Origin of the sequence: Rhodoplanes sp., from assembly GCF_013377085.1 — a bacterium.
GTDB lineage: Bacteria > Pseudomonadota > Alphaproteobacteria > Rhizobiales > Xanthobacteraceae > Rhodoplanes.
The window spans coordinates 1-53500 of sequence record NZ_JACAAX010000047.1 but is presented as its reverse complement, the minus strand read 5'-3'; the positions used below and the strand labels follow the sequence as shown (position 1 = coordinate 53500).

Sequence of the window (53500 nt, the reverse complement as noted above, 5' to 3'; positions counted from 1 at the left end):
CCCGCGGCCCGCGCCGCAGCCCCGGCCGCCGGCGGGGCGAAGCCCTCGGCGGCGGCGCCGCGCGCCATCGCCTGCTCGGGCGTGTTCGCCAAGTCGTCGAATCATCTGGCGCTCGCCGCGGCCTTCAACTCGAAGAACATCACCTTCACGGAGGTGGACGGGCCGGAGGGCAGCAAGCTCAACGCCTCGGTGCTGTTCCCCGACGATCCCAAGCGCCGGCTCGAGGTGCTGTGGCAGAACGAGGCGGCGCGCAGCGACACCTCGCTGATCGTCATCACGGGCCAGTCGACCTGGACGGGGCCGAAGGGCCTCAAGCTCGGGCTCGGCTTGGCGGCGCTCGAGAAGCTCAACGGCAAGCCGTTCAAGCTGTCTGGCTTCGATCAGGCCGATGGCGGCGCCGTGATGGACTGGCAGGGCGGCGCGCTGGCCTCGGTCCCGGGCGGCTGCAATGTCGGCGTGCGACTGGCGGCCGATCCGAAGGCGGCGGATGCCGCCAAGGCGCAGGCGGCCGGCAAGGAGCTCGTCTCCACCGATGCCGGCATCAAGGGCGTCAAGCCGACCGTCGTCGAGATTCTGTTCGGCTATCCGTCGTCACCGTGAGCCGGTGACGGGCGCCGCGCTCGGGCGGCGCGGGCTCGACGGGTTCGAATCGTCATCCGGGGGATGTCCGGGCGGGACTTGAACGGGATGCGGCGGACGAGGTCCGCCGCATCGCTTGCTTTGCCGTCTTTGCCGTCTCGGCGTCGCCTCAGCGGGTGATGTCGGCCACCACGGTGCCGGTGGTCGGCTCGACCAGCAGCACGCGGTCGTTGACCACGGCGTAGCCGTAGCCGCGGGCCGACGGCACCCGCACCAGCACCTGGCGCGGCACCGGCGCGAGCGTGACGGTCTCCGGAATGATCGAGCCCACCGTGTAGGTGACGGCGCGGACCGCCGGCGCCGCGGCGTAGCCGCCGTATCCCGGCGCGTAGCCCGGCGCATAGACGGTGGTGCCGTAGGGCCGCGCGTAGGTCGGCGTCACCACCTCGAGGGTGGTCGGGTCGTAGGACTGTTGCTGCCCGAGCGTGCGGTACAGCACGGTGCGCTCGGTCGGCGCCAGGGCCATCGGCTCGGTGGTGACGCGCCGCGTCACGGTCCGCGTGCTGCGCGGCTCCGGCTCGACGGCGCGCGCCATGATGGGCGGGGTGCCGCGCCGCGCCGTCCGCACGGCGGGACGTGTCGGCTCGATGACCTCGTCCTCGTCGACCACGACGGTGCGGGTCGTCGCCGGCGGCGGCGCATAGGGGCGCACGTCGATGCTGCCATAGCCCGGCGCGGCGGGCGCGACCACGGCATAGCCCGGGCTCGCCGCATAGCCGGGGGTCCAGGCGGGCGCCGGCACCCAGCTCTGGGTGTAGAGCTCACCGGACGGGCCGTAGGTCGGGAACACCGGCGTGGTGGAGACCACCGGGGCCGCCATGGTCTGCAGCGGCCGGCGCGTCACCGTGATGCCGTCCGGCCCGCGGGTGATCAGGGTCTCGACGGGCTCGTTCGACACCTCGCGGGAGATGACGGTCTGGGCGTTCACGGCGGCGGTTCCCGACAGGAGCGCCAGGCCGACGGCGAGCAGGCGAGTTGCGGTCATGCAGTTTCTCCGGTGCTGAAGGCACTGCAACCAAACGCCGTCGCTCCCGGTCCGTTCCGCCATGCCGTCACACGGATGCGTGAGCGTCGGTCCGGATCTCCAAAATGCGACGATCGTTCGGCGCGACGAGGGCAGACGGTGCCGCATATCGGCCCCGACGAGGCCCCATTGGGCTGAGCTAATCGTCTCGATTGGGTGCGCCATCGCTTTCTCCCCGGGGGCCCGCCGAAAGGCGGTCGGGGCTCGGGCGCCGCACGCAACGGGGACTGACTTGTTCAAATCAGGAGTACGGGGAGAATGACGTTGAACACCACCATCCAGCCGCAGGACGACGTCGAGGCCGCCGCCACCACGTTCGAGGGCGAGATCCGCGAGTTCGTCCGGCGCGACTTCACGCCGGTGCGGCGCAGCGGCGACACCGGCTCGGGCGAGTTCGCGGCGAGCAACATCTCGACCCTGGTGCAGCGGGTCGCCGGCACGTCGCTGGCCGAGATCGACAACCTGATCGGCGAGCTGCAGACGCTGCGCGACTACATCTCGAGCGAAGGCGAGCGGGTGCAGCGCGAGCTCGCCGGCTATGCCCAGCTCAACCAGGCCGCCATGACGTCGACCCGCATCATCGCGGACAGCATGTCGAAGTGGAAGACCGCGGTCGATCCCGCCCGCCCGGCCTGATTGGCGTTCACCCTCCCCTGGGCAGCGCGGCGGCGCCGCAAAACCCAGGGGGAGGGGCGACCTGTTGACCCGCGGGCCGGCCGGGTTCCTGGGCGCGGCCCGCCACCTGTTTCGCCACGGCCACGCCGCAAGTCCAAACGCGCCGTTAAGGATGTTTCCAATAGATTGGAACGTGGCCGCCGCGAGTGGCTGGCGTGCCTCTTGCTTTGTCGGGAGTGCGCGGGCGCGCGCGGGGGACGTGTGCAGGGCCGAACGGGGGAGACGTTCCATGATCATGGCACCGCTGCTCGCCGTGTCGCTGGTGGTGACGGCTGCAACCGGGCCGCTCGATCCGCAGCCGAAGCAGGCCGCCGTTCCGCATGCCGCCCTGCAGAGCGCCATGCACGCCACGACCGATTGCCTGATGCGGACCATCGCGGCCGATCCGCGCTCACGGCAGGCGAGCGCCGACGCGATGATGGGCGAGCTGATCGTCGACTCGATGCCGGCCTGCGCCGCGACGGTGCGCGAGATGATCGATGCCTATGACGCGTCGTTCGGCGACGGCACCGGCGAGCGGTTTTTCATGGGGCCTTACCTCGACGTGCTGCCGACCGCGGCGAGCCGTATGCTGAAGGCCGGGTCGCCGGCGAAGTAGCGCCGAAGAGCCCCGATCGGCAGCGATCGCAAGGAAGGGTTGGCCCAGATGACCAAGAGCGCGACCGGTTCGGACGCCGCCACAGCCGACGCGTCCGCGGCTCGGCTGATCGATGCGAAGATCAAGGAGCTGGGTGACTGGCGTGGCGAGACGCTCGCCCGCGTCCGAGCTCTCGTCAAGGACGCTTGTCCCGATGTCGTCGAGACGTGGAAGTGGCGAGGGGTTCCGGTGTGGGAGCATGCCGGCATCATCTTCACGGGCGAGACGTACAAAGCCGTCGTGAAAATGACCTTCGCCAAGGGCGCCTCGTTGAAGGACCCCGCGCGCCTTTTCAATTCAAGCCTCGACGGCAACACCAGGCGGGCGATCGATCTGCGCGAGGGCGACGAGATCGACGAGGAGGCGTTCAAGGCGCTTGTTCGTGCCGCCGTTGCGCTGAACGTCGCCACGCGGGCGACCGCGCGATCCGCCGGCTCCCGGTCGAGACCGAAAAGCGCCGGCCCGTCGTCGTGACGCCGCAGCTCCGCGCTCGCTATTTCTCCAGGACCTCGACCACCCGCATGTTGGTGGGGTCGACCAGCACGACGCGATTCTCGACGATGGTGTAGCGATAGGGCTTGGCTTCCGGAATGTCGGCCAGCGCCACATCGGGCAGCATGTAGAGCTCCATGGAGGCGGGCAGCTCGGCGCCTACCCGGGCATCGACGCCGGGCGGCACAGCCACCTTGCGGCCGGCCTGTGCGACGGCGCGGGCGACCGCCCGCTTCTGATCCTCGGTGAGAGCCACCGGCTGGCTCGACAGCGTGCTCACACCGCCGGTCGACGGCATCGCCGGCAGCGGCGGGTTCTGCTGGGCGTGTGCGGCGGTCGCGAGCGCCGCGAGGGTGCCGGCGAGCGTCAGCGCGGCCAAACGTGGCATCCTGGAATGCATGATCCGCCTCGCGGGGTGCGTGGGTTGTTCGTGAGCCAATGCCGCACCGCGGTATCGGTTCCCCGACGAGGCGTCCCCGATTTTCTCGAGGCCGCGTGAAAACTCAGGCGCTGATGCGCTCGATCTCGGCGCCGCAATTGATCAGCTTGTTCTCCAGCCGCTCGAAGCCGCGGTCGAGATGGTAGACGCGGTTGACCAGCGTCTCGCCCTCGGCCGCCAGCGCGGCGATGACCAGCGACACCGAGGCGCGCAGATCGGTCGCCATCACGGGGGCGCCCTTGAGCTTCGGCACGCCCGCGATGGTCGCGGTCTCGCCGTCGAGCCGGATGTCGGCGCCGAAGCGGGCCAGCTCCTGCACGTGCATGAAGCGGTTCTCGAAGATCGTCTCGGTGATGTGCGAGGTGCCCTTGGCCCGCGTCATCAGCGCCATGAGCTGGGCCTGCAGATCGGTCGGGAAGCCCGGAAACGGCGCGGTCGTCACCTCGACAGGGGCGATGCCGGCGCCGTTGCGCCTGATCCGGATGCCCTCGTTGGTCGCCGCGATCTCGGCGCCGGCCTCGACCAGCACGTCGAGGGCGGACTGCAGCAGCTCGGGCCTGGCGCCTTCCAGCAGCACGTCGCCGCCCGTCATGGCGACCGCCATGGCATAGGTGCCGGTCTCGATGCGATCCGACACCACGCGGTGGCGCGTGCCGTCGAGCCGGGTGACGCCGTCGATCTCGATGCGTGAGGTGCCGGCGCCCCTGATGCGGGCCCCCATCTTGATCAGGCAGTCGGCGACGTCGACGATCTCGGGTTCTCGCGCGGCGTTCTCGATGACGCTCGATCCGTGCGCCAGCACGGCCGCCATCAAGGCCGTGTGGGTGCCGCCCACCGTCACCTTCGGGAAGACGATCTCGCCGCCGCGCAGACCGTGCGGCGCCTTCGCCAGAACGTAGCCGCCGTCGATCTCGATGTCGGCGCCGAGGTCGCGCAGCGCCATCAGCAGGAGGTCGACCGGGCGCGTGCCGATGGCGCAGCCGCCGGGCAGCGACACCTTGGCGACGCCCATGCGGGCGACCAGCGGCGCGATCACCCAGAAGCTCGCCCGCATGCGCGAGACGAGATCGTAGGGCGCCGTGGTGTCGACGATACGCTTGGCCGAGATATGCAAAGTCTGCCCGTCGTACTCGCCGTCGCCCGGCCGCTTGCCGCCGACCATCACGTCGACGCCGTGATTGCCGAGAATGCGCTGCAGGAGGGCGACGTCGGCGAGCCGGGGCACGTTCTCCAGCACCAGCGGCTCGTCGGTGAGCAGGCTGGCGATCATCAGGGGCAGGGTGGCGTTCTTGGCGCCCGAGATGGCGATCCGCCCATTCAGCGGCCTGCCGCCCACGATGCGAATCCGGTCCATGATGCCCCCTCCCGGTGCAGCGGCCGGAATAGTCCGGCAGCGCCGCCCGCGTGTTGTCTTGCCCGTGCCTACCCGGGCTGGTTCTCGTCGAGGAATCCGGCGGAATCGTGGGACTCGGCCGGGCGTTCGGGCGACATCGCGGCGTCCGGGGATGCCCCGGCAGCCGGCACCGTGCGGGCGCGCGACTGGGCCTTGCGGCGCCTCAGGTTTTCCCGCAGCGCCGCCGACAGGCGCTGCTCGCGGGCGGCGCGCTCCTGCGCTTTTCCGGACTCGGCCATGGCGGGCCTTAGAGCACGGCGGCCCGGCCGGCGCAACGCGCCTGCCGGGCCGCTCGGCGACCCGATTCGCGATGCTCCGAAACGGGTCCGGGCGGCGGGGCAGGCCCGCCGCCCGGAAAGATCATGTCGCCACGGTCAGGTCGGCAGCAGGGTGCGGCCGAAGAACCACAGCAGGAACAGCACCATCGGGATGTGGAAGATGAACTGCGTAAAGGTGAAGCCGACGATGTCGCGCGCCTTCAGGCCGAGCACGCCGATCAGCGGCAGCATCCAGAACGGGTTGATCAGGTTCGGGATGGCTTCCGCCGCGTTGTAGACCTGCACGGCCCAGCCCATGTGGGTGTGCAGGTCCTTGGCGGCCTGCATCACATAGGGCGCCTCGATGATCCACTTGCCGCCGCCCGACGGCACCAGAAAGCCCAGCACGGCCGAGTAGATGCCCATCAGCACCGGGAAGGTTTCCTGGTTGGAGACGCTGACGAACAGGTTGGCGAGGTGGTGCGAGATGGTGAAGCCGTCGGAGCCCTTCACGGCCGTGAGCATCACGGCGATCGAGCCGTAGAGCGGAAACTGGATCAAGACGCCGGCCGTGGTCGGCACCGCCTTGGAGACCGCCGCGAGGAAGTTGCCGAGCCGCCAATGCAGCACCAGGCCGACCAGCAGGAACAGCAGGTTGTAGGTGTTGAGGTTGGAGATCGCCAGCAACGGATCCTTGGTGGTGAACTCGACATAGATGAAGCCGAAGCCCAGCACGGCGAGCAGGATCGAGATGATCGGGGTGCGCTCCAGCCACTCGCCGGGGCGGAACGCCTTGAAGCCGTCGCCGACCTTCGGGGTCAGGTCGATGCCGAAATCCTCGGCCGTCTTGGCGGCCCCGGCACGCGGCGCCGAGAAATAGGCGATCAGCACCGACACGATCAGGATGATCAGCGCCATCGCCATCGACTGCCACAGGAAGATCGTCTCGGTGAACGGGATGACGCCGGTGATGTCCGAGATCGCCTTGGGCAGGCTGCCCGGATTGGCCTGGAGCTGCGCCGCCGAGGAGTTGAGGCCGAGCGCCCAGGTGGCGCCGAGCCCGAGATAGGCGGCGGCGCCGCCGGCCCGGTAATCCATCTTGAGCTCGGTGCGCCGCGCCAGCGCCTGCACCAGCAGGCCGCCCAGGATCATGCTGAAAGCCCAGTTGAGGAACGAGGCCGACATGCTGACGAAGGCGATGAAGGCGATGGCGCCGCGGCCGGTGCGCGGCAGCCGGGCGATCCAGTCGATGAAGGCCGCGGCGGGCGGCGAGGTCGCCACCACGAAGCCGGTGATGACCACCATGGCCATCTGCATCGTGAAGATGATGATGGTCCAGAAGCCGGTGCCGAAGGCGACGGCGACATCGAGCGGCTTGCCGCCGAGCGACACCGCGGCGATCGCCACGCCGATCACGGTCAGGGCGGCGAAGACGAAGGAGTCCGGATACCAGCGCTCGGACCAGTTGGTGAAGACGATGGCGAAGCGGGCGAAGCCGCTTTCCTGTTCCGGCGTGCGGCCGCTCTTCGGACGAAGCGACTCGACGCCCAGATCGATGCTCATGTTGAAGCCCCCGCTCGAGGCGGTCGCCTGGCGCCGGCGCAGCTTTCCGGGGGCGAAACGGTGTCGGCGGAGCGAAACGCTCCAGCGACCGGCTCGCCTTGTCGAGACGAGGAGCACCGGTGGGACGACCGCGAGATACACACCGTGCCGGCCGCGCGGCCGGCACGGGCCGGATCGTGGGCGAAGCCACCCCTCGGTAGAATGATAAAGATCAACCGCTTGTGGGCGAATCAACGGGCTCCGGCGGCCATCCGGCGACGGCTGCCCCTGGAACCGCCCGGGCGGGCCTAGGCCGACGCTTGCGCCGCCCCCGGCCTTGTGGCAAGGAACCCCCGTCCCGAGCCGTGCGTCGCCCGGCAAATGCGGGCGCGATGCTGCCGTAGCTCAGTGGTAGAGCACTCCCTTGGTAAGGGAGAGGTCGTCAGTTCAATCCTGACCGGCAGCACCAGCGAACGATCCGTATCCACACCGGGTTTTTGGTCGAGATGGCCGTCGGCTGTTCGGGCGACGGTGCCGTGGACCCGTGCGGGTCGGGTTCGTCCTCGCGCGAGACCGCCGGGTGCCGCCAGGCGGGACCCGCGCGCGATGCTCCGGTCGAGCCACCCCGTGACGGCGCTGCGATGCCGTTTCGGCCAGGCCACGCGGCTGGCGGGACTTTGTGCCGGAAATCCCCACGAACACGTATGACTAGTATTCCTGTACGGATCGCCTAACGGTTGCATTGACGTGCGTCTCGCGCTCAAATGGGGCGCAGGGAAAGGTCCCGGCTCGGTTGCTCGATGCGCGTGTGCGGCCTGCTCGTCGACGGTTTTGGATCGGAGGGACGTCGTCGCATGCTCGATCTGGTGATCAGCCTGGGTCATCGTTGCTACACGGCGCAGCACCAGCGCCGCATGATGATCCATTCGGGCACGATGCCGTTCGACTGGGTCTGGTCGCGGAACGAGGGGCCGTCGCCGCCATCGAGACCGGGTTCTCGGGAATGCTCCAGCCCGACCGCATGGAGTTCCGCGACGGGTGGGTCTTCGATCGGCATTTCGATTTCGGTCACGTCCACGATTATCCGTTGCATCCGGATTTCATGACCCAGCACGGGCGGGTGGCGGCGCAGCGGGCTTTCCTGGTTCATCGCTTCCGCCGGGCGCTGTCATCGCCGGCGCGCATCCTGTTCGTCCGGCACGAGATGCCGGGGACGGCACCGCCGGACGCGGCGGAACGATTGCTCCGGGCGCTGGCTCGCTGGCGCCCGCCATCGTCCTTCCATCTGCTTTTTCTGAGCGATGCGCCCTCGGTCGCGACCGGACCGATCGGCGACAGCATCACCCGCGTCCGGGTTCCGGAGAGCTTCGGCGAGGACGACGCCGAATGGGATTCGGTGTTCGGCGACTTTCACAAGACCCACAGGATCGCATCCTATCATCCGGCCTTGGTCCGGCTCGTCGGCACGATGCCGGGGCGCCTTCGCGGTCCGGCCGAGAAGCTGATCGGACGCTGCCGCCGCTATGTCGTCTCGGGGCGAGCGACCGTGCTCGGGCGACTTCGGATGCAGACCTCCTGAGTCCTCGCGCCTTGCCGCAGGGCGACGGAACACCTCCCGTCGGGCCGCCTCGCCACCGCCCGCTCACCTCGACCACCCGTGTTTTTCGCGCCGCGGCGACGTCAAATCTGTCACTGCGGTTGCCATTTTTGATCGGCGTCAATGGGCGACCGGGCGTTGTCGTCGACTGCTGCCTCAACGCTCCCGATTCGTGACGTTGTAATCACCCCCCTTCCGTGAGTCTCCTGCGCCGACGGCGATCCAGTCCGGTCGCAATGCGGCGCTTTTCCTTTGCGACGGAGCCTTCACATGCACTCGCCCGCAACCGACCTGGTTCCGACGCCCCGCCGGATTCTCTGGCGCAATTCCGTGCTGGTCCTCGACGACGACGCCGCCAGCCGGCGGGCGATCTCCCAGTTCGCCGCGACGGTCGGATGGGCACCGGTCGCGGTGCCCACTTTCGCCGATGCGGAGGCCATGATCGAAACCCACAATTTCGATTGCATCGTCTCGGAAACGACGGTGGGGGGGCGCGACGTCGGGGAGTTCTTCGCGGCGCTGGCGGCGCTCGGCTGCGTCATTCCGGTGCTGATCGTCGGCGGAGCCGGCCGAAACGTCATCGATGCGGCCGCCGATCTCGGTTACGGGCTCGGCCTCCATGTCTGCTACCCGATCGAGAAGCCGCTGGCGATCTCGACGCTCTGCGACCGCCTGCTCCGCATCAACAAGCGCGTTCTGGACGGACACGAGAGCTGCTGCCACCGCGACTGCCACTGGCGGCGGTCCGATAGGGCGCCGGCGGCCTGAGCGTCGAAGCGGCCCGGCCGCAGCCGGAGTCGAAGGTCGTCGCGGCGCGGCACGGCGCTGACCGTTGCGCCGGCATCGGGCCGCGTCTATCTCGGCGCCGTGACGGCGCGGCCCCAGCCGGGCGTGCCGACCGGGCGGCCGTCGAGGGCGACGGTGGCGCCGCGCACCAAGGTGCGCACCGGCCGTCCGCGGATCTCGAAGCTTTCGAACGGCGTCGCGTTGCCGATCGAGTGCAGCCCGTCGGCCGCGACGCGGCCGGTTTTTTCCATGTCGACCAGCACGATGTCGGCGTCGGCGCCGACCGCCAGCACGCCCTTGCGCGGATAGAGGCCAAAGGCCTTTGCCGGCGCCTCGCAGGCCATCCGCACGTATTGGCCGAGCGTGAGGCAGCCGCGGGACACTTCGGCGAGCATCAGCACCATCGAGGTCTCGACGCCGGGAAAGCCCGGCGCGCAGTCCCAGATCACCGGCCGCATCTTCTCGGCGCGCAGATGCGGGGCGTGGTCGGTGGAAAGGATGTCGATGGTGCCGTCCAAAAGCGCGTTCCACAGCGGCCCGGCGTGCCCCGGCTCGCGCACCGGCGGCTTCACCCGCATGAAATTCTCGCCGAGCCGGGCGCCGTCGTCGGTGGACAGGAACAGATAGTGCGGGCAGGTCTCGACCGTCATGTCGACGCCGCGGTCCTTGGCGAAGCGGATATGCGGCAGCGAATGGCGCGTGCTCTCGTGGGCGATGTGCACCTTGGCGCCCGTCCACTCGGCGAACACGGCGGTGCGGGATACCGCCTCGACGGCGGCGAGGTCGATGTGCTGTTCGAGATGGGCGGCCGCATCGGTGCGGCCGGCGGCGCGCAGGCGCTCGCCCCGCCAGGACAGCAGCGGCGTGTTCTCGGCATGCACGGTGCAGCGGATGCCGAGCCGCGCCATAATCTCGAAGGCCTCGACGATGGCGCCGTCGCACGGGCAGGGCACCAAGGGATTCTCGCTGCCCATATAGAGCTTGAAGCTGGCGGCGCCGGCCTGCGCCATCGCCTCGAGCTGATCGAGATTTGTCTCGCCGATCAGTCCGTAGAGGCCGAAATCGACGATCGCCTGCGCGGCCGCGATGGCGTGCTTCTGCTCCAGGGCCGCGACGCTTCCGGTCGGCGGGTCGGTGTTCGGCATGTCGAACACCGTAGTGACGCCGCCGACCGCGGCGGCCTGCGTGGCGCTCGTCCAGGTCTCCTTGTGCGAGAACCCGGGCTCGCGGAAATGCACGTGAACATCGATGGCGCCGGGCAACACGAAGAGCCCGGTCGCGTCGATCGTTTCACGGGCAGGCGGCAGTGCGTCGGGCTGCCCGATGGCGACGATGCGGCCCTGGTCGACCGCGATGGCGGCCGGCACGGTCGTCTCCGGCGCGACGACGAGGCCGCCCGTGATCACGAGGTCGACGAGGCGCGCGGGCGGGGGCGGCGTCACGGCACGACCCCGGCGATCTCGGTGGCGACGTCGAACAGATCGGCATTGCGCTTGCGCAGCGAGCGCGTCATGGCGCGCACCTCCTCGGCCAGGGCCTGGGTGTCGAAGGTCGTCACCTTGCGGTTCTCCACCACGATCTTCCCATCGATCATCACGGTGTCGACCGCGCCGCCGGTCTCGGCGAAGACGAGCTGCGCCACCGGATCGTTGAGCGGCACCCACCAGGGCGCGTCGAGGCGATAGAGCGCGAGGTCGGCCGGCGCGCCGGGCGCGATGGTACCGAGGCCCGGCCGGCGCAGCGCCGCCGCGCCGCCTGCGGTCGCCATCCGCAGCGCGTCGCGCGCCGTGATCCAACGGCTGCGGTCCTGTTCGCCGGCGCGGTGGCTGGTCGCCACCGCGCGCATCGCCTCGTGCAGCACCATGTTGTCGTTGGCGCTCGCCCCGTCGGTGCCCAACGCCAACGTAACGCCGCGCCTCAGCATCTCGGGTGCCCGCGCCAGGCCGGTGCCGATGCGGGCATTGCTCTCGGGGTTGAGCACCGCGACGGCGCCGCGCGCCGCCAGAAGGTCGATGTCGGCGTCGTCGAGCCAGATCGAATGCGCGCAGGACCAGCGAGCCGACAGGACGCCGAGCGTTTCCAGGTGCCGCACGGCGGTTTCGCCGTACTTTTCGAGGGCGAGGGCGGCTTGTCGCCGGGTCTCAAGCAGATGCGTGTGGATGCCGGTGTCGTGTCGTTCCGCAAGCTCGGCGCAGAGCAGAAGCGCCGCATCGGTGCAGCGGTCGGGATTGGAGGGCGCGGGAAACACCGACAGCCGGCCGGCGCGGCCGTGCCAGCGTGCGATCGTGTCGGTCATCAGGTCGCGCAGCTCGTCGACTCCTTGCGGCTTCAGGATCTCGACCTGCGCCATGCGGTCGCGCAACGCGTCGGGCAGCGGCGCATCGGGAAAGATGTCGCTGAAGGCGCCGTCGAAGAAGCGCATGCCGAGCGCGACGCGCAGGCCGGTCTCCTCCCAGGCGGCCAGCACGGCGTCCATGTCGGCGGCCGTGAAGCGCTGGCCCGGGAAGTGATCGATCGCCGCCGTGGTGCCGCTGGTCATCAGGCCCCAGGCAGTCAGCAGCACGGCGAGGCGGATCTCGTCGGGCGTCCGCCGCGACGTGTGCGCCTGGGTCAGCCACATGAAGGCCGGATGGCTGAGGCGGTCGCCGAAGCCCGCCATGGTGCTCGACTGCGAATGGGTGTGGGCGTTGATCAGGCCCGGTGCGACCAGGCGGCTTGCGCCGTCGAGCGTGCGGTCCGGCACCTCCGGACCCGCATAATCGTCGTCGCCCACGGCGACGATCGTCCCGTCGCGGACCAGGACATGGCCGCGGGCAAAAATCCGCTCGGCGGCATCGAGCGTCAGGATGGTGGCGTCGCGGATGAGTGTCGTCGTCATGGCACGGCCGCGCCGGCCGTGTGAGGGCCGTCGCGCGGATCGAACTCCAGCCCGACGCCGTCCCGTACGGCGCGATCGTAGATCAGGCCGGCCAGAACCACGTCCTGGCCGGCGATGCCGATCGACTTGAACACGGTCACGTCGGTGCCTTCCGGGGCGGGCGGGACGACGCCCGTCGCCAGCACGGTCCCGATCTCCCCGAAAATCTGGTCGCGGTACAGCGCGCCGGAGGCGAGCGGGATGACGAGGTCGCCGGCGCGGGCGAGGCAACCGTCGAGATGGTCGGTGAAGATGCGGGCGCGGCGGATGAAGGCGTCGTCGGCCTCGCGGGTGTTCGGCCGGTTGGCGCCGCCCAGCACCACGAAGGTGCCGGGCCGCACCGCTTCGCCCGGGAACACCGGCTGCTCGGCCGTGCTTACGGCGGCGATGACGTCGGCCTCGTTGGCGGCGCGGCCCGCATCGCTCTCCACCGCGACGATGGCACCGGCGAGCTCCGGTCGCACCCCCAGGCCGGCGGCGAGGGCGTGGGCGCGGTCCTGGTCGCGTCCGACGATCAGGATGCGCGAGAATTTGCGCACCGCGGCGAGATACAGCACGGTCGCCGGGGCAATCTTTCCAGCGCCGAACACCGCGAGCGTATGGGTGTCCTTGGGCGCCAGCAGGCGGGCCGCGGCGGCGAAGCCGGCGGCGGTGCGGTGATCGTTGAACGCCGTCGTCGCCATGAAGGCGAGCGGCACGCAGGCGACGCCGTCCCACAGCACCAGCGCGCTGCCGGCGCTGCGCGACAGCGTCGCGTCGCCCGCATAGGCGTGAACATTGGTCTTGACGGCGAAGCGGTGGTCGAACGAGTGGCCGCCCAGCACCAGGGCGCCGCCGATGGGGTCGTGGCGCAGCAGGTCGAGACGGCCGGGCGCCGGCATGGCGCCGGCGGAATGCCGGCGATATGCTTCTTCGGCTGCGGCGATCGCGCTTTCGGAGTCGAGCAGGCGCTCGATATCGCGCTCGGACAGAAGCCTCATGGCGGCAGCCTCATCCCGGCCTGGACGAACTATGACAAAGCGGGCTCAGGCCCGCCAGTGGACGAAACGCTTTTCGCCGGCCGAGGTGATCCAGAACACCGACAGCGCGATCGTGATCGAGGTGACGACCGCCGCCCACAGAAGCTCGGTCTCGCGCATCTCGCCGGAATCGAGGATGAGATTGCCGAGTCCCTTGGAGCCGGTGATCCACTCGGACAGCATGGCGCCCAGGATGGCGCTCGACGCGGCGATGCGCATGCCGGTGAACAGGAACGGCAGCGCATACGGAATACGGACATAGCGCATCTGCTGCCAGCGGCTGGCGCCGTAGACATGCATCAGCTCGGCGGCGTTGCGATCGGCGCCGGCGAGCCCGCGCATCAGGTTCACCAGCAGCGGAAAGAACGACACGATGGTGACCACCGCCATGCTGGTGCTGATGCCGCGGCCGAGAAACAGCATCGCGAGCGGCGCGACGGCGGCGACCGGGGTGGAGCGGAAGGCGATCACCACGGGCAGCGAGGCCTGGGCGAGATTGCGGTTCATCGAGAAGGCGAGCGCGATGCCGGTCGCCAGCGCCGTCGAGACCGTGAGCCCGAGCGCAGCGGCCGTCAGCGTGAAGGCCGTCTGGGTGCCGATCACGCCGAGATTGGCGACGAAGGCCTGGGCGACTGGGCCGGGTGCCGGGATCAGATAGGGCGGGATGCGCAGGCCGGTGACGACGAGCTGCCAGGCGAGCACCAGGATGCCGACCGTGAGGGCGATCAGCGCGAGCCGTCGGGCGAGGAGCCGGCCGGCCCGCGGCCGGTCGATGGAGAGATCCTCGGCGCTCATGGCTGGTCCGCCAGCGTCGCGCCGGGCTCCCAGAAGATGGCGACGCGCTCGATCGCGGCGAAGAGGCCGTAGCCGCTCGCCGCCAACAGGCAGGTGAGCACCACCGAGAGCCACACCTTCGGCGGATCGTAGGCGAACAGCGCGTACAGCATCATGGCGCCGACGCCGCGATCGGCGCCGGCCCACTCGGCCGTGATGGCGCCCAGCACCGCCGAGGGCGCGGCGATCTTCAGGCCGGCGAACAGATAGGGCAGCGCGCTCGGCACCAGCAGATAGCGCAGCATCTGCAGCCGGGTCGCCGACAGCACATGGAGAAGCTCGCGTTGCCGCTCGTCGGCGGCGCGAAGCCCCTGGATGGTGCCGACCAGCATGGCGAACTGGCTGGTCAGCGCCGCGATGGCGATCTGCAATTGCGAGCCGTTGCCGATCCAGGTGGCGAGCAGCGGCGCCAGCGCGATGATCGGAATGCTGTGCAGCGTCACGCCGAGATTGTAGACGGGCCCGTAGAGCGGACGCACCAGCACGGCGGCCGAGGCGGCGACGATGGCGATGCTGGCGGCGATGCCGTAGCCGGCGGCGGCCCGCCAGGCGGTCTGGCCGACATTCTCGGTGATCAGCCGCGGATCCTGGATCGCCTCGGCCAGCACCTGGCCGGGCGAGGGGACGAACACGGGCAGCAGACCGGCGCGCTGGGCGATCTCGGCGGCGGCGATCAGCACCACCAGCGTGGTCAGCGGCCGCCAGGACGCGGCCCAGGTTCTCTGCAGCGTGCCGGCGGCGGCCATCACCAGGCCTCGACAGGCGCGCCCGCGCCGTGCTCGGCCGGCTCGGCGTCGCGGCCGAACAGGCCGTCGCGGACGCGGTTGACGCAGTCGTAGAAATTTTGCGTGCGCATCATGTCGAGGGTGCGCGGCCGCGCCAGCGGCACGTCGACCACGCCGGAGATTCGGCCGGGGCGCGCGCTCATCACATGCACCTCGTCGCTCATGAACACGGCTTCGGCGATCGAATGGGTCACCAGCAGCGCCGTGGTGCCCGACTCGGCCCAGATGCGCAAGAGTTCGATGTTCATGCGCTGGCGGGTGATCTCGTCGAGCGCGCCGAACGGCTCGTCGAGCAGCAGCACGTCGGGCTCGAGCACCAGCGCGCGGGCGATGGCGACGCGCTGCTGCATGCCGCCGGAGAGCTCATGCGGCAGCGCGCCCTCGAACCCCTTCAGGCCGACCAGCTCGATCAGCTCGTCCGGCGTCTTGGCGGAGCGGCGGGTGCTCTTGCGGCCGACGACGTCGAGCGGCAGCTCGACATTCTGCCGCACGGTGCGCCACGGCAGCAGCGTGGGGCTCTGGAACACGAAGCCGATCGCATGCTCGTGGCGCGCTTTTCGCGGTGAAACCCCTGACAGCGTCACGGAGCCGGCAAACGGCTGCATCACGTCGGCGACGAGCCGCAGCAGCGTCGACTTCCCGCAGCCCGACGGGCCGATGATCGAGGCGAAGCGGCCGGTCGGGACATGCAGGTCGACCTTTTCGAGGGCGATGACCGGCTGGCCCCGTCCCTCGAACACCATCGTGACATGGTCGACCTTGATGTCCCGCGACACGGCGCGCTCGTCTCCGTTCAGCTCTCTGCGTTCAGGTCGTCGACGTCATTGCCGGGCTTGACCCGGCAATCCAGCGCATTTCGAAATAAGCTCACTTCAAGCGATGGATGCGCGGGGTCGAGCCCGCGCATGACGGGTCGGAGCTCGTGTAGACTGGTATCAGCTCTTGGCCGCCGCGTCGGCGAAGCTCGGGTCGCACAGCTCCTCGACCTTCATGTCGCCCTTGACGAGACCGACCGTGCGGTAGAGCTCGATGATCTTGGCGAACAGCGGCATGTCGAGCACCAGCAGGCCACGGCTCATCGCCGGGCCGGCCTCGATATAGGGCTTGCTGTCCTTGATCTCGGTGAGCTGCGCCTCGTAGTTGAGGCCGGGATTGCCGTACTTCTCGACCATCATCTTGGCGGTGGCTTCCGGATGATCGAGCGCCCAGCGCCACGACTCCGCCGAGGCGCGCAGGAAGCGCACGACGAGGTCGCGGTTGTCCTTCAGAAAGTCCTCGCGGGCGTAGAGGGTGCCGGTGGTCTCGGGCAGGCCGAGGTCGTGGGCGTTGAGCGTGACGATCTCGATGCCGCGAGTCTGCAGCATCACGCCCTGGTTGGTGGAGTAGCCGGCATAGCCGTCGATCTGGCCGCTGACCAGCGCCGACGGATCGGGTGACGACGGCACCAGATTGACCGAGGCCGGATCGAGGCCCGCCTCCTTGATCAGATAGATCATCATCGGGCGGCCGGACGTGGCGGTCGCGATGGTCTTGCCGGCGAGCTCCTTGGCGGTGCGGATCGGCGTCTTGGCGAGGCTGATGATGCTGTACGGGCTCTTCTGGAACACCGTGCCGATCACCTTGATCGGGATGCCCTTCTCTCGCGCCACGATGAGCGGGCCGATGGGACGGTCGCCCATCGGCGAGCGGCCGCTCGCCACGTTGGCGACGGGATCCACGTTGGGGCCGCCCGACACGAAGGTCGGGTCGATGCCGAACTTCTTGTAGATGCCCTGGTCGATGCCGGCGAAATAGCCGCCGTACTGGATGCTCTTGATCCAGGAGAGCTGGAACGACACCGCCGTCTCGGCGGCGTTGGCGCGCGAAACGCCGCCGCGGTCGCCGAGCGACAGCATGGCGGCCGACAGGGCCGCGGTTCCGCCGATCTCCAGAACCCTGCGCCGGCTGAGGATGCGCTGGTCGGGTGAGGTCATCGCGGCTTTCCTTTCTGGCTCGATGCGTGCGGGCGGGCGCCGCGGACGGTCCGGCGGCGTGCAGGCGAGGATGTCGGTGTCTCAGCAAGCGACGTGCCACGCTGCGCGGCTGCAGTCTTGCCATCCGGAAAGCACGGGGCGCCCATGCGCGCGACGTCTGCGGCCGCTTCGGCGATGTGACGCGCGAGCAGCGTGGCGGCGCGCTCGGCGTCGCGCGCCAGCGCCGCCTCGACGATGGCCCCGTGTGCGCTCGCCGTGATCTTCGGATGGCGGCCGGCCTGCAACACGGCGAGACGGCGATAGCGGTCGAAGCGGTCGTGCAGGTCGCTGCAGAACTCGAGCAGCAGGGCTGAGCCGCAGGCCTCGATCAGCGCCAGATGGAAGCCGCGATGCAGCGCCTCCCACGGCTCGTCGACCAGCTTGTCGGGCGTGCGCGGGCGGCGGGCGAGACGGTGATGGGCGGCGAGAATCCGCGCCTCCCATTCGTCGTCGCCGTGCGCGATGGCGTCGCGCAGCGCCATGGTCTCCAACCTGATCCGCGTCGCCGTGATGTCGTCGAGCTCGTGCCGCGAGATCGGCGCCACGCGAAAACCGCGCTGGCCGTCCTGGATCACCAGGCCGCGCCCGACGAGCTGCGCCAGGGCCTCGCGGATCGGGCTCATGCCGACCGCGTAGGTCTCGCACAGCGGCCCGAGCCGCAGCCGGTCGTCCGGTGCCAGCCGGCCGAACAGGATGTCGGTGCTCAGGCGTCCCTGCACGGCCTGGGCGATCGTGCGGACATCGTCCAATTCCATGGCGGCCTCCCTGCCGTCTCGTCAGCAAGGGGCGGGCCAGCGCGGGTCCGGTCTGTATGCGAGGTTCTCGAGGGGCGAATGCCGGGAAATTGGGCAACCTTGTAGGCAAAGTGCCGTTTCGTATGCAAAGCGACGGAATTTCGAAATTCGCTCACATATTCGCGTGGAGCGTGCAGGAGCGTGGACCAGTTTGTCCCTCGCCCTCCGCTCATGCCCGCGAAAGCGGGCATCCAGGGGCGACACGCCGCGCCGCTCCTGGGCCGCACCTGGGTCCCCGCCTTCGCGGGGACGAGCGGACCGTAAGCGCTCGAAAACCCTGATCAGGACAGGGCGGCGATGCGGGCGGCCAGTCCGTACAGGGCGGTGTTGCGCGCGCGCAGATGGCGGACCAGATCCTTCGCCTCGCGCAAAACCGGCTCCGGATCGAAGGCGACGATGCGGCCGCCTTCGACCACGATGCGGCCGTCGATCACGACGGTATCGACCGTCGATCCGGAGGCGCCGAACACGAGCTGGGTCAGCGGATCGTTGAGCGGCGTCCACGCGGGCGTCGCGAGGTCGTGCAGCACGAAATCGGCCGGCGCGCCCGGCACGATGCGGCCGAGGCCGGCGCAGCGCATCACGGCGCCGCCCGCGCTCGTCGCCATGCGCAGCCCATCGGCGGCGGTCGGCCAGCGGCGGCGGTCGGGCTCGGACGGCCGCTGCAGCATCACGGCGATGCGCATCACCTCGTGCATGTCGAGATTGTCGTTGGTCGAGGCGCCGTCGGTGCCGAGCGCGACCGTCATGCCGGCGGCCAGCATGCGGGCGACCGGCGCGATGCCGGCGCCGAGCTTCAGGTTGCTCTCCGGATTGTGGACCGCGATGCCGCCGCGCTCCGCCATCAGGGCGATGTCGTCGTCGCCGATCCAGATCGTGTGGGCGCAGGAGAGCCGCGGCCCGAGCAGGCCGAGCCGGTCGAGATGGCGCACCATGGTGGTGCCGTAGCGTTTCTTGGCGATCTCGGCCTGCACGCGGGTCTCGAGCAGATGCATGTGCACGGCGGTGTCGTGTCGCGCAGCGATATCGCGCACGGCGTCGAGCAGCGCATCGCTGCAGCGGCTCGGATTGGACGGCGCCGGACAGATCGTGATGCGGTCGTCGGCGGCGCCGTCGTGCCGCGTGATGGCATCCTCGATCAGCGCGAGGCTGTCGGCGAGCGGAGGCGGCGCCAGCGGATTCTGCGCCGCGATCGAGACAGGCAGGCCGCCGGGCGGATCGATGTCGGTGTAGGGCTCGTCGAACACCCGCAGCGCCACCAGCGCGCGCAGTCCCGACACCGCATAGGCTTCGACCACCGCGTCGACGTCGCCGGGACAAAAACCCTGCTCCGGGAAATGATCGACCACGGCGGTCGTGCCGTTGTTCAGATGCTCGATGCAGCCGAGCAGTGCCGAGACGCGGATCTCGTCGGCGCTGCGGCCGGCCGTATCGGCCTGGTTCAGCCACATGAAGGCCGGATGGTTCAGCACGTCGCCCGTGCCCTTCAGCACGTTGAGGGGCGAATGCGTATGGGCGTTGATCAGGCCGGGCACCAGCAGGCGGTCGCGCCCATCGATGATGCGCAGGCCCGCGTCATCCGGGCGCGGCGCGCGCGCCTCTGCGGTTGCGCCGGGCTCCTGCACGGCGGCGATGCGGCCGCCGGCGACAAGAACGTCCTTTCGGGCGGGGGCGGATTCCGCGTCGAGCACGAGCACGTCGCGGACGAGTAGGCGGTCTGACATGTCTTGGCCTGGCGCAAGCGTGGTGAACGGCGGCGTCGCTCTCGCGGCGCACGACGCCGAACCAGCAATGAGCGTGCCATGCGGCCGGGTATCTGCGGTCGCCCGCCTCGACGGCGGACGCGTGCACCCCTCGACCCGCACGCTGGAGAACTACGCCGCCGCCACCGGCCACAGGCTGGTCATCGATCTGGTGCCGGTGACGGGGAAGGCGGGGCAGAAGCGGGCGTGATCACTCGGCCGCCAGCACCCGCACGCGTCGCTCGATCTTCGGCCAGTCTTCTGCGCGCGCTTTGCGCAGTTCGTAGCCGGACTGCAGGTTCATCCACAGCTCCGGCGTCGTGCCGAAGAACTTCGCGAGCCGCAGGGCGATGGCCGCCGTGATGGCCGAGCGGCCGTGCACGATGTCGTTGATGCGCGCCGGACCGAGATCGATGTCACGGGCGAGCCGGTTCTGGCTGATCCCGTTCGGCCTCATGAATTCCTCCAGCAGGATCTCGCCGGGCGGAATGGGAGGGAGCTTCTTCGCGGCCATTTTCGCTCTCAGTGATAATCTACGACTTCGACCTGCTCAGCACCATCGTCGAGCCACACGAAACAGATTCGCCATTGATCATTGATGCGGATCGAATGCTGGCCGGCGCGACTGCCTTTCAGCGCTTCGAGCCGATTGCCGGGCGGCACACGCAGATCGTTCAGCGATGCGGCTCCGTCCAGCAACAGAAGCTTACGCCGCGCCTGGCGTTCGATGGCACGAAAGCGCGGCACGTCCTCATCTGAGAACAGGCGAGCGGTCGCCGAGTCTTTGAACGAACGGATCATCCGCCGGCAGTATATTCCTTACGGAGGAATAGCGCCAGTGGAATGGCCGTGCCGTCACGCGGACGGAATGCTTGCGATCGACATCACCGCCGCTTCGGCTTGAACCCGCCGTGCTGGCCGGGGCGGCCCATAGTGGAGCGGGGGCCGGACGGCTTTTCGCCGGCGGGCCGGTCGCCCGCGGGCTTGTCCTTGCCGTAGGGGATCGACTCGACGCCGGGGCCCATCTCGTCGAGCGTCGGCTTGCGCGGGCGCTCGGCGTCTGGACGCTTGCTGTCCGGGCGGTGGACGCCGCGCTCGTGCCAGAGCGCGATGCCCATCTCGTCGAGGTCGGGCTTGTGGGGGCGGGCACGGGGAACGCCACCGGAGCCTTGCCCGGTGTCGGGCGCTGTCACCCCACCCCGCCGGCCTTTGGCCGGCGACCCTCCCCCTCCAGGGGAGGGTGGGGCGCTGCGGCCCGGGGCCCCACCCCGCGCTGCCCGTGCCTTGGAAATATCCACCACCTTGGCCGTTGGATCGTCCGTCACCGCGAGCTCGGTGGCGCGAAGGCGCTTGACCTCGTCGCGCAGGCGGGCGGCTTCTTCGAAGTTCAGGTCGGCGGCGGCCTCGCGCATGCGGACCTCGAGGTCGGCGATGACGGCCTGGAAATTGTGCCCGATGGTGGCGGCGTCCTCGAAACCGGCTCCCGACTTCGATCCGGGGCCGCCGCGGCCGGTCGCCACCAGCACGTGGTCGCGCTCGTACGGCGTGTCGAGAATGTCGGCGATGCCCTTCTTGATGCTCTCCGGCGTGATGTTGTTCTCGGTGTTGTAGGCCTCCTGCTTCTCGCGGCGCCGGCTGGTCTCGGCCATGGCACGCTCCATCGAGCCCGTGATGGTGTCGGCATAGAGCAGCACCTTGCCGTCGACGTTGCGCGCGGCGCGGCCGATGGTCTGGATCAGCGACGTCTCGCTGCGCAGAAAACCTTCCTTGTCGGCGTCCAGGATGGCGACCAGTGCGCATTCCGGAATGTCGAGCCCTTCGCGCAGCAGGTTGATGCCCACGAGGACGTCGAAGGCACCCAGGCGCAAGTCGCGAATAATCTCGATGCGTTCGATGGTGTCGATGTCCGAGTGCATGTAGCGCACGCGAATTCCCTGCTCGTGCAGGTATTCGGTGAGGTCCTCGGCCATGCGCTTGGTCAGCACGGTGACGAGGGCGCGGTAGCCCTGCTGGGCCACCAGCCGCACCTCGCCGACCAGGTCGTCGACCTGGGTGCGGGCGGGGCGCACCTCGACGGGCGGGTCGATCAGGCCGGTCGGGCGGATCACCTGCTCGGCGAACACGCCGCCGGCCTCGCCGATCTCCCAGCCGCCCGGCGTCGCCGACACCGCGACCGTCTGGGGCCGCATGGCGTCCCACTCCTCGAAGCGCAGCGGCCGGTTGTCCATGCAGGAGGGCAGGCGGAAGCCGTATTCGGCCAGCGTCGCCTTGCGGCGGAAGTCGCCGCGATACATGCCGCCGATCTGCGGAACGGTGACGTGGCTCTCGTCGACGAAGACCAGAGCGTTGTCGGGCACGTACTCGAACAGCGTCGGTGGCGGCTCGCCCGGCAGCCGGCCGGTGAGATAGCGCGAATAGTTCTCGATGCCGGCGCAGCTTCCGGTCGCCTCCATCATCTCGAGATCGTAGATGGTGCGCTGCTCCAGCCGCTGCGCCTCCAAGAGGCGCCCCGCGTCGGTGAGCTGGCCGAGCCGCCAGCGCAGCTCCTTCTTGATGCCGTCGATCGCCTGCAGCAGGGTCGGGCGTGGCGTCACGTAATGCGAGTTGGCGTAGATTTTCACGAAGGCCAGATCGTCGGTCTTGTGCCCGGTGAGCGGGTCGAACTCCTCGATCGATTCCACCTCGTCGCCGAACAGATTGATGCGCCAGGCGCGGTCCTCGTAGTGGGCCGGGAAGACGTCGACGATGTCGCCGCGCACCCGAAATGTGCCGCGGGAAAAGTCGGGCGTGCGCTTGTAGTGCAGCGCGACCAGATCGCCGATCAGGCGGCGCTGGTCGATGCGGTCGCCGCGCTTGAGCGTGAACGTCATGGCCGAGTAGGTCTCGACCGAGCCGATGCCGTAGATGCACGACACCGAGGCGACGATGACGACGTCGTCGCGCTCCAGCAGCGCCCGCGTCGCCGAGTGGCGCATGCGGTCGATCTGGTCGTTGATCGACGATTCCTTCTCGATATACGTGTCGGTGCGCGGGACGTAGGCCTCGGGCTGGTAGTAGTCGTAATAGCTGACGAAGTACTCGACGGCGTTGTCGGGGAAGAAGCTCCTGAACTCGCCGTAGAGCTGCGCCGCCAGCGTCTTGTTGGGCGCCAGGATCAGGGCGGGGCGCTGCGTCGCCTCGATCACCTTGGCCATCGTGAAGGTTTTTCCCGAGCCGGTGACGCCGAGCAGCACCTGGGTCTTGTCGTGGCGACGGATGCCCTCGACCAGGTCGGCGATGGCAGTCGGCTGGTCGCCCTTGGGCTCGAAATCGGATTTCACCACCAGGCGCTGGCCGCCCTCGCTCTTCTCCGGCCGCGGCGGCCGGTGCGGCGTCCACGCCTGCTCGTTCAGCTCGGGCCGCCCCTCGCGCAGCAGCCGGTCCAGCGACTGCGCGGTGGCGTTCGCCCCGGTGAAGCCGAACGGATGGGCGGGCTCGGGGGATACGCTTCCCTTTGGCGCCTTGCCCTTCGTCCGACCACCGGTCTGCTCCCTCCCCCCTTGCGGGGGAGGGTCGGGGAGGGGGGTAGCCCCGGTCGACGGCGCTTGTCGAGCACCCCCACCGCCAACCCCTCCCCACGAGCGGGAGGGGAGTCCAGGGGTCGTGCCCGATGGCGGTTCGGCATCGTCTCCGGTCAGCCCCAGCGCACGGGCGAGCTCGGGCGAGGCCTCGCGCAGCTCCTCGGCGTCGAGGTAGCTCGCCTGCGGCGCCTCGCCGAAGCCGGGCCCGGCGTCTCCCTCCCCCGCCTGCGGGGGAGGGCCGGGGACGGGGTGGCCGTGCTGGGCCGAGCGGCGGGCCATATGGGCGGCGGAAAAGTCGGCGCGGCGGTCGCGCGAGTTGTCGGCCGGCGGCTGCAGCCCGGATTTCGGCGCCTGTGGTTCAAATCTCGGCGAACTGTCTGCCCTGCGGTCGGGCGCCGGGTCGCGGCCCGGGTCGTGCGACCGGTCTCGCCCGGTCTGCGAGCCGATGCCGGCCTCGCCGCGGGCGATTCCGGGATTGAGCAGCGATTCGAGCGCCGGCGCGATCGGCGGCAGAGTTTCGCGCGACGCCTTCGCCCGGGTCGGCCGCGCCGGATCCTTACGGACCGGATCCTTGCGGGGCGGCTCCCTGCGGGGCTTTTGCGGGCTCGCGGACGACGGATCGGAGGTCGGGCCGGGTGGCTGGGTCGGGGGCTCGATCGGAGGCTTGGGCATGGCCGCAATATGGGCCGGCGACCATGGCGACGGAAGGGCCGCCGGGGCTGCCGGACAGGCAGCCGCTATCCTATATACCTCCGGCCGGCGACGCGGCCGGTCCCGCTCTCCCGACCGAGGAGTCTTCGATGGTTACGCCTCCGGATGCCTATCTCGATCTCCTGCAGCAGAAGAAGGCCTTCGCCAGCATCGCCACCGTGATGGCCGACGGCTCGCCCCAGGTGACGCCGGTGTGGTTCGACTATGCCGACGGCGTCGTGCGGGTGAACACCGCCAAGGGCCGGGTGAAGGCCAAGACCCTGACGCAGGGCGCGCCGGTGGCGATGGCCATCATCGATCCTGACAATCCCTATCGCTATCTGCAGATCCGCGGCCGCGTCCGCAGCGTCACCGAGGCCGGCGCCGACGACCACATCAACGCGCTGGCCAAGAAGTATCTCGGGGTCGACACCTATCCGTATCGCCAGCCCGGCGAGCAGCGGCTGTCCATCGAGATCGAGCCGACCTCGGCCTCGGGGATGAACTGAGGGGCGTTGTTCGCTGGTCATTCCGGGGCGCGGACCGCAGGTCCGCGAACCCGGAATCCAACCGCGAGCACAGACCTTGACGCTGGATTCCGGGTTCGCCGCTGTGCGGCGCCCCCGGAATGACGGTCAATTTTCGTGGGCCGTCAAACCCTCACGGCGCCACCAGCGACGGCGACTGGCCGCTGGCGGCCAGCTCCGTCGCGACGAAGCCGTCGGCCTTCATCTCGGCGATGAAGTCTTTCAGGAACGCCAGCGCGGCGGCGCGGCCCTTCGGCACGGCGATCGCCTGCTCGATGCCGACGAAGCGGCCGGGCATCACCCGATAGCCGGGATGCGACTCGGCGAAGGCGACCAGCTCCTGGCGCACGCCGGCGACCGCCTCCAGCTTGTCCTTCAGGAACAGCGCCCGCGCCTCGGGTCCGCTCGGCGCAAGCACGAGCTGCGCCTGCTTCAGGGTGCGGGTGAGGTGCAGCTCGTAGGCGCTGCCGCGCGCCCCGGCGATCCGCACACCCGCCCGGTCGACATCGCCGACATCCTGCAACGGCGAATCCGCCGGCACCAGGCAGGCCGCCTCGATCAGCACATAGGGCGGCGTGAAGTCGAGCTCGGCCGACCGCACCGGGTCGATCGCCATGAAGGCGACGTCCCATTCGCCGCGGGCCAATGCATCGAACACCTTTCCGGCCGCCGGATACGTGACATAGGCGACCGGGACGCCGAGCCGCGCCGCCAGCTCGCGGGCGAGCGCCGCCTGGGTGCCGCGCGGCTCGCCGGTCGCCTTGTCCTGCTGGGCCAGCACGGCATTGCCGAAATTGATCGCGGCGCGCACGCGCCCCTGCGGCGCGAGCTCCTTCAGCACGTCCTGCAGCACGTCCTGCATCGGTCCGATCCCCTGTTTGTCGGCAGCCGAGGCGCGATGCGCGGCTTCGGCCGCACTCGATACTACGGTTTGGCCTCCGGCGGTAAGGCCGAGGACTCGCTGTCCATGAACACCGGCGCAACGGGCGGGCGCCCGACTTGCACGCACCGCGGCGGTCGGGCATGAGAGGGCACCCCCGCTGTCCTGGATCGCTCAACCTCCGGAGTCGCCATGCCGATCTATGGCTTCGCGTGCAAAAGCTGCGGCCACATGTTCCAGACCCTGGTGCGCTCGTCGGACGTGCCGGCCTGCCCGGCCTGCGACAGCGGCGACCTCGATCAGCAGCTCTCGCTGATCGCCTCCCCGGCCAAGGGCGGGTCGGATCCGGAGCCGATGTGCGCCGGTGGGGGCGGCGCTTGCGGCCAGTGCCCCGGCATGGCGATGGGCGCCGGCTGCGGCTGACATCCCGCGCGCCGCTTCAGGCGCGCGTTCCCAAGGGGCTCGAGCGCTCAGCCGCGGGCCCAGCGGCCACGCTGAAAAATGCGGTCGCGGTCGTCCTCGCTCGCGGTGTCGCGCGACGACGGGATGGTGGCGACCTTGGCCATGGCCCGCTGCACGGCGGGCCGCGCCGCGATCCGCTCCACCCAGCGGGTCAGGTTCGGACGGCCTTCGACCGAGATGCCGAGAAAGCCGTGGTTGCGCAGCCAGGGGAAGGCGGCGATATCGGCGATCGAATAGTCGTCGCCGGCGACCCAGTCGCGCGATGCCAGTCGCCCGTCATAGAGGTCGAACAGGCGGTTCACCTCGGTGCGGAAGCGGCTGGCCCCGTAATCGTTGCCGGGCGGGGCGAATTTCGAGAAATGCACGTGCTGGCCGGACATCGGGCCGAGCGTCGACATCTGCAGCATCAGCCACTGCAGAACCTCGAGCCGCGCCAGCGGGTCGGCGGGAAGCAGCCGTCCGGTCTTCTCGGCCAGATAGATCAGGATGGCGCCCGACTCGAACACCGTGACGGGTTTGCCGCCCGGCCCGTCGTGGTCGACGATGACCGGGATTTTCCGGTTGGGATTGAGGCGGGCGAACTCCTCACGGAACTGCTCGCCCTTCCACACGTCGACCAGGATGGTGTCGTAGGGGAGCGCCAGCTCCTCCAGCGCGATGAAGACCTTTTGGACGTTGGGGCTGGTCAGGGCGTAGAGATCGATCATGGCGGCATGCTCCGCGGGTCGAGGCTGCGGTTAGGGCGACGAGACAGACTCTTCGGACAGAAGGGCGGGACCGGATCTGCTGATCAGAACCCGTCCACCACCTGCTGCACGTGCTCGACCTCGGGCGGGCCGGCGAAGGTGTGGCCGACGCAGGCACGCCACTCCTGGAAGTCGGGCGAGTTGCGGAAGTCCACCGTGTGGTTCTCCAGCGTCGCCCATTTGACGAACAGCCGATAGCGCGTCGGCTTCTCGACGCTGCGTTGCAGGGTCACGCCCGAGCAGCCCTTGGCGCGGCGGAAGAGCGGCACGGCCTTGGCGACGCCGGCCTCGAAGTCGGCCTCCTGGCCGGGCTTCACCTCGATCTGCGCGATTTCCAGGACCATCGATGCCTCGCAACGGGAAAGGGGGGGGAAGGGGGGGAACGGCGGGCCCGCATGATGCGTCGGCCGTCGCGTCGGCGCAACGGCCCCGCCGGCATTCCTCCCAATCACGGGCGGCGCAGCAGCACACCGAGCGCGAGCAACACCCAGGCGGTGGCGCAGCCTCGAGGGCGGTCGGGGCGGCGTCGGGATCCGAACAAGCCTCTGCGAATCGGTCGCCGGGCTTTCAGTCGGTGGACCACCAAAAAGCTGCCACCGAACAATACCGCCGCCGGTGGCAGGCATCGAGCTTCGGTCGGAAAACCGGCTTCGGCGCCATTGTCTCGCCGCCGAAGAACGCCGCGAATGGCAGATCGATAGCCCCGATAATTCCGGGGGATCGTCCAGAAATTACCGCTGCGGCGTCCCGGCCCGCCGGACGGGCTTTTTGAGGTAAGTACCGGCCGGGCGCCTTCGCCGCCGTGGACCCGACGGGATGCGATACCGTCGCCGGTTTGGGCACTCAAACCGGAGATTAGCTTCCGCCGGCACGCGAATCGCTGGTCTGGTTTCGGATATCGGAACTCTTTCGGGGCGCTGATCCGTCAGAGTTGCCCGCCGATTCGGCGGAATTGCCGGTCTCCGGGGTTTTCGACCGAAGTTATCCGGAGCGTTTCTAGCGTGTTTCGTCTTGCTTTTTTAGTCGGATATAATACAATCGGACCAATCCAAATTGCCGATTCCAAGTCGAGTGACGTGTGTTTGGGCGAGAGCCCGCCCCGGTGCCGGTAATTCGTCAACCGATAGTAATGTGTCCGAGTATTTGCAATTTTACCGCGGAATTTGCCTAAGAGTTTTTTTGTTGCTGTTGCCTCGGGCGCGTGAGAAGACCTTTTTGTGACCCACTCGCGCCGATTTCTACGCCGGTCGGATCGCATTCATTCGTTATAGGAAGCGTTCCATTCCCTTTCAGGAGAGTCCGAGAATGGCTGTCGTAAATCTCAAAGCCATGGACGTCGATGCGCTGCTCGCGCTTCGCGGCGAGATCGACGAGACGCTCGAGCAGCGGAGCCGGGAGCTGAAGAAGCAGCTCAGCGCACTCGAGACGGCCCGCGGCCGTCCCGCCCGTGCATCGGCCGGTGGCCGTTCCAGCGCCCTCAAGGGCGTCAAGGTTGCGCCGAAGTTTCGCGGCCCGAACGGCGAGACCTGGGCCGGGCGCGGGGCCCATCCCAAGTGGCTGTCGGCGCTGCTCGACGAGGGCCATGCGCTCGACGAGTTCTCGATCGAGGGAGCCGCCGAGGTCGAAGAGCAGCCTGCCGAGAAGCCGGCCCGCAAGGGCGGCCGTGGCCGCCGCAAGCGCGGCTGATCGCGCCGCGTTGTCGCCTCGTCGTCGGTCCGGACGCCCAGCGGCCGGACCCGCAGGCTCTGTTTGTCGGGATGGATCTCGGCCGCGCCGGCATTCGGCTCCCGAGCTGCGACGCCGGCGCCGGCAGCCCGGATCGGTCATCGGCAGCGTCGGGCTGGAGCGGCCGGTCCAGTGCGGCTATGGCGCGACCCGCACCACGGCGCGTTGCGCGTAGCCGCGGTAGGGGCGCTCGACCGTCAGCATGGCGCCGAGCGCCCGTGAGCGGGCCGCCAGGCCGGCTTCCAACGTGTCGCGCGGCGTCACGTCGAACAGCGACAGCCAGGCCCGCAGCACCGCCCGCAGGCCGGTCGGCAGTCCCTCCTGGGCACCGAAATCGACGATCTGCAGCTCGCCGCCCGGCGCCACCATGGCGAGCGCGCGGTCGACCGCCGCCTGCCAGTCCGGGATCATCGACAGCGTGTAGGAGAAGTACACGCGCTCGAAGGCCGGCTCGCCGAACACGGCGACCGGGTCGAGCAGGGTTGCATCGGCATGGGCGATCCGGACCCGCCGGGCGACGCCCGCGCCCGCGATCTGCTCCATCGCGGTCGACAGCATCTCGGTTGAGACGTCGATGCCGAAGAAGCGCGCCTGCGGCCAGCGTTGCGCGGCCCGGACCAGATTGCGACCGGTGCCGCAGCCGATCTCCAGCACGCGCTCGCCGGCGCCTGGCTTCAGCCCGTCGATCAGATCGTCGCGGCCGAGCAGATAGTATTTCCGGGTGAAGTCGTAGAGATGCCGCTGGCGGCGATACATCCGGTTCATCCGGTCGGTCGCGTCGGACCCCATTCTCACACCTCGTCGGCCAGGACGTAGAGATGGAAGCCGCCATAGATGGCGGAGCGGTCGCGTGCCGTGAAGGCCCGCGAGGCGGCCTCCTCGTAGCGCCAGCGCGACAGGATCGCGTCGTCGAGCCGGCCGGGCAGCAGGCTCGGCTCGGCCGCCGTGCGGAAGATCACGCGGGCGCCCGGCCTGGCCGTGCGGGTGATCTCGCCCCACAACGCGTTCAACTGGGCGTCCGTCATCCAGTCCTGGGCGTCGAGCAGCACATAGCGGTCGGCCGACTGCGCCGGCTGCGCTGCCAAGTGCTCGGTCATCGAGGCGTTGACGACGGCGACGCGGTCTGCCCGGGCGCTGACGGCAGCGAAATTGCCCCGCTCGAGATAGGGCGGCACCGGGTCGTGCTCGCCGTCGCCGTAGCTGCGGCCGAAGGCCTGCCAGGCGAAATAGTTGTCGTTCAGGCTGAAGCCGCAGCTCAGCCGCTCGACGCGGCTGCGCAGCACCGAGGCCATGTCGCTGCCGGCCGAGGCCAGCGCCTCGTACTGGGCCGGCGGGATGCCGAGCCCGTAGAGCGCCAGCGGCCGGTCGGCGGCCCAGCGCACGAAGCGCTTCTCGAACAGCGGCGCCAGCACGGTCTCGAACAACTGGTACTGCTCCTCGCGCGAGCGCGCCCGCAGGACCGTCTTGAGATCGACGCCGTAGAGGCGCGCCACGGCATGGCCGAGCCCGATGAAATGGCCGAGCAGACCGTGCTTGTAGACGTTGCGGGCGAACAGCGAGATGCGCCGGCGGCCGAGCCCCATGGCGCCGCGGCCCTCCCAATAGGCGCGCGTGTCGGCATCGAGCCGCGGCGCCAGATGGTTCCAATAGGCCTCGACATTCTCGGCCTCGTCGGCGGTGCCGAAGAAGCGGTAGAAGGCGCGCCACGACGGCAGATGCCGGGCGGCGGCGAGCTTGAGCCGCACAAGCGCGACATGCGCCGTGTTGACGTCGACGGCGGTGATGCGCGCCGGGTTCGCCGTGAGATAGGAGAGCACGTTGCAGCCGCCGGACGCGATCGCCACGACGTGGTGATCGCGGGAGATCGCCAGCGCCTCCATGTCGACGGCCGGGTCCTCCCAGATCTGCGGATAGACGAGGCCGCGGAACATCCAGGCGAACACAAGCTCGGAGAGGCCCTGGCGCGAGAGCGCCGGGGTGCGGCGGACGGCGGCGCTGACGCCGCAGCGAAGCTTCGACGAGGAGGTCAAATCGGGCCTCGATGAATGCGGACGGGACGCTGTGCAACGCACGGACTCGGCCGGCGGCCGGTCTTCGGTGTGTATCGAGCCTCCCGTGACGTCTTCATGACGCCGCATGTGCAACACCGAGCCCCGTGACGTTGCCGAGGTGCCGGCCGGTGCGCCACGCGAAGTCGTGATCGCCAACCGCTGCATTCCTAGGTTGCAATTCTAATTATGCTCTCCTAAAAGTAGACGCCGCCGATACCAACGACGTCACGGAGCCCGCCGTCTCGCGGGCCCTCGTCCCGGCCCGATGCCGAGCCGTTTCAGCCGCGCCGGAGTCCTCCGGCGCGGGACGGACGGCGCATGCCCGGGTGGCGGCGGCGGACGGCGGGAGCAACGGACGGAGGGCAGGGGGTGCCGATGCGGCGGAATTCCAACCAGACCATCACGCTCGCGGGGACCGTCGTCGCCATCGACGAGGCGCGCGCCGCATTCAGCGTCCAGGCCCGCAGCGGCGACGTCTTCGAGGCGATCGTCGGCCCGAGCACGTCGTTTCAGGTGCTGACCAATCTCGACCAGATCTCGCGCGACCGCGTGCCCGATCCGGCGGGCGTGCCGCCCGAGGCCGGTCCGCTCTTCGCCCTGAAGAAATACATCGCGATCGACCGGCGCGTGTTCATCGGCGGGATCTATCAGGAGGACGGCGAGCACGTGCGCTTCGAGGCGCGCACCGTGTATCTGCTGCATTCGAGCCCCACCCGCTATCTCTTCGAGGAGACGCACTGGTGGCTCGTGCAGGTGACCCAGATGGCGGACCGCATCCTCGACCATCTGTTCGACCAGCGGCGCAACTACACCATCGATGATTTCGCCAAGTTCTATCACACCAACCTGAACATCCTCGGCCAGCCGACCGACGACGACGTGCAGGAATGCGCCGTGCTGTCGCGGCTGCTCTACGATCTCTCGACCGCCTTCCTGATCACGGGCGCCGAGCGGTACTTTCTCGCCGCCCAGGCGGCGATGAAATACCTGCGCGAGGCGTTCCGCTCGTCGAGCCACGACGGCGAGTACTGCTTCTGGGCCTATGGCCGGCGCCGCCACCTGGAGGGCGAGAAGGGCGAGAGCCTGTATTTCGCCTCGCAGGGCCCGGACGACACCAACACGATTCCTCTCTACGAGCAGATCTACGCGCTCGCCGGCCTGACCCAGTACTACCGCATCACGCTCGACACCGAGGTGCTGGAGGACGTCAGGCGGACCATCAACACGTTCCAGGCCTTCTACTGGGATCCGCCGAGCGCCAAGGACAAGGGCTTCGCCGGAACGGGCGGCTACTACTCGCACCTCGATCCCGTCACCATGCGGCCTGACACGCCGGCGCTCGGCCAGAACTATCGCCGCAAGAACTGGAACTCTGTCGGCGACCATATCCCGGCCTATCTGGTCAACCTGATCCTGACGCTCGAGCCGTTGCCGGCCGGCAGTGCCCGCGCCTATCTGGGCGACCTGTTGAAGGTCTGCATCGGCATTCTCGAGGAGACGACCTCGCTGATCGTCGAAAAATTCCCGGACCCCAAGTCCAAATATGTCAACGAGCGCTTCCACGACGACTGGACGCCGGACCACACCTACTCCTGGCAGCAGAACCGCGCCGTGGTCGGTCACAATCTCAAGATCGCCTGGAACCTGACGCGCTGCGCCAACTACTTCCACATGCGCGCCTCGCGCCGCCGCGCCATGGGGCACCCGGTCGAGGCTGCGGCCGACGATCAGCGCGCCACCCGTTGTCTCGCCGTCGCCCGCCAGCTCGGCGACAACATGGCGGTGGTCGGCCTCGACATGGTGCGGGGCGGCATCTTCGATTGCGTCGAGCGCGAGCCCACCGGCGGCGTGCCGATCCAGTTCGCCTGGGGCGCCACCAAGGATTTCTGGCAGCAGGAGCAGGGCATCCTCGCCTATCTGATCCTGCACGGCGCGACACCGGGCAGTCCGCACTATCTCGCGCTCGCCCGCGAGAGCTCCGCGTTCTGGAACCTGTTCTTCCTCGACCGCGATCGGCAGGGCTATTACTTCCGCACCACCGAGGACGGGCTCCCGATTCTCGACGGCCAGTACGGCATGAAGAGCAGCCACGCGATCGGCTATCACGCCTTCGAGCTCGCCTATCTGGCCCACGTCTACACGCGCACCTACGTGGACGCCGGCAACGGCGCCGACAACGGCTTCTGCATGTATTTCCGCATCACGCGGTCGACCACCCAGACCACCATCAACGTGCTGCCGGACTTCATGCCGCCCGGGCGGCTGACGATCGAGCGGATCATCGCCAACGGCGTCGACGTGACGGCGGGGCTGAAGCCCGCCAACCCCGACGACTTCCAGGTGCCGCTCGCGGGCCTCGACGGCGATCGCCGCGACGGCACCATCTCGCTCGTCGTCCAGTTCAGCGCGATCGCGCCCTGATCCCGTCTCACCTTCGCTGCGCCAGGAGCATGTGATGTCGAACACTCCGCTCGCCGGCAAGAAGATCGCCGTCGTCGTCGAGTCGCAGTTCATCCCGGGAGAAATCCGGATCTATCGCGAGCGCTTCGCCTCCTACGGGGCGACCGTCGAGCTGGTCTCACGCTTGTGGGGTCAGCCGAGCCAGCGCTTCTACTCGACGGTCGAGCCGGGCGCAGTCGATCAGCTCGAATGGATCGACGTCGAAAAGGATTTTGATCACGTCAGCCCGGACGAGTACGCCGCCGTGATCGTCGCAGCGAACTACACCAGCGTGCGGCTGCGCTGGAGCGAGCGCGAGGACATCACGGCGGCCAATGCCGCCGAGGTGGCCCGCAACGTCCCGGCGGCGCGCTTCTTCCGCCGCGCCATGGCGAACCCGAACATCGTCAAGGGCGCGGCCTGCCACGGCCTGTGGCTGCTGACGCCGTCGCCCGATCTGCTCGCCGGCCGCCGGGTGATCTGCAACAAGGTGGTGCTGGCCGACGTGGTCAATGCCGGCGGCATCTACACGCCCTGCGTTCCCGGCACGCCGGCGGACAAGCAGGTGGTGGTCGACGGCGATCTCGTCACCGACAATTCCTGGCACGCCACCGAAGCCTTCGTCGACGCCATCAAGGACGCGATTTTGGCGGGACCGGCGGCGCCGCCCGTCGATCCGTTGCCGGCCGAACCGGAACGGCGCGGACAACGCCACATCCTGATCGTGCTCTCCGAATGGGGCTATTGGGGCGAGGAGCTGGTCGGGCCATTGGAAGAATTCGACCGCGCCGGCTACACGGTCGATTTCTGCACGCCCAACGGCCGCAGACCGAACGCCATTCCGGTCAGCATGGATCCGGACTTCTTCGATCCGCCGCTGCAGCGGCCGGTGACGAGCCCTGAGATGGCGGCGCGCGTGCGCGAGTACGACGACCCGTCCACCGAGCGCGGCCGCCGCCTGCAGACGCCGATCTCGCTCGCCGCCTGGTTCCCCGAGCGCCCCTATTTCTCGGCGCCGAGCTTCGTGCGTTTGCTCGAAGCCTACAACCGCGAGCTGGAAGAGGCGCGGAAAAGTATCGCGCGCTACGACTCGATCCTGATCGTCGGCGGCTCCGGGCCCGTCGTCGATCTCGTCAACAACCAGCGGGTCCACGACCTGATCCTCGCCTTCCTCGACGCCGGCAAGCCGATCGCCGCCGAGTGCTACGGCGTCGCCTGCCTCGCCTTCGCGCGCGACATGAACATCCGCAAGAGCATCATCTGGGGCAAGCACGTCACCGGGCACTGCCTGGAATACGACTACAAGGACGGCACGGCGTTCGTGCGCGCCCGCAACACCTTCCTCGATTTCAACATGGGTCCGCCGCCTTATCCGCTGGAGTTCATCCTGCGCGACGCCACCGGGCCGGACGGCGGCTATCACGGCAATTTCGGTCATCCGACCAGCGTGCTGGTCGACTATCCGTTCGTCACCGGCCGCTCGACGCCGGACAGCGCGCTCACCGGCCGCAAGCTGATCGAGGTGTTGGACGGCGACCCGCCGTTGCGGCGATGGGGGTGGTGAGGAACCAGCGGCCGTCGTTCCGGGGCGCGGCCGACAGGCCGCGAACCCGGAACCCATAACCCCGGTCTGTGTGTATGGATTCCGGGCTCGCCGCTGCGCGGCGCCCCGGAATGACGGAAGCATCGTGGGAGCGCCATGATCCACCAGTTCATCTTCGCGCACGCAAAGCCCGGCATGAGCGAGGTCGATTTCCAGCGCTACTGGGTCGAGGTCCATGCGGTGCGCTATGCGAGCAAGATCCCGCAGATCCGCAAATACAAGGTCGATACCCGCATCGCCCGACCGGGCGATCCCGCCGACCCGCCGTGGGGCGGCGTCGCCGAGATCTGGCTCGACGACGAGGAGACGCAGGTCGCCTCGCTGCAGACGCCCGAGCTGATCGAGGGCGCCCGCGCCGACGAGCCGAGCTGGGCGGCGTTCTGGCAGACCGTCGTGCTCGACACCACGGCGCATCTGTTGCTGCCCGGCCCGCCCGAGGCGCGCGACGCAGCCCAGGTCCTGCTGCTGGCCCTCTCCAAGCGCCGCGAAGGCCTGCCGCTCTCCGACTACCGCGCGCATCTGCTCGGGGCCCACGCCGACAAGGCCAAGGTCCTGCCGGGACTGCGCCGCTATCAGCAGGGCCATGTCCGCGACGGCTCCTATGGGGTCGGCGAGGCGATCCTCGATTGCGTCGAGCAGTTCTGGTTCGACCACGCCGACGCGGCGGCCGCCGCCGAGCGGTCGATCGAGGGCACGTTGCTCGCGGCCGACTGGCGGCTGTGCGCCGAAACGCGCTGGCTGCATCGCATCCTGCTGCGCGAGCACTGGATCATCGGCCCGCAGCCGCGGCCCTACGTCCCCTCGTGATCCTGGCCGGAGGCCCGCATGCCGCTTCGTCCCGTGCGTTTCGAGTATCTCACCGGGCTGCGCCACATCGCGTTGAGAAACCCGCGCCTGACCGGGAGCTGGGACGCTGCCGGTCGCGTCTCGGCGCAGTGGTCGACCGTGCCGATGGAAAGCGTCTTGGCCGAGGACGGCTGCCCGGCCTTCCGCGCCACCGTGCAGCTCGACGACGCCGAACTGGGCCGCGAGTTCCACTGGACCGTGATCGTCGACACGGCGGACGCGGCGAGCATCTGTGCGGTGGCGACCGAGGCGAACGATGCCGCCTCGTCGGACCGCACCCGACGCTTCGTGCTGACCGACGCCGCCGACCAGGTCGAGCGCTACTGGCTGACGAACTGCCGCCGGCTCGGCGCCAACCGGGCGTTCGCCGGCGGCGCGCCGACGCCCCGCTTCCGCTTCGCCGTGTGGGCGCCGAACGCGCAGACCGTCGAGCTGGTGCGCAGCCGGCTCTCCGGCAGCGGCAACGACGATGGCGGCTACATCCACGACGACGGCCGCGGCGTCGCCGCCACGATCGCGATGCAGCGCAGCGACGACGGCGTGTGGAGCGCCGAGATCGCCGACCAACCCGGCGTCGCCGGGTTCGAGCAGTGCGACCACTCGCTCTATATGTACCGCATCACCCGCGACGACGGCACGATCGCGTATCGCACCGATCTCTACTCGCGCTGCCAGATTGGCAGCGGCGACGTCGATCCGGCGAAGCAGCAATGGAACGGCCGGCGCCAGGAGCTCGACGGCACCAAGAGCTGCTCGGTCGTCGTCGACCCGGAAAAGGTCACCGAGTTGTTCGACTCGCCCGTCTTCCCGGAGACGCGCTGGCTGTCCGAGGACGATTTTTGGCGCGACGAGCTCGATCCGGCCCGGCCGGTGCCGCATCGGCTCGAGGATCTGATCATCTACGAGCTGCATGTCGACGGGCTCGCGGCGGGCAAGGCGCCGCGCGGCACGCTGAAGCACGCGATCGAGCTGCTTCCCTATCTGCGCGACCTCGGCGTCAACGCCGTCGAGCTGATGCCGCTGTCCGAGTACGAGGGCTGGGCGAGCTGGGGTTATGGCTCGTCGCACTACCTCGCCATCGAGTATGCGGGTGGCGGGCGCGACCAGTTCAAGCACTTCGTGCGCGAATGCCACCGCCACGGCATCGCCGTGATCATGGACGTGGTCTACAACCACTTCGTCAGGGATGCCGAGCGGGCCGAGTGGGCCTACGACTCCACCGCACCGGACCGCAACATCTACTATTGGTACGAGGGCAGCCCGCACGACTACGCGCAGCCGGACGGCGGCTATGTCGACAACATGTCGACCGGCTGGGCGCCGCGTTTCTGCGAGGAGAACGTCCGAAAGCTGTTCATCAGCAGCGCCGCCATGCTCTTGGACGAGTTCCATGTCGACGGCTTCCGGGTCGACCAGACCACCTCGCTGCACGCTTATGCCGTGGTTCATGCGGACGGCCGTGCCGCCGAGCGGGCGCGCGGCTTCGGCATAAAATTCCTGCGCGAATGGACCCGCACCATGCGGCTGGTGCGCCCTGACACCGTCCTGATCGCCGAGGATCACTCCGGTTGGCGGGCCGTGACGCAATCCGCCGACGCCGGCGGCCTCGGCTTCGACGCGGCCTGGTTCGCCGAGCACTATCACCAGCTCGTCGGCGATGCGACCAACGAGTCCTCCCGCGCTAGACTGCTGAAGATCGCCGGCTGGGGCGACGACCGGCCGCTCGCCATGTCGTGGTTCGCCGGCACCATGGCGGCGAGCACATCGGGCCGCGTCGTCTATCACGAGTCGCACGACGAGGCCGGCAATTCGAGCTATCGCGAGAACGGCCAGACGATCCGCTCGGCCCGCACCATCCTGGTGGCCGTCAACGGCGCACCGCTCTACGGCGACACCCGCCTGTTTGCCGAGGCCCGCACCCGCGTCGTCGCCGGCCTCACGCTGCTCGGTCCGGGCACGCCGATGTTCTTCATGGGCGAGGAGGTGGGCGCTTCGGAGCCATATCGCTACGACGACTTCATCGCGCACCGCGAGGACTTCGTCGGCCTGCGCGACGGCATCGGCGCGAACCTGTTCCGCTTCTATCAGGACCTGATCCGGCTGCGGCGCGGGCGCGCCGCGCTGCGCTCGCACGCGCTCGAGATCCTGCACGTGCACGACGCCAACCGGGTGCTCGCCTTCCGGCGCGCCGAGGCCGGCCAGGATCTCCTGGTGATGGCCAGCCTTGCCAACCACGACTTCGGCGCCGGCTACCGCATCCAGCATCCGGCGCTCGCCGACGGTCGCTGGCGCGAGGTGCTCAACAGCGACGATGTCGCTTACGGGGGACGCGGGCTGCTCAATCGCGGTGACGTCGAGACCACGCACGGGGCCTTCACGGCGGTCCTGCCGGCCAACACCGTCGCGGTGTTCGAGCGGGTGTGAGCCGGGATCGACGAGATCGGTCCTCGATCGTTCGAGGATTGTGGGAGCCCCCCGCCCGCGATGCCGACCGACGGACCATGCGCCGGTCGCGACCAGGTTCGTGTCGCGGCGAAAGCGGCGTTTGGCCGCATCAGGATCATCACGAATCCAGCGGTACTTCGATAGTGTCCGGGCGCGGAGACGCGGTGCCGAAGCGCGGCCCGGACGGCTCGATCATGCAATTGATATGCTTATAAAATAATCATTGTGCAGCGCAAAAAATAGGCAATGAATTCGAATCGGAAAGATGACTGACCTGGAACAAGGAATAAGTCTATCGTTTCGCTTATTCCCGCGCCAGCTTACAGGTCGTCCCTCCGAGGTCCCTCACGTCTCGCTCCTCTCCCCGCTCTCCGCCAGGTCGAGGTTGCACCGCATGTCCGATTTGCCGACAGCCGCCCCGTTCGGGCTGGACCGCCGCCGATTCCTCGGCGGGGGATGGCAGGGTGAGGCCGCCGGCACGCGGCCTGCCACGATCGCCACGGCCCGGGTCCTGGTGCAGGCCGCGCCGGCCCGCCTCGACAGCGTCGCCGATGCGATCGCGGCGATCGCCGGCGTCCGACTGCTGACCTGCGATCCGCCCGGCCGGCTGACCACCGAGGTATCGGCCGATGCGGTGGCGGGGGCGCTCGCCGCGCTCGCGGCCGTTCCCGGCGTGCTGACCGCGAGCGTGGTCGGCGCCAGCACCGCGCGCATGCATCCCGGTCCGGAGGCGGTGTCATGAACGTCTGCGGCGTTCTCGTCCATGCCGTCCCGGCCCGCGCCGACGAGGTCGCGCGGGCGCTCGAGGACATTCCGGGCAGCGAGCTGCACGGCACCGCCGAGGGCGGCCGGCTGATCGTCACGCTCGAGGACACGGCGCACGCGACCGCCATCGACGGGCTCGCGGCGATTCACCGGCTGCCCGGCGTCGTCGCCGCGGCGCTCGTCTATCACGGTTTCGATCCGGACCGCGGCTCTGCCGCTCCGCCCGTCATGGAGGCTTGAAGGCAATGTCCGAGCAGACGCGACGCGACACCATGAAGCTGGCCGCCGTGGCGGCCACCGCGGCGGCCGCCGGCGTGACGCTTCCAGAAACCGCCGAGGCCCAGGTGACGCGGCCCGACGGCATCCGCTGGGACAAGGGCGTCTGCCGCTTCTGCGGCACCGGCTGCGGCGTGCTGGTCGGCGTCAAGGGCGGCAAGGTGGTGGCGACCCAGGGCGATCCGGATGCGCCGGTCAACCGCGGCCTCAACTGCATCAAGGGTTATTTCCTCTCGAAGATCATGTACGGCGAGGACCGCCTGACGCGGCCGCTGCTGCGCATGAAGAACGGCAAGTTCGACAAGACCGGCGACTTCACCCCGATCACCTGGTCGCAGGCCTTCGAGATCATGGCCGAGAAGTGGAAGGCTGCGCTGAAGAAGAGCGGCCCCTCGGCGGTCGGCATGTTCGGCTCCGGCCAGTGGACCATCTGGGAGGGCTACGCCGCGGCGAAGCTCTACAAGGCGGGGTTCCGCTCCAACAATCTCGATCCCAATGCGCGCCACTGCATGGCCTCGGCGGTTGCCGGCTTCATGCGCACCTTCGGCATCGACGAGCCGATGGGCTGCTACGACGACGTCGAGCACGCCGACGCCTTCGTGCTGTGGGGCGCCAACATGGCGGAGATGCACCCGATCCTGTGGTCGCGGCTCACCGACCGGCGGCTGACCCACGAGGGCTGCGAGGTGCACGTGCTCTCGACCTTCGAGCACCGCAGCTTCGAGCTCGCCGACAACGGCATGATCTTCGTGCCGCAGACGGATCTCGCGATCCTCAACTACATCGCCAACTACATCATCCAGAACGGCGCCGTGAACGAGGACTTCGTGAAAAAGCACGTCGCCTTCGCCCACACGGTCGAGGACATCGGTTACGGGCTGCGGCCGACCCATCCGCTGGAGGTCGCAGCGAAGAACGCCTCGCACAAGGCCGGCCAGGGCGGCGCCCTCGATCCGGCCGGCATGCGCGACATCACCTTCGACCAGTACAAGGAGCAGGTCGCCAAATACACGCTCGACTACACGGCGAAGCTCTCCGGCGTCGAGCCCGAGAAGCTCCTGCGGATGGCGAAGCTCTACGCCGATCCCAAGAAGAAGATCGTCTCCTACTGGACCATGGGCTTCAACCAGCACGCCCGCGGCACCTGGGTGAACAATCTCGCCTACAACATCCACCTGCTCACCGGAAAAATCTCCGAGCCCGGCAACGGCCCGTTCTCGCTCACCGGCCAGCCCTCGGCCTGCGGCACGGCCCGCGAGGTCGGCACTTTTGCCCATCGCCTGCCGGCCGATCTCGTGGTCACCAATCCGCAGCACCGGGCCTTCTCCGAGAAGATCTGGCAACTGCCCGAAGGCACGCTGCCGGGCAACATCGGCTACCACGCCGTGGTGCAGCACCGGATGCTCAAGGACGGCAAGCTCAACGCCTACTGGGTCCAGTGCACCAACAACATGCAGACCGCGCCGAACATGAACGGCGAGGGACTGCCCGGTTACCGCAACCCCGACAACTTCATCGTGGTGTCGGACCCGTATCCGACCGTGACGGCGATGGCGGCCGACCTGATACTGCCGACCGCGATGTGGATGGAGAAGGAAGGCGCCTACGGCAACGCCGAGCGGCGCAGCCAGTTCTGGCGTCAGCAGGTGAAGCCGCCGGGCGAGGCCCGCTCCGATCTCTGGCAGGTCGTCGAGTTCTCGAAATACTTCAAGGTCGAGGAGGTGTGGCCCGAGGAGCTGATCGCCAAGAAGCCGGAGGTTCGCGGCAAGACGCTCTACGACGTGCTCTATGCCAACGGCGCCGTGAACAAGTTCCCGCTCGCCGAGCTGCAGCAGGACTTCGACAACGACGAGTCCAACGCGTTCGGCTTCTACCTGCAGAAGGGCCTGTTCGAGGAATACGCCGCCTTCGGCCGCGGCCACGGCCACGACCTCGGGCCCTTCGAGCTCTATCACAAGGCACGCGGGCTGCGCTGGCCGGTGGTCGACGGCAAGGAGACGCTCTGGCGTTTCCGCGAAGGCTACGACCCGTATGTGAAGGCCGGTGAGGGCGTGAAGTTCTACGGCAAGCCGGACGGCCGGGCGCGCATCATCTTCTGCCCCTACGAGCCGGCGGCCGAGAGCCCGGACAAGGACTACGACATGTGGCTGTGCACCGGCCGCGTGCTGGAGCACTGGCACTCCGGCTCGATGACGCGGCGCGTGCCCGAGCTGCATCGCTCGTATCCGACCGCGCAGCTCTTCATGCATCCGGACGACGCGCAGCAGCGTGGTCTGCGCCGCGGCCAGTCCGTCAAGGTGATCACGCGGCGCGGCGAGGTGTTGACCCGGGTGGAGACCCGCGGCCGCAACAAGATGCCGGTCGGCCTCGTCTTCATCCCGTTCTTCGACGAGGCGCAGCTCGTCAACAAGCTGACGCTCGACGCCACCTGTCCGATCTCCAAGGAGACCGACTTCAAGAAGGCGGCCTGCAAGGTGGTGCCGATCTGATCCGGCGCGCGCACGGCATCGAGCGAGCAAGCCCATGGCGACCGAGACCGACAAGAAGGCTCCGACCCGCCGCCGCTTCGTGCAGGGCACCCTGCGCACGGCGGTAGGCGCGGGCGCCTGCGGGCTCGGGCTTGCGCTGTTCTCGGCGCAGTCGCGGTCGCTGCCCGCCGACGCACTGCGTCCGCCCGGCGCCTTGCCGGAAGACAAGTTCCTGTCGGCCTGCGTGCGTTGTGGATTGTGCGTGCGGGCCTGCCCCTACGACACGCTGAAGCTGGCCGATCTGGCGGCGGGCGCGGCCGGCGGCACGCCCTATTTCCGGGCGCGAAAAATCCCGTGCGAGATGTGCGACGACATCCCGTGCGTAAAGGCCTGCCCGACCGGCGCGCTCGACAAAGGTCTGACCGACATCTCGCTGTCGCGCATGGGCGTCGCCGTGATCGTGTCGCGTGACACCTGCCTCAATCTGCAGGGATTGCGCTGCGACGTCTGCTACCGGGTCTGCCCGGCGATCGACAAGGCGATCACGCTCGACCAGACCCACAATCGCCGCACCGGCAAGCATGCCGTGTTCGAGCCCGTCGTCCACCCCGACGCCTGCACGGGCTGCGGCAAATGCGAGAAGTCCTGCGTGCTCACCGAGGCGGCGATCAAGGTGCTGCCCGTGGCGCTCGCCGTCGGCCACCAGGACGTCCACTACCGCCGCGGCTGGGAGGAGAAGAGCAAGGCCGGCCGCGAGCTGGTGCCCGGGATCATCGATCTGCCCGACCGGCTGCCGGAGCTGAAGCCATGACGGCCCGCATCCCCGGACGCGCCGCCTGGGCCGAGCACGGCTTCTGGTCCGCGCATCGGTACCTGATCCTGCGTCGCCTCAGTCAGCTCGGCGTGCTGGCGCTGTTCCTCGCCGGCCCGCTGCTCGGCGTGTGGATCGTCAAGGGCACGCTCGCCGCCAGCCTGACGCTCGAGGTGATGCCGCTCACCGATCCGTTCGTGGTGGCGCAGACGCTGGTCGCCCGCCACTGGCCCGAGATGACGACGTTCACCGGCCTCGGCATCGTGGTGGCGTTCTATCTCGTCTTCGGCGGCCGCAGCTATTGCGCCTGGGTCTGCCCGATCAACCCGGTCACCGATCTGGCCGCCTGGCTGCGGCGGAGGCTCGGCGTGGAGAAAGGCTGGGCGATGCGGCGCGAGACCCGCTGGCTGGTGGCGCTCGCGGTCCTGACCGCGGCAGCCGCGACCGGCACGGTCGCGTTCGAGCTGATCAATCCGATCACGCTGCTCTATCGCGCCGCGCTGTTCGGCACCTTCGCCGGTCTCGTCGTGGTGGTCGCGGTGTTCGCCTTCGATCTCGTGGTCGCCCGTGACGGTTGGTGCGGCCATCTCTGCCCGGTCGGCACCGCCTACGGCCTGATCGGCAAGGCGACGCTGCTGCGGGTTTCGGCCCGCGGGCGGGAGCGCTGTGACGATTGCCTCGACTGCTTCGCCGTCTGCCCCGAGCCGCATGTGATCGCGCCGGCCCTGCGGGCGCGGGCCGGCGGCGGCCCGGTGATCATGTCGGGCGACTGCACCGTGTGCGGGCGCTGCATCGACGTCTGTCCCGAGCGCGTCTTTGGGCTCGCACACCGTTTCGACACGCGCGTGGATGCGGCGGCTCCGTCGCCCGCGCGCCCCGCCGCCGGCCAATCCGAGCCGGCCGCGCTGGAGAAGGCTTGAACCGATGACACCGTATCGCCGATGGAGGGCAATGATGGCCGACAGGACGCGTATTGGAGCCGCGCTCGCCGCACTCGCATTTGCGCTCGTCGCCGTCGCGCTCGCGCTGACCGGGCCCGGTCTCGCCCAGGAGCGCACTGCGGTGAAGAGCCTGCGCGGCGACGTCGCGCTGGAGGAGACCGGAGCGGCGCCGCCGGTGATGAAGCAGGACACGCCGGCCGACGGCATGTTCGGGCGCGCCTATCGCCAGCAGCCGCCGCTGATCCCGCACCGGATCGAGACCTATCAGGTCACCAAGGACTTCAACCAGTGCATGACCTGTCATGACTGGCCCGCCAACATCAAGGCCGGAGCGCCGAAGGTCTCCGAGACTCACTACAACGACCGCGAGGGCAACCGGCTCGACAAGATCTCCGGCACGCGGTTCTTCTGCACCCAATGCCACGTGCCGCAGCTCGACGCCAAGCCGCTCGTGCAGAACACGTTCCGCAACGCCACCGAGGTGAAGTGACGCCGCCGCGCCGGTGCTGCGGCGCGTGAAAAGCGCAGCCGGCCCGGCGCAGAAGAAGGATCGGCACGATGAACGACAACTCCACGACCCCGACCCCGGCGACGCCCGATGCGACGCCCGCGGGCGCGCCCGCCAAGGCGCCGGGCCGGCTGCGCCGCCTGTGGCGCTGGTTCTGGAGCCCCTCCGGAACGCTGTCGCTCGGCGCCCTGCTGATCATCGGGTTCTTCGGCGGAATCGCCTTCTGGGGCGGCTTCCACACCGTCGTCGAGGCCACCAACACCGAAGCGTTCTGCATCTCGTGCCACGAGATGGAGGCGAACGTCTTCCGCGAGTATCGTCAGACCGTGCACTACACCAACCGCACCGGCGTGCGCGCGGTGTGCACCGACTGCCACGTGCCGAAGGACTGGACTCACAAGATGATCCGTAAGGTGCAGGCCTCCAACGACCTGCTGCAGCACATCCTGGGCACCGTCGACACGCCGGAGAAGTTCAACGCCAAGCGTATCCAGCTCGCCACCAATGTCTGGCGCACCATGAAGACCACGGACAGCCGCGAGTGCCGCAACTGCCACGACTTCATCCACATGGACTGGTCCGTGCAGGAGAAGCGGTCGGCCGAGAAGCACCAGGAAGCGGTACGGAACGCCAACACCTGCATCGATTGCCACCGCGGTATCGCCCACCGGCTGCCGCCCGGCGCCCAGGAGGCGGCCGACAAGCTGTGGCACGAGCTGTCGCAGAGCAGTGCGCCAGCGCCGGCGACGCCGGCGGGCGGGGTCGCCGCAGCGCGCTGACGGGACAGGTGGTCTGGGCGGACGGTGCGGTCGAGCCTCAGGAGGGCAGCACCGTCGCGCCGGAGCGGCGCCAGAGTCGTGCCGACCGGCGGCGCCGCGCGCAGGCGCGGGCGACCCGCCGGGTCACGGCCGAGAGACGCGCCAGCGCGTGGTCGACCCGCACGGCTTCGAGACGATAATGACCGCCCATCCGGTCGAGCAGGTCGGCCGGTGACAGGGGCAGGGGGCTGCCGGCGGAGGCCGTGATCTCGCAGCGGCCGAGCAGCGCGCCGGTCTCGCCGTCCCAGGCGGCGACCAGAAGCGTCCTGCGTGACGGCGAGGTCCCGTCGGCCCGCACCGACAGGGTGTATCCCGCGTCGTCCCGATCCGGCCGCCGCAACAGCGCGCCTCGCGCCATGATCCGCCTCCCCGCAACATCACGATCGGGTGCGAGGATGCGGGCCGACGTGTCACCGGACCGGCAAGGGACGCTGCGCCGCTGCGCCGTTTTCGCCGGCAGGCTGAAGCGGCGGTGAGGCGGATCGTTAAAATTGTTCGGAACGTGCCGGCCGGCGGCGAGCCGAACAGATCGGATGGTCTCGCCGAGTCCGTATCCGCCGACCGTCGGCCTGCGGTAGACTGCGGGAGGTCGTCGTCGAGGAGCCGCCGTGCGCATCGATTTCCTGGGGTTGGAGGCGTTTCTCGGCATCGCCGAGCGTGGCAGCTTCCATCGTGCCGCCGCCAATCTGAACTTGTCGCAGACCGCGCTCAGCCACCGCATGCGCAAGCTCGAGGACGATCTCGGCGTCAAGCTCTTGGCGCGCACCACGCGCCATGTGGCGCTGACGCCGGCCGGGCTGGAGCTGCTGCCCAAGGCGCGTCGCATCCTCGACGAGGCGACGCGCTCGTTCGAGGATCTGCGCCGCCAGGGCCGCGCCCAGCAGGAGCGGCTCGCCATCGGCTGCCTGCCGACGATCGCGATCCGCTACATCCCGCGGGTGCTCTTCGAGTTCACCCGCATGTATCCGGATCTCGACGTGCAGGTCTTCGACAACTCGGTGAGCGAGATCGCCGACCATGTGCAGTCGGGCCGTGCCGAATTCGGCATCACCATCGTCTCGGCCAATCGCTGGGACCTGGAGGTGACCGAGCTCGTCAAGGAGCCCTTCGTGCTGGTCTGCCAGGCCGACCATGCCTTCGCGAGCAAGAAAGCCATCAGTTGGTCGGATCTCGAGGGCCAGAAGCTGGTCCGGGTGAGCCCGCAGACCGGCAACCGCATTCTGCTGGACGACGCGCTCGGCAGCCGCCGCGAGGCGCTGACCTGGCGATACGAGGTGCAGCACCTCTCCACCGCCATCAGCCTCGCGAGTGCCGGCGTCGGCCTCGCCGTGGTGCCGCGCCTCGCCGTGGAGGCGAGCGGAAAGACCGGCATCGCGACCGTGTCGCTCCGCAATCCGAGCGTCTCGCGGGCGCTCGGCGTCGTGGTCAAGCGCGGCCTGCCGCTGTCGCCGGCCGCCGAGGATCTCTTGCGCATCATCAGCCGCACATTGCGCAGCCGCGCGTGATCCGTCCTGCTCGACCGGCAGTCCGCGCGCTGTTCCACAGGGCGCAACGGATGGCCCGTGGTCTTCGCGATTGGTGACTGGTTTGCATGAATAGCCACAATAATGTCATTTGTTTGCGGCTCCCGAAGCGACCATGGTCCGCCCCGCGGCACGGCCCGTTCGCTTGATCGACGGCCGTCCATGTTCCCAGCGCCGGGCCGGACCAGCGTCCAGCCGTCGGCGCCGGCACATCAGAGACGGAACCATGAGTCCCATCCCGACGATTCCCCCGCCGCATCCCGATCCGCACGCCCCGCGGTTCGTGCTGCCGCCGCTCGCCTGCGACACCCATTGCCATGTGTTCGGACCGGACGCCCGCTATCCCTACGTGGCCGATCGTCCCTACACGCCGCCCGATGCGCCGCTCGCCAAGCTGCAATGGCTGCAGGCCCGGATGGGAATCGCGCGCGCCGTGCTGGTCAATGCGACCCCGCACGGCCGCGACAACCTGGTGGTGACCGACGCCATCGCGGCGAGCGGCGGCCGCTACAAGGGCATCGCCAATGTCGATGCGAGCTTCTCGGAGGCCGAGATCGGCAAGCTCGCCGCTGCCGGCATCGTCGGCTGCCGGTTCACGTTCCTGGGGCGGCTCGGCGGCCGGCCCGACATGAGCACGTTCGAGACAGTGGTGCGCCGCATCGCACCGCAGGGCTGGCACGTCGACCTCTATCTGCCGGCCAAGGACCTAGACGCGTTCGCGCCGGTTCTGGATGCGCTGCCGATTCCCTATGTGATCGACCACCTCGGCGTCGTCGATGCCAAGCTCGGTGTCGAGCAGGCGGCCTTCCGGGCCCTGGTCTCCCGCTTCGAGCGCGACCCGAAATGCTGGATCAAGCTCACCGGCGCCGAACGCATCTCGTCGGCCGGGGCGCCCTATCACGACGTCGTTCCGTTCGCCAAGCGGCTGATCGAGGTCGATCCCGACCGCCTGCTGTGGGGCACCGACTGGCCGCACCCCAACGTGCCGGCGATGCCCGACGACGGCGATCTCGTCGATCTCGTTCCTTTGTATGCTGAAGATCCCGCCGTCCGGCAGAAGCTGCTGGTCGACAATCCCGCGCGTCTGTTCGGCTTCTCCCCGTGATCCGTCCGCGCGACCGAAAGGATATGTCATGACCCGAGACATCAGATCCACGTTCAGCCGCCGCACTCTTCTGCGCGGCGTCGCGGGTGGCCTGGCCGGCGGCCTCGCGGCGCCGGCCGTCATCTCCGGCTCGGCGTGGGCGCAGGCGAAGTACCCGAACCGTCCCATCAAGGTGGTGGTGCCGTTCGGTCCGGGTGGCGTCGCCGACATCACGGTGCGCATCGTCACCGAGCGGCTCGGCGACAAGGTCGGCGCGCGCTTCGTGATCGAGAACGCGCCCGGCGCCGGCGGCTCGCTCGCCGGCTCCCGGGTCGCCTCCTCGGCGCCGGACGGCTACACGCTCGCGCTGTTCTCGAACGGCACCGCGGTCAGCGTCGGCCTGTTCAAGCAGCTCCCGTTCGATCCGATCAACGGATTCGTGCCGATCTCGACGCTCGGCCTGTTCGACTTCATTCTCGCGACCAACAAGCAGACCGGCTACACAAAGCTCGCCGATCTGCTCGCCGCCGCCAGGGAGAAGCCCGGCGCCCTCAACATCGCGACCGTGATCGCCGGCTCGACCCAGAACCTGTCGGCCGTGTTGTTCAACACTGAAGCCAACATCAAGACCGAGATCATCGCCTATCGCACCACGCCGGACGCGCTGGTGTCGCTGCTGCGCAACGACGCGCAGCTCATCATCGACTCCTATGCGTCGCTGAAGGGCTCGGTCGAGGACAAGAACCTGGTCGCACTCGCGACCTCGGGCGCCAAGCAATCCGTCGTGCTGCCCGACGTGCCGCCGGTCGCCGCGGCGGGCGTTCCCGGCTTCGATGCCACCTCGTGGAACGCGCTGTTCGCCAAGACCGGCACGCCCCCGGAGGTGGTGCAAATCCTCAATGCCGGCCTGCAGGAGGTGCTGGTCGAGCCCGAGGTCAAGGCGAAGCTGCTCGAGCTCGGCATCGTCGCGACGGCCTCGACGCCCGGCGAGCTGTCGGACCGCCTCACGGCCGACATCAAGCGTTGGTCGGCCGTGATCGACAAGGCCGGCATTCAGAAGCAGTAGGTCCATCCCCGTCGTTCCGGGGCGCGGCCGCAGGCCGCGAGCCCGGAACCCATAACCCCAGTCTGTGAGTATGGATTCCGGACAGCCTCGCTTCGCTCGTCTTCCGGAATGACAAAAACCAAAGAGGTTCCCCATGAGCAAAACAGGACTCGTCGTCACGGCCCATCCGGGCGATTTCGTCTGGCGCGCCGGCGGCGCCATCGCGCTGCACGCCAAGAAGGGCTACCGGGTCAAGATCGTCTGCCTCGCCTATGGCGAGCGCGGCGAGAGCCAGTTTGCCTGGAAGCAGCCCGGCATCACGATGGAAAAGGTCCGGGCCGGCCGCAAGGACGAGGCCGAGCGCGCCGCCGCGATGCTGGGCGCCGAGATCGAGTTCTTCGACGCCGGCGACTATCCGCTGCATCTCACGGCGGAGCATCTCGATCGGCTGATCGACATCTATCGCGAGCTCAATCCGTCCTTCGTCCTCACCCACGCTTTGGAAGATCCCTACAACGTCGACCATCCGGAGGCGGCGCGCTTCGCCCAGGAGGCGCGCATTCTCGCCCAGGCGATGGGCCACAAGCCGGGCGCCGACTACACCTACGCGGCGCCGCCCGTCTTTCTGTTCGAGCCGCATCAGCCGGAGATGTGCAACTTCAAGCCCCAGGTGATCCTCAACATCGACGAGGTCTGGGAGATCAAGCGCAAGACCTTCGAGATCCTCGCCGCCCAGAAGCATCTGTGGGCCTATTACGAGCGGGTGGCGCTGAACCGTGGCGTCCAGGGCGGCCGCAACACCGGCAAGCCGATGACCTATGGCGAGGCCTATCAGCGGCTGTTCCCGATGGCGCTGGGGGAGCTGGCATGAAGCCCGTCGTCGTCCGCAACATCCCGCGCGCCGATGCCGCGGTCGTGGCGACGCTCGCCGAGCTCGGCGTCGCCTCCGTGCACGAGGCGATGGGCCGCATCGGCCTGATGAAGCCCTATATGCGGCCGATCTATCCGGGCGCCCAGATCGCCGGCAGCGCCGTCACGGTGCTGGCCCAGCCCGGCGACAACTGGATGATTCACGTCGCCATCGAGCAGCTCCGCCCGGGCGACGTGCTGGTGGTCGGCGTCACCGCCGACAACACCGACGGCATGTTCGGCGACCTGCTCGCCACCTCGCTGAAGGCGCGCGGCGGCGTTGCTCTCGTCATCGATGCCGGCGTGCGCGACGTGAAGACCCTCACCGAGATGGGCTTCCCGGTGTGGTCGAAGGCGATCTCGGCGAAGGGCACGGTCAAGGCGACGCTCGGCTCGGTCAACGTCCCGATCGTCTGCGCCGGCGCCATCGTCAACGCGGGTGACGTGATCGTCGCCGACGACGACGGCGTCGTGGTGGTGCCCGTCAAGGACGCCGCCGCGGTCGCGGCAGCCGGCGAGGCGCGGGTCGCCAACGAGGAGGAGAAGCGCCAGAAGCTCGCCTCGGGTGTGCTCGGCCTCGACATGTACAAGATGCGCGAGCCGCTCGCCAAGGCGGGCCTGCGCTGGGTGGACAGCCTCGACGAGGTGTGACACCCAGGCGTTCCCGACAACCTCGAAGAAGAAGGGAACGACATGGATCTCGGTCTCGCGGGAAAGACCGCCCTGGTGCTCGGCGCCGGCGGCGGTCTCGGCGGCGCCATCGCGACGGCGCTCGCGAAGGAGGGCGCGCGCGTCGCCATCGGCGACATCGACGGCGAGGCACTGAAGAAGACGGCGGCGGCGATCGAGGCGGCGGGCTCCAAGGCGCTGCCGCTCACCTGGGATCTGGCCGACCTCGCCTCGATCGACACCCACGTGGCGGCGATCGAGGCGGCGTTCGGGCCCGTCGACGTGCTGGTCAACAACACCGGCGGCCCGCCCCCGACGCCGGCGAGCGGCCAGGACCCGGCGGTGTGGGCCAAGCACTTCCAGTCGATGGTGCTCTCGGTCATCGCCCTCACGGATCGCGTCCTTCCGCAGATGCGGGCGAAAAAGTTCGGACGCATCATCACCTCGACCTCGTCGGGCGTGGTGGCGCCGATCCCCAATCTCGGAATGTCGAACGCGTTGCGCCTCACGCTGGTCGGCTGGTCGAAGACGCTCGCGCGTGAAGTTGGCCGCGACGGCGTCACGGTCAATATCGTGCTGCCCGGCCGCATCGCGACGCCGCGCATAAGATTCCTCGACGAGCAGAAGGCCAAGCGCGAGAACCGCTCGGTCGAGGAGGTCTCGGCCGAGAGCACGGCGTCGATCCCGGTCGGACGCTACGGCGATCCGAAGGAGTATGGCGACGTGGTGGCGTTCCTGGCCTCGACCCGGGCGTCCTATCTCACCGGCTCGGTGATCCGGGTCGACGGCGGCTTCATCCCGAGCATCTGATTCTCGCCTGGCGTCCCGGCTGCGGTGCCGCGTGCGGCGTTGCACCGCTGGTCCGGGGGCCGGCGCTCACGGTCCGCCGCCGGTCCGGGCCAGATAGGCGACGATGTCGGCGCGCAGCCCGGCATCGTCGAGTGGCGGCAGGCTCATGCGGGTGCCCGGCACCATGGCCTGCGGATCGCGGATGAAGCGGTCGAGGGTGGCGGCGTCCCAGGTCAGGCCGGCTTCGCCGGCGGCCCGCAGGGCGTCGGAATAGTCGAAGCCGGACCGGGTCGCGGCGCGCCGGCCGAGGATCCCGGCGAGCAGCGGGCCGTCGAGGGTCGCGGTCTCGTCCGGGTCGACGGTGTGGCAGGAATAGCAGCGCAGGAAGGCACGTTCCTCGCGCACCGCGTCGCCGTCCGCCGCGGCCGAGACGGCGGCGAGCAGACTGGCCGAGAGCATCCCGGCCGCGATCGCACCGGCGGCTCCCGCGGACCGAGACGCACGCGCTGCTGTTGTCACTTCGCGCCGTAGCGGATCACCCGCACCCGCTCGGTGCCGGACTCTGCGATCCAAACCTCGCCTTTGCGACCCAGGAGCTGGCGCACATTGGAGCCCGGCTTGTCGCTCGGGAAGCTCTCGAACCGCTCGGTCGCCGGGTCGAACCGCACCACGGCATTGGCGGCCCAGTCGGTCAGCCACACGCCGTCGTCCGGATCGACCCACACGGCGTAGGTGCGCGGCTTCTCGCCCGGCAGCTTCCAGGACCTCCAGGTCTTGGCAGCCGGATCGTAGACGCTGACGTTTCCGCTGTTCCACTCGCTGATCCACAGCCGGCCCCTGGAGTCCGACCAGACGCGGCGGGCGCCCTGGGCCTTGGTCGGCGGCTCGAGCACCGTGACGGCGCCGCTCTCCAGGTCGGCATTGGCCAGATAGCTGCCGGCCAGCGACACGAACCAGATGTCGCCGCGCGGGGTTCCGGTGATGCCGTACGGACCGCGGCCCTTGGGCGCGTCCCACACCCGCATGTCGCCCGAGGCCGGGTCGAGGCGGCCGTACACGCCGTTCTGACCCGTGAACCAGATGCGGCCCCGGCCGTCGAAGGCGGCGGTGTTGAGGTTGACGAACGGCATACGCTCCGGCGGCAGCGGCCACGCCTTCACGGCTTTGGTGGCCGGGTCGACCCGCACGATGGCGTTCTGGCCGCCGTCCGTGAACCACGGCGCGCCGTCCGGTCCGACGATGACGCCGTGCGGCGCCGAACCCTTGCCGAGCGGGATGCGCTCGACCGCGCCGGTCGCCGGATCGAGTCGTCCGGCGATTCCGAGCTGCTGGCCGGCGTACCAGACCTCGCCGTTCGGTCCGGCGGCGACGTCGTGCGGATAGTCGCCCTTGGGGAGCTCGTAGTACCGCTGCTCCGCCGCGCCGGCGGCGAGCGGGAGCAGCGCGAGGGTCAGCGCGAGCGCAAGCGACAGCCGCATGGGTGTCCTCCGTCTGGATCCTGCGGCGGAGACCTTACGGCGGGATGCGGAGCGGGGTTCTTCACAAGGCCGGGATGCGGGTGTCGCCCGTCTATCGGCATTTCGGGGGACCGGAGAGGCGGCGGCGGCGTCGTCGCCTCTCCGGCTGTCATGAACGCGACCGTGGCTACTGCGGCTGCGCCTGGCCGGTGAGCAGTGGCGTGATGCGCCGCACCGCGACGCGGCGGTTCTCCCGCAGCGGGCCGTCGGTCGGGACCTTCAGATACTGCCGGCCATAGCCCTGCGTGGTCAGGTTCTCGGCCGGCACCCCGAACTGCTGGGTGAGGACGAGCGCGACCGATTCGGCACGGCGGTCCGACAGCGACAGGTTGTCGTCGTCGCCGCCGACCGCGTCGGTGTGCCCTTCGATCAGAAACACCTCCTGCGGATTGCGCCGGATCGCCCGGTTGAGGCCCTCGGCGATGCCGGCGAGCAACTGGACCTGATCAGGACCCAGCTCCCACGATCCCGTCTCGAACGTCACCGTGTCGAGGTCGACGCGGGGCATGTGGTCGCGCAGCGGTGCGCTGTAGCGGATCTCGTCGAGCGTGTAGGGCCGCTCGATGGCGGACACGGGCGGCGCCGTCAGGGTGTCGTAGAGCAGCGCCGGGCTCGCCCGCTCGGTCTCGACGATGTAGCGCTCGCGCGGGATGCTCACGACCGGCGGCGCCACGTCGACGAACAGCGCGCCGAGGCCCAGCCCGACCACCGCGCCGACCGCGAGGCCGGTGCCGAAGCCCGGTCCGCGCGGACCCGGTCCGGGAGGTGGGCCGCCGGGGCCGCCCCAGCCGGGCCGCGGGCGGTTGTCGATGATGATGATCTCGCGGCCGTCCGGCAGCAGACGGCTGCGCCGCACCAGATAGCCGTTGTCGTCCGTCACCGTGACGATCCGGTCGCCGTCCGGGCGCACCACCATGGTGACGTTGTCGTTGCCGCGCCGCTCGACCCGCACGTCCTGGGCGCCGTAGCGGAAACGGTCGACCTCGTTGTGGCGGATGATGGTCCGGTCGCCCTCACGGAAAATGGTGCGGTCGGGCTCGCGGATGATCGTCGTGCCGCCCTGGACGGTCTCGCGGCGCTCGCCGCGCAGATCGTCCATCCGGCGCAGCGGCTGACCCTGCGCCGACTGCGGCGCGAAGCCGGCGCCCGGCGCGCTCGGCGCGATCGGCCGTGCCTGCTGCTGGGTCATCGCCGGCACGCCGGCCGGCGTCAGCGGTGCAGCCTGGGTCGACGGCACCATGGCGGGCGGCGCCGCCATGGTGGCGGGCGGCGGTCCGGGCGGAGCCGCGACGGTCGGCGGCGGCGGCGCGGCCGGCAGTCCCTGCACGGCCGGCGGCGGCCCCTGACGGCCCATTGTCGGGGGCGGTGCCTGGACGGTCGGGGGCGGGAGCGGGCGTCCGCCCTGGGCGGCCGGTGGCGGGAGTGGCTGCTGCCCAAGCGGCGTCGTCACGGTTCCGGGCGGCGGCGCCGCGGGTAGTCCCTGCACGGCCGCAGGCGGACCCTGTCGACCCGGCGCCGGAGGCGGTGCCTGGACGGTCGGCGGAGGCGGCGGCGCCGCGGGCTGACCCTGCACGGTCGGTGGCGGGCCCTGGCGGCCCGGCACCGGAGGCGGTGCCTGGACGGTGGGCGGAGGCGGCGGCGCGGCGGGCTGACCCTGTACGGTCGGCGGCGGGCCCTGGCGGCCCGGAGGCGGTGTCGGCGCTGGCGCCTGCGCGGCGGGCGGCTGGCGCTGGACTCCCGGAGGCGGGGCCGGAGGCGGCGGGGCCTGCACGGTCGGCAGCGGGGCCGGACGCGGAGGCGGCGCTACGGCGGCCGGAGG

The 53500-nt window shown here is 69.3% G+C and carries 53 protein-coding genes and 1 tRNA gene; 28 read left to right on the top strand and 26 right to left on the bottom strand.

All coding sequences use genetic code 11. The features are described 5' to 3' along the window. Positions 1 to 600: hypothetical protein (locus tag HXX10_RS24925; protein ID WP_296525988.1), on the top strand; the 600-nt coding region annotated here is incomplete at its 5' end. Between the two features lie 148 nt (positions 601 to 748). On the opposite strand, the gene HXX10_RS24920 is transcribed toward HXX10_RS24925, so the two are convergent. Continuing rightward, complete coding sequence (locus HXX10_RS24920; RefSeq protein ID WP_296525987.1) at positions 749 to 1624, bottom strand: DUF1236 domain-containing protein; 876 nt, start codon at positions 1622 to 1624, stop codon at positions 749 to 751. Between the two features lie 297 nt (positions 1625 to 1921). Here HXX10_RS24920 and HXX10_RS24915 point away from each other — a divergent pair, with 297 nt between their 5' ends. The 3 genes from HXX10_RS24915 to HXX10_RS24905 all read left to right on the top strand — a co-directional run bounded on the left by HXX10_RS24915 (position 1922) and on the right by HXX10_RS24905 (position 3449). Beyond that, a complete protein-coding gene (locus tag HXX10_RS24915; RefSeq protein ID WP_296525986.1) occupies positions 1922 to 2299 on the top strand; it encodes a hypothetical protein in 378 nt (125 codons plus the stop codon). A 268-nt stretch (positions 2300 to 2567) separates the two neighbouring features. Further along, positions 2568 to 2936 (top strand): hypothetical protein, encoded by a 369-nt coding sequence (locus tag HXX10_RS24910; RefSeq protein ID WP_296525985.1) that lies wholly within the window; start codon positions 2568 to 2570, stop codon positions 2934 to 2936. 48 nt (positions 2937 to 2984) lie between these two features. Continuing rightward, positions 2985 to 3449 (top strand): DUF1801 domain-containing protein, encoded by a 465-nt coding sequence (locus tag HXX10_RS24905; protein WP_296525984.1) that lies wholly within the window; start codon positions 2985 to 2987, stop codon positions 3447 to 3449. A gap of 19 nt (positions 3450 to 3468) precedes the next feature. Here the strand turns inward: HXX10_RS24905 and HXX10_RS24900 are convergent, their stop codons facing one another. From HXX10_RS24900 to HXX10_RS24885, 4 genes are all read right to left on the bottom strand, one after another. Then, positions 3469 to 3846 carry a DUF1236 domain-containing protein gene (locus HXX10_RS24900; RefSeq protein WP_296525983.1) on the bottom strand — a complete coding sequence of 126 codons (378 nt, stop codon included), beginning with the start codon at positions 3844 to 3846 and terminating at the stop codon, positions 3469 to 3471. Positions 3847 to 3970: 124 nt separating this feature from the next. Further along, positions 3971 to 5260: a UDP-N-acetylglucosamine 1-carboxyvinyltransferase gene (gene murA / locus HXX10_RS24895; protein WP_296525981.1), complete on the bottom strand. Its 1290-nt coding sequence runs from the start codon at positions 5258 to 5260 to the stop codon at positions 3971 to 3973. 68 nt (positions 5261 to 5328) lie between these two features. Then, the gene (locus HXX10_RS24890) at positions 5329 to 5538 is read right to left on the bottom strand and encodes a hypothetical protein (RefSeq protein WP_296525980.1); all 210 of its coding nucleotides are present in this window, start codon (positions 5536 to 5538) and stop codon (positions 5329 to 5331) included. 135 nt (positions 5539 to 5673) lie between these two features. Then, on the bottom strand, positions 5674 to 7119 hold the full coding sequence (locus tag HXX10_RS24885; RefSeq protein WP_296525979.1) for a TIGR00366 family protein: 1446 nt from the start codon (positions 7117 to 7119) through the stop codon (positions 5674 to 5676). Positions 7120 to 7492: 373 nt separating this feature from the next. On the opposite strand from HXX10_RS24885, the gene HXX10_RS24880 reads away from it, so the two are divergent. From HXX10_RS24880 to HXX10_RS24870, 3 genes are all read left to right on the top strand, one after another. After that, positions 7493 to 7567, top strand: a tRNA-Thr gene (locus HXX10_RS24880). Positions 7568 to 7891: 324 nt separating this feature from the next. Beyond that, complete coding sequence (locus HXX10_RS24875) at positions 7892 to 8677, top strand: hypothetical protein (RefSeq protein WP_296525978.1); 786 nt, start codon at positions 7892 to 7894, stop codon at positions 8675 to 8677. Between the two features lie 288 nt (positions 8678 to 8965). Next, positions 8966 to 9463 (top strand): hypothetical protein, encoded by a 498-nt coding sequence (locus HXX10_RS24870; RefSeq protein WP_296525977.1) that lies wholly within the window; start codon positions 8966 to 8968, stop codon positions 9461 to 9463. A gap of 86 nt (positions 9464 to 9549) precedes the next feature. Here HXX10_RS24870 and HXX10_RS24865 read toward each other — a convergent pair whose 3' ends face one another. From HXX10_RS24865 to HXX10_RS24825, 9 genes are all read right to left on the bottom strand, one after another. Next, positions 9550 to 10923 carry a dihydroorotase family protein gene (locus tag HXX10_RS24865; RefSeq protein WP_296525975.1) on the bottom strand — a complete coding sequence of 458 codons (1374 nt, stop codon included), beginning with the start codon at positions 10921 to 10923 and terminating at the stop codon, positions 9550 to 9552. Continuing rightward, on the bottom strand, positions 10920 to 12359 hold the full coding sequence (locus tag HXX10_RS24860; RefSeq protein WP_296525974.1) for an amidohydrolase family protein: 1440 nt from the start codon (positions 12357 to 12359) through the stop codon (positions 10920 to 10922). The genes HXX10_RS24865 and HXX10_RS24860 overlap by 4 nt, the downstream gene beginning before the upstream one ends. Continuing rightward, the gene (locus HXX10_RS24855) at positions 12356 to 13378 is read right to left on the bottom strand and encodes a hypothetical protein (RefSeq protein ID WP_296525973.1); all 1023 of its coding nucleotides are present in this window, start codon (positions 13376 to 13378) and stop codon (positions 12356 to 12358) included. The genes HXX10_RS24860 and HXX10_RS24855 overlap by 4 nt, the downstream gene beginning before the upstream one ends. A gap of 45 nt (positions 13379 to 13423) precedes the next feature. Continuing rightward, complete coding sequence (locus HXX10_RS24850; protein ID WP_296525972.1) at positions 13424 to 14212, bottom strand: ABC transporter permease; 789 nt, start codon at positions 14210 to 14212, stop codon at positions 13424 to 13426. Beyond that, on the bottom strand, positions 14209 to 14997 hold the full coding sequence (locus HXX10_RS24845; RefSeq protein ID WP_296525989.1) for an ABC transporter permease: 789 nt from the start codon (positions 14995 to 14997) through the stop codon (positions 14209 to 14211). The genes HXX10_RS24850 and HXX10_RS24845 overlap by 4 nt, the downstream gene beginning before the upstream one ends. After that, positions 14997 to 15812 carry an ABC transporter ATP-binding protein gene (locus HXX10_RS24840; protein ID WP_296525971.1) on the bottom strand — a complete coding sequence of 272 codons (816 nt, stop codon included), beginning with the start codon at positions 15810 to 15812 and terminating at the stop codon, positions 14997 to 14999. The genes HXX10_RS24845 and HXX10_RS24840 overlap by 1 nt, the downstream gene beginning before the upstream one ends. Before the next feature lie 159 nt (positions 15813 to 15971). Next, positions 15972 to 17009 (bottom strand): ABC transporter substrate-binding protein, encoded by a 1038-nt coding sequence (locus tag HXX10_RS24835; protein ID WP_296525970.1) that lies wholly within the window; start codon positions 17007 to 17009, stop codon positions 15972 to 15974. Then, positions 17006 to 17803, bottom strand: a complete 798-nt coding sequence (locus HXX10_RS24830) for a GntR family transcriptional regulator (protein ID WP_296525969.1) — start codon at positions 17801 to 17803, stop codon at positions 17006 to 17008. Before HXX10_RS24830 ends, HXX10_RS24835 begins: the two co-directional genes overlap by 4 nt. A gap of 320 nt (positions 17804 to 18123) precedes the next feature. Then, on the bottom strand, positions 18124 to 19566 hold the full coding sequence (locus HXX10_RS24825; protein WP_296525968.1) for an amidohydrolase: 1443 nt from the start codon (positions 19564 to 19566) through the stop codon (positions 18124 to 18126). A gap of 67 nt (positions 19567 to 19633) precedes the next feature. On the opposite strand from HXX10_RS24825, the gene HXX10_RS24820 reads away from it, so the two are divergent. Continuing rightward, the gene (locus tag HXX10_RS24820; protein ID WP_296525967.1) at positions 19634 to 19795 is read left to right on the top strand and encodes a hypothetical protein; all 162 of its coding nucleotides are present in this window, start codon (positions 19634 to 19636) and stop codon (positions 19793 to 19795) included. Here the strand turns inward: HXX10_RS24820 and HXX10_RS24815 are convergent, their stop codons facing one another. From HXX10_RS24815 to uvrB, 3 genes are all read right to left on the bottom strand, one after another. Next, on the bottom strand, positions 19796 to 20098 hold the full coding sequence (locus HXX10_RS24815) for a HigA family addiction module antitoxin (protein WP_296525966.1): 303 nt from the start codon (positions 20096 to 20098) through the stop codon (positions 19796 to 19798). An 8-nt stretch (positions 20099 to 20106) separates the two neighbouring features. Continuing rightward, positions 20107 to 20385, bottom strand: coding sequence for a type II toxin-antitoxin system RelE/ParE family toxin (locus HXX10_RS24810; RefSeq protein WP_296525963.1), 279 nt, complete (start codon positions 20383 to 20385; stop codon positions 20107 to 20109). A gap of 83 nt (positions 20386 to 20468) precedes the next feature. Further along, positions 20469 to 23816 carry an excinuclease ABC subunit UvrB gene (uvrB, locus tag HXX10_RS24805; RefSeq protein ID WP_296525962.1) on the bottom strand — a complete coding sequence of 1116 codons (3348 nt, stop codon included), beginning with the start codon at positions 23814 to 23816 and terminating at the stop codon, positions 20469 to 20471. Positions 23817 to 23944: 128 nt separating this feature from the next. Between uvrB and HXX10_RS24800 the strand changes: the two genes are divergently transcribed. Next, positions 23945 to 24343 carry a PPOX class F420-dependent oxidoreductase gene (locus tag HXX10_RS24800; RefSeq protein WP_296525960.1) on the top strand — a complete coding sequence of 133 codons (399 nt, stop codon included), beginning with the start codon at positions 23945 to 23947 and terminating at the stop codon, positions 24341 to 24343. Positions 24344 to 24494: 151 nt separating this feature from the next. On the opposite strand, the gene HXX10_RS24795 is transcribed toward HXX10_RS24800, so the two are convergent. Next, positions 24495 to 25223 (bottom strand): transporter substrate-binding domain-containing protein, encoded by a 729-nt coding sequence (locus HXX10_RS24795; RefSeq protein ID WP_296525958.1) that lies wholly within the window; start codon positions 25221 to 25223, stop codon positions 24495 to 24497. 210 nt (positions 25224 to 25433) lie between these two features. Between HXX10_RS24795 and HXX10_RS24790 the strand changes: the two genes are divergently transcribed. Beyond that, positions 25434 to 25664, top strand: coding sequence for a zinc ribbon domain-containing protein (locus HXX10_RS24790; protein ID WP_296525956.1), 231 nt, complete (start codon positions 25434 to 25436; stop codon positions 25662 to 25664). A gap of 47 nt (positions 25665 to 25711) precedes the next feature. On the opposite strand, the gene HXX10_RS24785 is transcribed toward HXX10_RS24790, so the two are convergent. Then, entirely contained in the window at positions 25712 to 26410 is a 699-nt protein-coding gene (locus tag HXX10_RS24785) for a glutathione binding-like protein (protein WP_296525954.1), read from the bottom strand. Positions 26411 to 26493: 83 nt separating this feature from the next. Next, positions 26494 to 26793, bottom strand: a complete 300-nt coding sequence (locus HXX10_RS24780; RefSeq protein WP_296525953.1) for an antibiotic biosynthesis monooxygenase — start codon at positions 26791 to 26793, stop codon at positions 26494 to 26496. Between the two features lie 961 nt (positions 26794 to 27754). Between HXX10_RS24780 and HXX10_RS24775 the strand changes: the two genes are divergently transcribed. After that, the gene (locus HXX10_RS24775; protein WP_296525952.1) at positions 27755 to 28135 is read left to right on the top strand and encodes an H-NS histone family protein; all 381 of its coding nucleotides are present in this window, start codon (positions 27755 to 27757) and stop codon (positions 28133 to 28135) included. 177 nt (positions 28136 to 28312) lie between these two features. Here HXX10_RS24775 and HXX10_RS24770 read toward each other — a convergent pair whose 3' ends face one another. Beyond that, positions 28313 to 28963: a class I SAM-dependent methyltransferase gene (locus tag HXX10_RS24770; RefSeq protein ID WP_296525951.1), complete on the bottom strand. Its 651-nt coding sequence runs from the start codon at positions 28961 to 28963 to the stop codon at positions 28313 to 28315. 2 nt (positions 28964 to 28965) lie between these two features. Further along, entirely contained in the window at positions 28966 to 30204 is a 1239-nt protein-coding gene (locus HXX10_RS24765) for a DUF3419 family protein (protein ID WP_296525950.1), read from the bottom strand. Between the two features lie 396 nt (positions 30205 to 30600). Here HXX10_RS24765 and HXX10_RS24760 point away from each other — a divergent pair, with 396 nt between their 5' ends. From HXX10_RS24760 to HXX10_RS24710, 11 genes are all read left to right on the top strand, one after another. Beyond that, entirely contained in the window at positions 30601 to 32646 is a 2046-nt protein-coding gene (locus tag HXX10_RS24760; protein ID WP_296525949.1) for an AGE family epimerase/isomerase, read from the top strand. 34 nt (positions 32647 to 32680) lie between these two features. Continuing rightward, positions 32681 to 34228, top strand: coding sequence for a type 1 glutamine amidotransferase domain-containing protein (locus HXX10_RS24755; RefSeq protein ID WP_296525948.1), 1548 nt, complete (start codon positions 32681 to 32683; stop codon positions 34226 to 34228). Positions 34229 to 34363: 135 nt separating this feature from the next. Next, on the top strand, positions 34364 to 35074 hold the full coding sequence (locus HXX10_RS24750; RefSeq protein ID WP_296525947.1) for an EthD domain-containing protein: 711 nt from the start codon (positions 34364 to 34366) through the stop codon (positions 35072 to 35074). Positions 35075 to 35092: 18 nt separating this feature from the next. Beyond that, entirely contained in the window at positions 35093 to 37537 is a 2445-nt protein-coding gene (locus tag HXX10_RS24745) for an alpha-amylase family glycosyl hydrolase (RefSeq protein ID WP_296525946.1), read from the top strand. 415 nt (positions 37538 to 37952) lie between these two features. Beyond that, positions 37953 to 38300, top strand: coding sequence for a chaperone NapD (locus tag HXX10_RS24740; RefSeq protein ID WP_296525945.1), 348 nt, complete (start codon positions 37953 to 37955; stop codon positions 38298 to 38300). Then, positions 38297 to 38563 carry a chaperone NapD gene (locus HXX10_RS24735; protein ID WP_296525944.1) on the top strand — a complete coding sequence of 89 codons (267 nt, stop codon included), beginning with the start codon at positions 38297 to 38299 and terminating at the stop codon, positions 38561 to 38563. The genes HXX10_RS24740 and HXX10_RS24735 overlap by 4 nt, the downstream gene beginning before the upstream one ends. A gap of 5 nt (positions 38564 to 38568) precedes the next feature. Next, on the top strand, positions 38569 to 41088 hold the full coding sequence (napA, locus tag HXX10_RS24730; RefSeq protein WP_296525943.1) for a nitrate reductase catalytic subunit NapA: 2520 nt from the start codon (positions 38569 to 38571) through the stop codon (positions 41086 to 41088). 34 nt (positions 41089 to 41122) lie between these two features. Further along, positions 41123 to 41878: a ferredoxin-type protein NapG gene (gene napG / locus HXX10_RS24725; protein WP_296525942.1), complete on the top strand. Its 756-nt coding sequence runs from the start codon at positions 41123 to 41125 to the stop codon at positions 41876 to 41878. Next, positions 41875 to 42798 (top strand): quinol dehydrogenase ferredoxin subunit NapH, encoded by a 924-nt coding sequence (napH, locus tag HXX10_RS24720; protein WP_296525941.1) that lies wholly within the window; start codon positions 41875 to 41877, stop codon positions 42796 to 42798. Before napG ends, napH begins: the two co-directional genes overlap by 4 nt. Before the next feature lie 34 nt (positions 42799 to 42832). Beyond that, entirely contained in the window at positions 42833 to 43309 is a 477-nt protein-coding gene (locus HXX10_RS24715; RefSeq protein ID WP_296525940.1) for a nitrate reductase cytochrome c-type subunit, read from the top strand. Between the two features lie 68 nt (positions 43310 to 43377). Then, positions 43378 to 44106 (top strand): NapC/NirT family cytochrome c, encoded by a 729-nt coding sequence (locus tag HXX10_RS24710; RefSeq protein ID WP_296525939.1) that lies wholly within the window; start codon positions 43378 to 43380, stop codon positions 44104 to 44106. A 37-nt stretch (positions 44107 to 44143) separates the two neighbouring features. On the opposite strand, the gene HXX10_RS24705 is transcribed toward HXX10_RS24710, so the two are convergent. Next, on the bottom strand, positions 44144 to 44503 hold the full coding sequence (locus HXX10_RS24705) for a hypothetical protein (RefSeq protein WP_296525938.1): 360 nt from the start codon (positions 44501 to 44503) through the stop codon (positions 44144 to 44146). Between the two features lie 250 nt (positions 44504 to 44753). On the opposite strand from HXX10_RS24705, the gene HXX10_RS24700 reads away from it, so the two are divergent. The 6 genes from HXX10_RS24700 (at position 44754) to HXX10_RS24675 (ending at position 50185) form a co-directional block, all read left to right on the top strand. Beyond that, entirely contained in the window at positions 44754 to 45650 is an 897-nt protein-coding gene (locus HXX10_RS24700; RefSeq protein WP_296525937.1) for a LysR family transcriptional regulator, read from the top strand. 244 nt (positions 45651 to 45894) lie between these two features. Continuing rightward, positions 45895 to 46773, top strand: a complete 879-nt coding sequence (locus tag HXX10_RS24695) for an amidohydrolase (RefSeq protein ID WP_296525936.1) — start codon at positions 45895 to 45897, stop codon at positions 46771 to 46773. A 28-nt stretch (positions 46774 to 46801) separates the two neighbouring features. Further along, entirely contained in the window at positions 46802 to 47818 is a 1017-nt protein-coding gene (locus HXX10_RS24690) for a tripartite tricarboxylate transporter substrate binding protein (RefSeq protein ID WP_296525935.1), read from the top strand. 133 nt (positions 47819 to 47951) lie between these two features. Further along, on the top strand, positions 47952 to 48668 hold the full coding sequence (locus HXX10_RS24685; protein WP_296525934.1) for a PIG-L deacetylase family protein: 717 nt from the start codon (positions 47952 to 47954) through the stop codon (positions 48666 to 48668). Then, positions 48665 to 49357 carry a 4-carboxy-4-hydroxy-2-oxoadipate aldolase/oxaloacetate decarboxylase gene (locus tag HXX10_RS24680; protein WP_296525933.1) on the top strand — a complete coding sequence of 231 codons (693 nt, stop codon included), beginning with the start codon at positions 48665 to 48667 and terminating at the stop codon, positions 49355 to 49357. Before HXX10_RS24685 ends, HXX10_RS24680 begins: the two co-directional genes overlap by 4 nt. Before the next feature lie 42 nt (positions 49358 to 49399). Next, positions 49400 to 50185: an SDR family oxidoreductase gene (locus HXX10_RS24675; protein ID WP_296525932.1), complete on the top strand. Its 786-nt coding sequence runs from the start codon at positions 49400 to 49402 to the stop codon at positions 50183 to 50185. A gap of 66 nt (positions 50186 to 50251) precedes the next feature. Here HXX10_RS24675 and HXX10_RS24670 read toward each other — a convergent pair whose 3' ends face one another. The 3 genes from HXX10_RS24670 to HXX10_RS24660 all read right to left on the bottom strand — a co-directional run bounded on the left by HXX10_RS24670 (position 50252) and on the right by HXX10_RS24660 (position 53008). Then, the gene (locus HXX10_RS24670; protein WP_296525931.1) at positions 50252 to 50623 is read right to left on the bottom strand and encodes a cytochrome c family protein; all 372 of its coding nucleotides are present in this window, start codon (positions 50621 to 50623) and stop codon (positions 50252 to 50254) included. A 56-nt stretch (positions 50624 to 50679) separates the two neighbouring features. Beyond that, a complete protein-coding gene (locus HXX10_RS24665; RefSeq protein WP_296525930.1) occupies positions 50680 to 51642 on the bottom strand; it encodes a lyase in 963 nt (320 codons plus the stop codon). 166 nt (positions 51643 to 51808) lie between these two features. Next, positions 51809 to 53008 (bottom strand): OmpA family protein, encoded by a 1200-nt coding sequence (locus HXX10_RS24660; protein WP_296525929.1) that lies wholly within the window; start codon positions 53006 to 53008, stop codon positions 51809 to 51811. Positions 53009 to 53500 lie beyond the last annotated feature (492 nt).

What these genes read in the sequence shown, in the direction of transcription:
- HXX10_RS24735 (WP_296525944.1), top strand. Translation starts at nt 38,297, where the DNA reads ATGAACGTCTGCGGCGTTCTCGTCCATGCCGTCCCGGCCCGCGCCGAC.
- HXX10_RS24745 (WP_296525946.1), top strand. Translation starts at nt 35,093, where the DNA reads ATGCCGCTTCGTCCCGTGCGTTTCGAGTATCTCACCGGGCTGCGCCAC.
- HXX10_RS24795 (WP_296525958.1), bottom strand. Translation starts at nt 25,223, where the DNA reads ATGCAGGACGTGCTGCAGGACGTGCTGAAGGAGCTCGCGCCGCAGGGG.
- HXX10_RS24715 (WP_296525940.1), top strand. Translation starts at nt 42,833, where the DNA reads ATGGCCGACAGGACGCGTATTGGAGCCGCGCTCGCCGCACTCGCATTT.
- napG (WP_296525942.1), top strand. Translation starts at nt 41,123, where the DNA reads ATGGCGACCGAGACCGACAAGAAGGCTCCGACCCGCCGCCGCTTCGTG.
- HXX10_RS24855 (WP_296525973.1), bottom strand. Translation starts at nt 13,378, where the DNA reads ATGAGGCTTCTGTCCGAGCGCGATATCGAGCGCCTGCTCGACTCCGAA.
- HXX10_RS24680 (WP_296525933.1), top strand. Translation starts at nt 48,665, where the DNA reads ATGAAGCCCGTCGTCGTCCGCAACATCCCGCGCGCCGATGCCGCGGTC.
- HXX10_RS24830 (WP_296525969.1), bottom strand. Translation starts at nt 17,803, where the DNA reads ATGGAATTGGACGATGTCCGCACGATCGCCCAGGCCGTGCAGGGACGC.
- murA (WP_296525981.1), bottom strand. Translation starts at nt 5,260, where the DNA reads ATGGACCGGATTCGCATCGTGGGCGGCAGGCCGCTGAATGGGCGGATC.
- napA (WP_296525943.1), top strand. Translation starts at nt 38,569, where the DNA reads ATGTCCGAGCAGACGCGACGCGACACCATGAAGCTGGCCGCCGTGGCG.
- HXX10_RS24670 (WP_296525931.1), bottom strand. Translation starts at nt 50,623, where the DNA reads ATGCTCTCGGCCAGTCTGCTCGCCGCCGTCTCGGCCGCGGCGGACGGC.
- HXX10_RS24675 (WP_296525932.1), top strand. Translation starts at nt 49,400, where the DNA reads ATGGATCTCGGTCTCGCGGGAAAGACCGCCCTGGTGCTCGGCGCCGGC.
- HXX10_RS24755 (WP_296525948.1), top strand. Translation starts at nt 32,681, where the DNA reads ATGTCGAACACTCCGCTCGCCGGCAAGAAGATCGCCGTCGTCGTCGAG.
- HXX10_RS24850 (WP_296525972.1), bottom strand. Translation starts at nt 14,212, where the DNA reads ATGAGCGCCGAGGATCTCTCCATCGACCGGCCGCGGGCCGGCCGGCTC.
- HXX10_RS24750 (WP_296525947.1), top strand. Translation starts at nt 34,364, where the DNA reads ATGATCCACCAGTTCATCTTCGCGCACGCAAAGCCCGGCATGAGCGAG.
- HXX10_RS24690 (WP_296525935.1), top strand. Translation starts at nt 46,802, where the DNA reads ATGACCCGAGACATCAGATCCACGTTCAGCCGCCGCACTCTTCTGCGC.
- HXX10_RS24800 (WP_296525960.1), top strand. Translation starts at nt 23,945, where the DNA reads ATGGTTACGCCTCCGGATGCCTATCTCGATCTCCTGCAGCAGAAGAAG.
- HXX10_RS24920 (WP_296525987.1), bottom strand. Translation starts at nt 1,624, where the DNA reads ATGACCGCAACTCGCCTGCTCGCCGTCGGCCTGGCGCTCCTGTCGGGA.
- HXX10_RS24775 (WP_296525952.1), top strand. Translation starts at nt 27,755, where the DNA reads ATGGCTGTCGTAAATCTCAAAGCCATGGACGTCGATGCGCTGCTCGCG.
- HXX10_RS24835 (WP_296525970.1), bottom strand. Translation starts at nt 17,009, where the DNA reads ATGACCTCACCCGACCAGCGCATCCTCAGCCGGCGCAGGGTTCTGGAG.
- HXX10_RS24685 (WP_296525934.1), top strand. Translation starts at nt 47,952, where the DNA reads ATGAGCAAAACAGGACTCGTCGTCACGGCCCATCCGGGCGATTTCGTC.
- uvrB (WP_296525962.1), bottom strand. Translation starts at nt 23,816, where the DNA reads ATGCCCAAGCCTCCGATCGAGCCCCCGACCCAGCCACCCGGCCCGACC.
- HXX10_RS24905 (WP_296525984.1), top strand. Translation starts at nt 2,985, where the DNA reads ATGACCAAGAGCGCGACCGGTTCGGACGCCGCCACAGCCGACGCGTCC.
- HXX10_RS24810 (WP_296525963.1), bottom strand. Translation starts at nt 20,385, where the DNA reads ATGATCCGTTCGTTCAAAGACTCGGCGACCGCTCGCCTGTTCTCAGAT.
- HXX10_RS24760 (WP_296525949.1), top strand. Translation starts at nt 30,601, where the DNA reads ATGCGGCGGAATTCCAACCAGACCATCACGCTCGCGGGGACCGTCGTC.
- HXX10_RS24770 (WP_296525951.1), bottom strand. Translation starts at nt 28,963, where the DNA reads ATGGGGTCCGACGCGACCGACCGGATGAACCGGATGTATCGCCGCCAG.
- HXX10_RS24740 (WP_296525945.1), top strand. Translation starts at nt 37,953, where the DNA reads ATGTCCGATTTGCCGACAGCCGCCCCGTTCGGGCTGGACCGCCGCCGA.
- HXX10_RS24915 (WP_296525986.1), top strand. Translation starts at nt 1,922, where the DNA reads ATGACGTTGAACACCACCATCCAGCCGCAGGACGACGTCGAGGCCGCC.
- HXX10_RS24695 (WP_296525936.1), top strand. Translation starts at nt 45,895, where the DNA reads ATGAGTCCCATCCCGACGATTCCCCCGCCGCATCCCGATCCGCACGCC.
- HXX10_RS24885 (WP_296525979.1), bottom strand. Translation starts at nt 7,119, where the DNA reads ATGAGCATCGATCTGGGCGTCGAGTCGCTTCGTCCGAAGAGCGGCCGC.
- HXX10_RS24820 (WP_296525967.1), top strand. Translation starts at nt 19,634, where the DNA reads ATGAGCGTGCCATGCGGCCGGGTATCTGCGGTCGCCCGCCTCGACGGC.
- HXX10_RS24815 (WP_296525966.1), bottom strand. Translation starts at nt 20,098, where the DNA reads ATGGCCGCGAAGAAGCTCCCTCCCATTCCGCCCGGCGAGATCCTGCTG.
- HXX10_RS24785 (WP_296525954.1), bottom strand. Translation starts at nt 26,410, where the DNA reads ATGATCGATCTCTACGCCCTGACCAGCCCCAACGTCCAAAAGGTCTTC.
- HXX10_RS24790 (WP_296525956.1), top strand. Translation starts at nt 25,434, where the DNA reads ATGCCGATCTATGGCTTCGCGTGCAAAAGCTGCGGCCACATGTTCCAG.
- HXX10_RS24780 (WP_296525953.1), bottom strand. Translation starts at nt 26,793, where the DNA reads ATGGTCCTGGAAATCGCGCAGATCGAGGTGAAGCCCGGCCAGGAGGCC.
- HXX10_RS24705 (WP_296525938.1), bottom strand. Translation starts at nt 44,503, where the DNA reads ATGGCGCGAGGCGCGCTGTTGCGGCGGCCGGATCGGGACGACGCGGGA.
- HXX10_RS24860 (WP_296525974.1), bottom strand. Translation starts at nt 12,359, where the DNA reads ATGACGACGACACTCATCCGCGACGCCACCATCCTGACGCTCGATGCC.
- HXX10_RS24665 (WP_296525930.1), bottom strand. Translation starts at nt 51,642, where the DNA reads ATGCGGCTGTCGCTTGCGCTCGCGCTGACCCTCGCGCTGCTCCCGCTC.
- HXX10_RS24710 (WP_296525939.1), top strand. Translation starts at nt 43,378, where the DNA reads ATGAACGACAACTCCACGACCCCGACCCCGGCGACGCCCGATGCGACG.
- HXX10_RS24890 (WP_296525980.1), bottom strand. Translation starts at nt 5,538, where the DNA reads ATGGCCGAGTCCGGAAAAGCGCAGGAGCGCGCCGCCCGCGAGCAGCGC.
- HXX10_RS24870 (WP_296525977.1), top strand. Translation starts at nt 8,966, where the DNA reads ATGCACTCGCCCGCAACCGACCTGGTTCCGACGCCCCGCCGGATTCTC.
- napH (WP_296525941.1), top strand. Translation starts at nt 41,875, where the DNA reads ATGACGGCCCGCATCCCCGGACGCGCCGCCTGGGCCGAGCACGGCTTC.
- HXX10_RS24845 (WP_296525989.1), bottom strand. Translation starts at nt 14,997, where the DNA reads ATGGCCGCCGCCGGCACGCTGCAGAGAACCTGGGCCGCGTCCTGGCGG.
- HXX10_RS24825 (WP_296525968.1), bottom strand. Translation starts at nt 19,566, where the DNA reads ATGTCAGACCGCCTACTCGTCCGCGACGTGCTCGTGCTCGACGCGGAA.
- HXX10_RS24910 (WP_296525985.1), top strand. Translation starts at nt 2,568, where the DNA reads ATGATCATGGCACCGCTGCTCGCCGTGTCGCTGGTGGTGACGGCTGCA.